Genomic DNA, 57671 nt, shown 5'->3' with positions numbered 1-57671 from the left:
TGCCACGAATCCATCCGTTCACACCTAAAATATACACATCGCTGCACTCCTTAGATGAAACACCTATTCTAACCTGAACTCACACTATAACTGCCTACGGAAATCAATATAATCTTGTGGCCAGAGCCTTTGGCGATCTTGTACCCGTTTAAAAATAAGGAGATCAGTATAGATGAAAAGCTTGTCCAATTCAGCTTTATCTACATCTAGCTCTCCTAAACGATCCGTAAGTGGATCGACTTGAAGGTACGGTTCATCGATTACTGGATATTGGCTAAGACTGTGATGAATATGAGTTAAAGCAAAACCATTCGAAAGCAAAAATTGCTGAAGGTCACTCATTCGAGGTCCTAATCGATTCATACTCACATTTAGAAAGATTTGATCCCCGATCTGTCCAGTAAGTAGCTCAAATGCACGAGTAAGCCAAGCATCAAGTCCCGAACCATTATCTAGCGGATCACAATGAAAGGCATGAAAGCGATTTCGTAATTCAGCAGGTGTTTCGTTTCTAACATCAAACGGAATCGATTCAATTGGAAAATGAAATGTTTCGGCTATTTGTTGTATCGTTTGTAGCACTTGCTCATCTACATCTCCAACTGTGATCTTTCTCCCTTGCTCCGCTGTAGCCAAGCTCGTAAAATCATCATCCCCACAAAAAAAGATGTCTGACTGCCATGGAGATAGTGAATCACGCATCATTTGGGCTCGGTTTAAAGAACTTTCCCATGTACATCGAAATTGCCCAAACTCTCTTTTATTAATAAACGCTTGAATTTGATCTTGGATCAAAACAGGATCGATCATTGCCTGCTCTCTCTTTTCGAGAGGCTGAAGCCAATTCCAATTTCCGTTATGATCTATTTCGACCAAATCATTCTGTTTTAAAACTTGCAAAAAACGGAGGGACATATGTAAAGTTCCTACCACACGGATGGTATCTTGGATATTACCACCATTCTTCATTTGCCAAATCCAGCTTAAGAATTTGGATTGATGAATCCGATTCCAAGTCAACCAAATATGATGGGTAGGAGAATTCTTTTTAAATGGGAGTTTTTTTTGTTCTTCTAATTCATCTAATAGAATAAATTCTTCATACAATTGGGTTATATTCAATTAGAGTGACACCTCCACATATTAAAGTGATTAAAAATGTTCTGCGACCTTAGATCGCAGAACATTTTTTTTGGTATTAGGAAACTTTTCCACCTTGGATGTCGATAAAGTTAACAACGTCTTGATCTGCCAACTCTAAATCTTCCCAACATAGGTTTTCTAACTCTACTAGGTTGTTTGCTTGCATGTTTTCATCTCCTTTCTGCATTTTGTAATTTGAATTTAACATAAAAATTTTTCTAAGTCAAATATTTTATTTTGTTTATTATACTTTATATAATGCAAAATCTATACAAAATAAATATAAGTATTTTATTTTCAAATATATAGTTATATCACTTTTTAAATGCCCTTGTCTATAACTCTCTCATCTACAAAAGCACAATAACCGCCAAAAGCCCCGAAAAATAAGGAAAAATAATTGAACAATCACACTCCTGTAAAAAGGGCAAAGATTGGTTCGATGACAACAAATAGCCCTCTGCTTTTTTTGCAGAGGGCCCCAAAAAATTTGTTTATGAAATTAAACGGTGTACTTTTCGGCGTCAAGCACACGTTTTGCGATACGGCGTTTGAGTGCTACTTCGTTCAAAGGTTGAACACGTGTAAACTTTTTCAACATAGAAAGAGTGGTACGTAGTACATCTCCTTCTTCCATTGCAGCCAATGTGTGGCGTGCAAATGCATCAACTTTTTGGAAAGATTCATAAACAAAACCGACAGTAAGATCGATCTTCGCTTCTTCTTTTTCTTCTCCATTTTTAGCAATCGCTTTTTGTGTACGAAGGAGGGCAGATTCCATCGCAAAAATTTCAATTGCGATATCAGCAAGGTCACGCAAGATTTCTTGTTCGCGCTCCAATGCTTGTTCATACTTCTGAACCGCAAGACCTGCTACCATGAGGAAGATTTTCTTCGCATGGGAAACAAGTTTTGCCTCTTCTTCCAATACAGCCGCATCTTCGTCTGGAAGAGATGGCATATACTCAAGAAGCTCTTCTTGTAGTGCCATAGCCGCTTGTAAGAGTGGCAATTCACCCTTCATAGCCATTTTCACAAGAGTACCTGGAATGATGAGACGGTTGATTTCGTTGGTACCTTCAAAGATTCGGTTGATACGGGAATCACGGTATAGATTTTCGATTTCGTACTCACTCATGAAGCCGTAGCCACCGTGAATTTGTACTCCTTCGTCTACTGCATAATCAAGCACTTCGGAACCAAATACTTTCGCAGCAGAACACTCAATTGCCAAATCACGTACTGCATCTGCAACAACTGCTCCTTCTGCTTCCTCTACTCCATCTAAACCAGCATCAAACATACCACCAATGCGGTATACCAATGATTCATTCGCATACGCTTTAATCGCCATATTTGCTAATTTCTCTTGAATCAAACCAAATTTTGCGATAGGTATGTTAAATTGTTTCCGTTGGTTTGCATACTTCGCCGACAGCTCAATCGCACGCTTCGAAGAACCAACTGTACCTACTGCCAATTTGTAACGACCGATGTTTAAGATATTAAACGCGATATGATGACCTTTACCAACTTCGTAAAGGAGATTTTCAACTGGTACTTTTGCATCTTCTAAGATCAGAGTACGAGTAGAAGATCCTTTGATACCCATTTTCTTTTCTTCTGGTCCTGTTGAGACACCTTCAAATCCTTTTTCCACGATGAAAGCAGAAAACTTATCGCCATCTACTTTTGCATATACGACAAACACTTCCGCAAAACCAGAGTTGGTGATCCATTGCTTTTCTCCGTTTAACACATAGTGAGTACCATCTGCTGACAACATAGCTGTTGTTTTTGCACCCAATGCATCAGAGCCTGAGCTTGGTTCTGTCAATGCATACGCAGCAAATTTACGACCTGTAGCTAGATCCGGTAGATATTTTTTCTTTTGGTCATCGTTACCAAATAAAACGATTGGTAGACAACCGATTCCTACGTGTGCACCGTGGGAGAGAGCAAAAGAACGACCTAAAGCCATCTTCTCAGTGATCAACGACGAGCTTACTTTATCCAAAGCGCTTCCTTCATACTTCTCAGGCACATCTGCTCCTAGAAGTCCTAGATCCCCTGCTTCTTTTAGCAAACGAACACTATGTTCGAATTCATGATTCTCGATTTTTTCGAGTTCTGGCATTACTTTCTCTTTTACAAATTCCTCAGTCATGTTGCCAATCATAATCTGTTCTTCGGTGAAATCCTCAGGAGTGAAAACCTGTTCTGGTTTCACTTCCTCAATTAAATAGGAACCGCCTTTTACTTTATAAGGGTTGCTCGCAATCATTATTACACTCTCCCTTTTTTATATGGTTGGTCAGTCTATAATGATCCCAACATGGTGCATAGATTAGGGCAATGTATCTGCTCACAGTTCAATAGTGAACCTGCATGTGAAATTCATCCTTCTTCTTACGAATGACTACGCTAAGAAGGCTCACGAACATCACTGAGATCAGACACATTTGCTCTTATTCCATTTCAACTTATTGGTTCATCAAAAAGACTACTAGTTGTTATTCCTTTATATTCGCTCAATCAGGCCTGCTGCGCCCATTCCGCCACCGATACACATCGTGATGACACCGTAACGTTTTCCTTGGCGAATGAGTTCGTTGATCATCGACACGGTAAGTTTTGCTCCTGTACAGCCGAGTGGATGTCCTAGAGCGACAGCTCCCCCGTTTACATTTACCTTGGATGGATCAATGCCAAGCTCACGAATAACCGCTACAGCTTGGGAAGCAAATGCCTCGTTTAGCTCAAACAAGTCTACATCGTCCACGCTAAGGTTCAGCTTGCTTAAAAGTTTTGGAATCGCCTCTACTGGACCAATCCCCATCACTTCTGGAGCCACTCCACCAAGCATGAATCCACGGAATACAGCAAGAGGTTTTACACCAAGTTCTTCTGCTTTTTCACGGGACATAATCATCACAGCCGCCGCGCCATCACTAGTTTGAGAAGAGTTACCTGCGGTTACAGTCCCATTCAATTTAAAGGCAGGACGTAATTTCCCTAACGCTTCCGCATTGGTACCTGCACGCACTCCTTCGTCGGTATCAAAAACAATCTCTTTTTTTTGCAACTTACCTTTTTCATCTACAAAGTGCTCTACTACTGTAACGGGAACGATTTCATCTTTAAACTTTCCAGACTGAATCGCTTCAAATGCTTTGCGATGAGACTCAACTGCAAAGGCATCTTGATCCTCACGGGTTACATTATAGCGTTTAGAGACTTCTTCCGCTGTATGTCCCATTGACATGTATACTTCAGGAGCACTATCCATCAGAGTCGGATTTGGAGATGGCTTGTAACCACCCATTGGCACCATACTCATGCTCTCTACTCCACCCGCGATAATGATGTCTGCAAAGCCTGACATAATACGCTCTGCCGCCATCGAAATCGTTTGTAGACCAGAGGAACAATACCGGTTTACAGTCATACCTGGCACATCATGTGGAAGACCTGCACGAATTCCGATAATCCGTGCAATGTTCATCCCTTGTTCACCTTCTGGAAAAGCACAGCCCATAATTAAATCTTCCACTTGTTTTGGGTCCACTTGTGGTACACGCTTCAATACATCGGAAACCACAGCAGCTCCCAAATCATCTGGACGCGTATTACGGAACGAACCTTTTTTCGCTTTACCGACAGCAGTACGGCTAGCGGCTACAATTACTGCTTCACGCATATGTTCTCCTCCTTTAACGCTTAGTTGCGTAATGGTTTCCCTTTAGCAAGCATGTATTGCATACGTTGTTGTGTTTTCGGTTCACCAATTAAGCTTAAGAATGCTTCACGCTCGAGGTCTAAGAGATATTGCTGACTAACAAGTGTTCCTTCGGCAACGAGACCACCTGCAAGTACATAAGCTAATTTGCTCGCAATCTTGTAGTCATGCTCTGAGATATATCCACCCCACATGAGGTCTTTTGCTCCCAAACGTAGCACGTTGTAGCCTGTTTCACCCACCACTGGAATCTTACGCTCTTTCGGTGCTTTATAGCCTGCGTTATATAGACCGAGTGCCACTTGTTTCGCATCATGGATGAGGAAATCATTGTTAGCGGTAATCCCGTCCATTTCACGCACAAACTTGTATTGACGCGCTTCTTCGCCACTGGTAGATACTTTTGCCTGCGCCACAGTCATAAACACATGGTTTACAAGCGGTTGCAATGAAACTTTATCTCCCGGGTTTACACCTTCAGTCCAACGGAGCAACATTTCTTTGTTACCGCCACCGCCAGGGATCAATCCAACTCCTACCTCTACTAGGCCCATATAAGTTTCTGCAGAAGCTTGAATACGGTCAGCTGGCAATGAAACTTCGACTCCACCACCAAGCGTCATTCCAAATGGAGCCGCGACTACTGGTCGATCCAAGGTACGAAGGGAACCCATCGCTTTTTGGAATTGACGAACCATCATGTCTAATTCTGGCCAGTTATGATCTTGTGCTTCCATCAACATCAGCATCAAGTTCGCACCTACACAGAAATTTTGTGCTTGGTTCCCGATTACGAGTCCTTTATAGTTTGAGCCAACTTCTTTCACCGAGTGGTTAATCATGTTAATGATATCTGCACCAATTGCTTGTTTCGGTGAGTGGAATTCTAGAACCGCGATATCGTCTCCAATATCAATTAAGCTCGCACCTTTATTCCCTTTAATCAACTTACCTTCTGCTTTCAACTTAGCCAGATTGATCTTCTTAGCATCTTCTTCAATTTCCGTGAATTTGCCACCAATGCTAAATTGATAATCTTTACTCGCTTCTTGCTTATAGAAAGTTTGATTACCTGTTGCAAGCATCTCTTCGACCCAAGCTGGGATGGTGTCACCTTCTGCTTTCATCTTCGCAATCGACTTCTCAACGCCAATCGCATCCCACAACTCAAATGGACCTAGATCCCAGTTGAAGCCCCACTTCATCGCTTGGTCAACTGCTACGATATCGTCAGCGATTTCACCTAGCTTATTAGCAGAGTAGAGTAATACCTTTTTGGTAATCGTCCATGCTAATTCACCAGCGGTATCTTTCCCATACACTAGAGCCTGTAGACCTTCTGCCTTGCTTTTCGCACGCTTAGAAGCTTCCAAAGAAGTAGATTTAAACTTACTCTTTGGCTTATACTCGAATGTCTTGGTATCTAAAACGAGAATTTCTTTTCCAACTTTCTTATAGAAACCTTGCCCCGTTTTCGAACCTAGCCATTTATTTTCTACCATCTTGACTAGCGTATCGGATACAGTAAACGCATCTTTATCCACAGCGTCTGTAGCGGTTGCATGGACATTATTCGCTACATGAACAAACGTATCAAGCCCAACTAGATCAAGTGTCCGGAAAGTAGCACTCTTTGGTCTTCCCATCGCACGACCCGTGATCGCATCTACTTCATCTGCGTTTAAGCCCATTTGCTCCATGGCTTGAAGCGTAATTTGCAAACCATAGGTACCAATACGGTTGGCAATAAAGTTGGGTGTATCTTTCGCAATGACAACACCTTTACCTAATACCGTTTCCGCAAACGCTTTCATTTCGTGAACCAGATTCACGTCTGTATATTTGGTTGGGATAATCTCCAGAAGTTTCATATAGCGTGGTGGGTTGAAGAAGTGCGTACCCAATACATGCTTCTTAAACTCTTCTGAGCGTCCTTCAACCATATCGTGAACGGAAATCCCTGAAGTGTTCGAGCTGACAATCGTTCCTGGCTTCCAAACACCCTCAATTTTCGCAAATAAATCTTGTTTTATTTTCAAGTTTTCTACTACTACTTCAATAATCCAATCCACTTCCGATAGCAATTGGAAGTCATCTTCTAAATTACCTACTTGAATCAATTCAAGGACATCTTTGGTATAAAGTGGGGAGGGCTTTTCTTTGGTTAAGCGCTCTTTCCCCGTTTGTGCAAAGCGATTACGTACTGCTTTGTGTTCTAGAGATAGACCTAACTTTTCTTCTTTGTCAGATAATTGACTTGGCACGATATCTAGGAGATAGGCTTTGATACCTACGTTCGCCAAATGACCTGCGATCGACGCACCCATCACGCCTGAGCCTAGAACGGCAACTTTTTTCATGCGTAACAAAATAACTCCTCCTCTCGGGATGAAGAGACAATTGAATGTGAATGAACAATCATTCATTGTCAGGGTAGAAAAAAACACCTTCCTCAGTTAGGTGAACAACAAACTTATTTCATATAGGGTTTCTATGTGAGAACCACACAGAATTTTTCCCCGTTTGCAATTGCTTTCAATACTATTATTTATCTGTTTTCTTTCGTCGTCAAGAGGGAAAGTACCGATTCAGCACGTTTTTTTCATATTTAAAAATAGAATTAATCCGATCAAATTCAGATGATTACAAGGTTTATCTCACCTCTCCCATGATTACTTATTTCTCTTTCTTCGTATAATAAAGTATTATGACGAAGTGTAACAAAATGTTCTTCGCCTCCTGCTTCATTACGTTGATATAATGATCTCAGATGTCAAATTAACTTGATTCACAACTAAATAAGAGGTGCTTTCAGATGAAAAATAAAGTGATAGTAGCCACCTGTGGCGTACTTTTTATGGCTCTAATCACAGCGGCAGTACTAAAGCCAGAAACTATCCATTCTTTTTTTCCGGCTGAGCAGTCTATCCCTCCCATATCCTCGCCTAGAGAAGAGGGCTTTCACATACTACCATTGAAAAAGAAGCCTGATCCACAAAAGCAGTTGGTATTTTATTTCGTACCACATGCCGATGACGAAGTCCTTACCTTTGGAGTTCCTATGATTCAAGATTTAAAACAAGACAAAGAAGTGTATGTCATCCTGATGTCCCACGGTGATATTACAGGTGCGAGAGCCCGAATCAACAAACGAATCAATCCTGATTTAACCTCTAGACAACTAGGACAAGCCCGAGTAAATGAGTTTACAGAAGCGACAAACCGAATGGGAATTGATGATAACCATCGATTAGTTTATGACTTATTTGTGGAAGGCGGAGACAGAGACCTAGATTATGAGCGAGCTAAAACCATTGTTGCGGCTTACGTAAAAGAATATCCACAAGCTGAATTTAAAAGTATGAGTGTATTTGATGTTCACCCTGAGCATGCAATCCTTGGGAAAGCTATCCAAGAATTAAAAAATAGTAACAGCCTACAAAACTCACAAACGTTTGCTTCGATCAATATCATGCGTACATGTAAGAAGTCGCCTCGTTGTTCTAGCAGACAAGAGAAAATCGGAATGCCTACTGTTGAAAAAGAAATTCAATTAACAGAGCCAAGAGATAAGCACGTTTTATCGAAAGCCGCAGATGCCTATCGAGTCTGGGACCCTAAAATGGGTTGGTATTCGATTGGTGAAATTAGTGTACCGGGACAATTTAGGGAATTAAAAAGAGATCCTACTACCATCATTGTAAAAGAATAACAGGAAATGTCGACTGATGAACCAACTATCAGTTGACATTTCCTGTTATTTTATTTGATTTTTCAAAAATCTATCCTGGTTTTTTGGTCATGATTTGGATCCATTGATAAGTAGCGTACACCAACCCTTGTTTGTTGCGATACGCTTGATTATATAACTTCATCATCCGAATCAAAATTTTCCTAGCCTCAAATATACTTTGACGATTCGATCGATAATTAGCCCCGGTTGCCTTTATCGATTGTAAAAGCTCCCGGCAATCCTGGTACACTTGTCGTAGCCAATGATCCTCTATCTCCGTTCCTTGAAACCCTGACTCCTCTAGGCGAATGGCCCAATCCTCCATGGAGGTTAGTGGGACGAGATGCTCTGTAGGCTGTACCCCCAACTTCTTCTCCACATATTGAAAACTAGATCGCAATTCTAAAAACGTATCAGGTCCCAGGGCTGTAGAAAGATAGCTGCCACCAGGCTTTAGCAACCTCATAATTCCATCTAAAAAGCAACGGGGTCGTTGCAACCAATGGACAGCTGCATTCGAAACGATCAAATCATAAGACTCTGAAGAGAATTCACTTAGCTCTTCTGCATCAGCGAGTACAAATTCTACATTTGCCTCTTCAATCTGTTCTTGTGCTTTTTGAATCATATTTTCAGCTAAGTCGATCGCTGTAATCTGTGCATCTGGATATGTCTCAGCTAATAATTGAGTAAAATAGCCTGTCCCACATCCGATCTCTAGGATTTGATCCACACGATCATTCTTTTGACGAAGAGTTTGAATCAAATGATGAGCTATTTTCTGTTGGACCTGTGAATATTCATCATAAGTGTGAGCTGCTTTATTAAAATTCTTCTCTAAAATATGTTTATGTATAATCATTTTAACGCAACCTCCTACATAGTCGGTTACGATTCCCTCCCTTAAAAAAAGTTTGTATTCAACGGGTAAACTAGTCGAATTTTGTCGTTTTATATCAATAAAATCAATCTGTTTCCTTTTGAATTTTTATTTATATATAAGTTATTCTATCCGTCACAATATTTCCTTCTTCGTCACTATTTGTTCACTTTTTTGTCACAATATGATTGAGTAACACGAAATAGAAAAACCATCCTCCTCTGTAGAAGATGATGGTTTAGTTTATAAAAATATTTACTTGCGAAGTTGTGGATAGATCATACTAAATTTATTTTGTAGGTATTCAACATATGGATCAATTGAAAGAGCCTGCCCCGTTACCCGTTTAACCAATTCATCGGTTGTATACTTTCTACCGTGGGTATAAATGTTGGTTTGTAGGAACGTGTGAAGTTGCTCGAAATCCCCTTGTTTCATCATTTCGCGAACATTTGGGATTGCCTTCTCAGCCGCAGCAAAAAATTGGCTACTTAAGATATTTCCTAATGTGTAGCCTTGGAACAGACCACCAATATGGTCAAAATACCAATGGATATCTTGCAAGACTCCATTTGCATTCGTAGGGGATGAAATACCCAAATCAGATTGATATCGCGCACGCCATGCCTCTGGAAGATCTTTTACTTTTAAATTTCCTTCAAGCATCTGTGTTTCTAAATCGAAACGAATGATCACATGTAGGTTATATGTAACTTCATCCGCATCCGTACGAATCAGCGATCGGGACACTTTGTTCGTCTCACAATAAAACTCATCTAGTGAAACATCTTTCAGTTGTTCAGGGAAAGTAGCTTGTAGCTGTGGATAAAAGAATGTCCAGAATTCATAGCTACGACCGACTATATTCTCCCAAAGCCGTGATTGACTCTCATGTACTCCAGAAGAGGTTCCGTGATGTAGAGGGGTACCTTCATAAGCCTCATTAATTCCAAACTCATACAATGCATGACCTGTTTCATGAATGCTACTGAAGAGAGCCTCTCCGAGATAGCTTTCATTTACCCGAGTCGTAATTCGAATATCATTATGCGCAAACTTTGTCATAAATGGATGTGGGGCGTAATCCTGGCGACCACGTTCCCAATCAAACCCTAAGCGAGTAATTACATTTTTGCCAAATTCAATTTGCTTATCTGCTGGGTAATGTTTCTTTGTCGTGAATGCACCTGTATGATCTTTCGACGTGATCGCTTCCACCATAGGGACTAATGCATCACGCAATTGGCTAAACAAAGGACGAATGGTACCAACGGTCATACCATAGTCGTTTCGTGCAATCAGCGGATCGGCTACATGCTCATACTCGAAAAACTCCGCGTAACGACGACTTAACTCCAGTGTCTTTTCGAGATGAGGTTGCACAATCGAAAAATCATCCTGTTTACGTGCCTTCACCCACGCACTATATGTTTTAGCTGTATGAGCGACAAACTCAGCGACAAACTCTGGGGAAACTTTCGTCTCTGTATCATAATCTTGTTTTGCCACACGAATCAGTGCTGCTTCGTCGGAGTCGTAAGGTAGACTTTCTGCCTGAACAGATAACTCATCTAGCAAACGACCCAATTCCGGATCTGTCTGTCTTTGATGATGCAATCCCGCCAACACCGCTAATTGATTCCCACGAGATTCAGCCCCTAAATTGGGCATAAACGTACCTTGATCCCACTCTAGGATCGCTTTTGCCGAATGTAAATGATAGATCTCTTGTAGTCTAGCTCGTAAGGCTTTTAATTTTTCGTTCATTCGCAAAATGCCTCCTATTCAAAATTACATATATGAATAAATGCCTGTACCCTTTTATTTTGACATATTATAAAGCAAAAAAGCAAAAATAATTAGGGTAACGTAATGGTATAAGATCCCTCTTACATAGGGAAATCTTTTTAGGATATGATAAAAAAGAATACATACAGAAGGGAATTTTTTTCATGACAGAGAAGACAGTTGTGATTCAGAATTCAACGGGATTACATGCACGCCCTGCCGCACTCCTGATCCAAAAAGCAGGTAGCTTTAAAAGCTCCATTAAAATAGTCAAAGACGGACGAGAAGCCGATGCGAAAAGCTTACTAGGCGTTATGTCCTTAGCGATCAAAGGAAATGAGTCGATCACAATTCGTGCTGAAGGTGAAGACGAAGCGGCCGCCATCGAAGCAATGACTCAATTCCTCGAAAGCCATCAAGAGTAGCGAAGTAATTTGGAGGAAATTATCTTGGAACAAAACGGAAAAGGAATTGGCGCTGCTACCGGTTTAGCCATCGGTACAGCTGTCATTTGGAAAAAAGAAGAAGTGAGCGTCCAAGAACGAAGCATAACAGACCTCTCTTCCGAGTTACAACGTTTTAAGCAAGCTATTCAAGCAACCAAAGAACAAGTACAAATTTTACGAAAGCAAACAGCAGATCGGATGGGAGAATCCGAAGCTGCTATTTTTGATGCTCATCTAGCCTTTTTAGACGACCCTGGATTTATAGGCGAGATGGAACAACGGATTAACACACAAAAGCAAGCCGCCGATTGGGCTTGTCAGTCTGTAACAGGCGAATTTAGTTCCTTATTCTCTAATATGGAAGACGAGTATATGCGAGCTAGAGCCGATGATATTCGTGATGTAGGGAATCGACTATTACAAAACATTATGGGAAAGCCTCCTTTAGATCTCGGCTTGTTAAAACCTGAGAGCATCATCATTGCTGATGAACTTACTCCTTCCGAGACGGCACAATTCTCAGAAGCCATTATCGGTATGATCACAGCACGTGGGAGCAAGACGGCCCATGCGGCTATCATGGCTCGAACGCTTGGGATTCCAGCAGTACTCGGATTAGGAAGCTTTATTCAGCAAATCAATGATGGAGATACGATCATTCTCGATGGAAGCTCCGGGGAAGTCATCGTGAACCCAAAGGAACTATTACTCTCTCAAATCCAAGAAAAGATTTCGAAGCAAAATCAACTTCAAGCATCAGCCCTACAAGAAGCGGCTGAGGATGCTTATACGTCCGATCGGAAACGCATCCAGGTATTAGCTAATATCGGAAGCCCTCAAGATGTACAGGATGCGCTAGCCAACCATGCGGAGGGAATCGGACTATTCCGCACAGAGTTTCTCTATTTAGAAAATGCAAACTGGCCAACAGAGGAAGAGCAGTTTTCCTCCTATAAACAAGTCTTAGAAGCATTTCCATCCAAGCCTGTCATCATCCGAACCTTAGATATTGGCGGGGACAAGCATTTACCTTATGCGGAGCTTCCGAAAGAAGAAAATCCATTCCTCGGTCTCCGAGCCGTTCGTTACTGTCTCGCAAATCCTGATGTATTTAAAACACAGCTTCGTGCACTCCTCCGTGCCAGCGTGCATGGGTCACTCTGGATCATGTTCCCGATGATCGGAAGCGTATCGGAAATTCTACAGGTGAAACAGGCTCTGGAGGAATGCAAACAGGAATTAGCAACGAAAAAAATCCCTTACTCGGATCAAATCAAAGTAGGGATTATGGTGGAGATTCCAGCCGCGGCAATCCACGCTGACGAACTGGCCAAAGAAGTCGATTTCATGAGTATTGGTACCAACGACCTCACTCAATACACACTCGCAGCAGATCGTGGAAACGAACAAGTGGCCCATCTCTATGATCCGACTCATCCAGCCGTGCTAAAACTCGTCAAAATGACTTGTGCTGCCTGTCATCGCGCTGGAATCCCGGCCGGAATGTGCGGGGAACTAGCGGGTGATGCCAGCATGACCGAAATCTTAGTGGGTCTTGGTTTGAACGAACTATCTATGAGTGCCAAAGCGATCCCACAAGTAAAACAACAGATTCGCAAGATTGCATCCGCGGAGGCATCTAGCTTAGCACTAGAAGCACTTCACAAAAGATAAAATAAAATAAAACGATTAACATAGAAATGAAATCAAAATATAATAAACCCCCTCTCTACCATCGTTAGAGAGGGGGTTTGTATTCATTTAGTCAGTTTTAGACAGCCGCTAATTTCTTCGAACCAACGTGCTCTGGTTGTACAACCTCAATGGGTCCATCCCCGCGTCTGAGGACTTTGGAAACTGCCTGGGTTGGTTGTAACGCTTCAAGCATGTACTCAATAGCAACCATGGGATCAACCGTATGACCACAAGTATAACAATCAAGTGCGGCAAAACCTTTTTCTGGGTAAGTATGAATCGAGAGATGACTCTCCGATAACATAACAAGTACCGTCGCACCTTGGGGATCAAATTGTTGAGATTGAACGGACAAGATTGTCGCACCACAAGCAACTGCTGCCTGCTCCATCTTCTCGCGTAAAAACTCCGCGTCGTTCAACAAATCAAAATTTACACCCCATGCGTCCATGGCTACATGCCTTCCGAAAGTAGAAAATTCCATCTCTTTCGGCCCCCTTCCTAGCAAAAAGTTGGTGTGAGCCAAATTCCGCTAGGATCAGCTTGTTCACCACAGGGGGAGGTTAGTCCAGTGAGGTCCCAACCCTTTAAGTGAATCTGGATCCTACTAGCTCAGTGAATATCACGAAATATAACATATCATATTATATCTAGTACATCAACCAATAATTTTTATGGACTTTCCCAAATAGTATATTTGCTTCAATCAAGCAGCTATCATTACCAACTTGTCTTTTGATGTTGAATGCTATCAGTCGTTCGAATAAAGATGGTGTTACTATAGATATTTTTACACAAATAAGCCTCAGCACGAAAACTGAGGCTTAGAAAAAAGATGATCCTTCTTTTCTAACAATAGACGACTGTACCCTACATACCCATGATGTTATATCCGCTATCTACATGAATCACTTCTCCTGTAATCCCACGAGACATATGGCTCAAGAGGAATACAGTCGTATCCGCCACTTCTTCTGGATCTGTCCCACGACGAAGCGGTGAACGCTCTTCAATGACGGATAACATGGAGTTAAAGTCTTTTACACCCTTAGCAGCTAGTGTACGAATAGGACCTGCTGAGATCGCATTCACACGGATGTTAGAAGGACCTAGATCATGCGCTAGGTATTTGACTGAAGCTTCTAAAGCCGCTTTAGCAACCCCCATCACATTATAGTTTGGAATGACTCTTTCTGAACCCATATAGGTCATCGTTACGATGCTACCACCCGCAGTGAGATACTTACTTGCTTCACGGCTCACAGCAACAAGCGAATAAGCACTAATATCCTGTGCCAACGCATACCCATCACGAGAAGTATTTACATACGCTTCGCTCAAATCCTCTGCTTTGGCAAAGCCAATACTATGTACCACACCATCTAACGAGCCCCACACTTCATTGATCTGTTCAAATGCTGTTTCGATTTGCATATCATCTGTAACATCACATTCCACCATCAAAGAGCCGGGCATTTCCGCATCTACCAATTGTCCTACAGACTTCTGGAGACGTTCTCCTTGATAGGTAAAGGCTAATTTTACGCCTTGTTGATGTAATGCTTTTGCGATCGTCCAAGCAATACTGCGTTTGTTTGCAACCCCCATGATGACAACTTTCTTATCCTTCATCTTCATGTATATACACCTCTTATAAATTAGATATAAGATCAACTATTAGTACCAGATGCTAAAATCGTAATCAAAAACGGGTTCCCTGTCAATACAAACACGATCCGAGAAATCTTCTACCATCCAGCTTTGGGATGCCTCTGTAGCACAATATCGTGAATTTGTAATAAATTTGTACTTTCGGTAACCTCTTCCAACTCTTTTGAAGTAATAAATAAAGAAAATGATTCATGAGATCGTTCATCGCGTAGTAACATTCCCGCATGTTCCTTCGGGAAAGCAATCGCATATTCTTCTCCACTTACACATTGAATGCAAAATAGGTAGGCATCTTGCTCTCGATCAAACATCCAAACAAAGCGAGCTGTCTCATCATTGGACTCAATCATTTCCTGCCATTCTGGAATCGATAAAAACAAAACAGGCTTTTCTAAATAAGTAGCCCATACACCATCCTCTGGAATGGATGCTTCTTGAATCTGGGGTAAATAACGTTCACCGTTCATCTTTTTTCCTCTTTCTGGCTTTTTTCATCTAGTAGCATCATTATACCTTAAAGCCTACTTTAATTGATTAAATACATAAAGTTCCGCCCATAATAGATGGAAGGAGGTGGAAATAATGTACTATGTAATACGTGATTCCGAAAAATTACCCCCTTCCATCATTCACGAAGATCATTACTTTGCTTGGTATAATCCCATGAAAAAAGACCATCGTGTTGAGTTTCGTGGAACCATGAATCAATGTTATGACTTCATGGCTACTCGCCCCACCCAAGTCCGCAGTCAATCTTTGTAATTCACAGAAAAAAAGCCGAAGGAATGAATCCTCGGCTTATTTTTGTTCTGATCTCTTCTTACGTACAGGCGGTAAGATTCGATGTATCTGCACTTTCCGAGTTGTATCCCAAGTACTTGGATCATTTTCATCATATTGATCCAAAAACATAACTACTTCGCGGGTAATAGGCGTTGGTGTCGAAGCTCCCGATGTAACGGCAACTTTCTTTTTTCCTTTTAACCAATCTAGTTGGATCTCCGATACATCCGAAATTCGATATGCTTCTACCGAGGCGATCTCTTCAGATACTTGTGCTAGACGGTTGGAGTTATTACTTCGAGGATCCCCTACTACGAGCAAAAGATCCGCTCCCGGCACATGATTTGCTACCGCTTCTTGCCTGACCTGGGTGGCTAAACATATCTCATTATGAACTTCAACAGTAGGAAACTTCTCTATCACTCGATCCATCAAATGTTTAATATCCCACTGACTCATCGTGGTTTGGTTTGTCACGATCAGGCGATCTGTATCTACTTCTAATTCATCTAGATCCTTTTGATCTTCAATTAAGTGAACACTCTCTGGAGCAATCCCGATTGCCCCCTCTGGTTCAGGATGCGCTTGTTTTCCAATGTAAATGATCTCGTAACCCTCATTCACTTTCTCACGGATTAAGTCATGTGTCTTGGTTACATCGGGACAAGTGGCATCAATTACATATAGTCCACGTTCAGCTGCACGTCTTCTCACCTCAGGAGAAACTCCATGTGCAGTAAAAATAACCGTTCCTTCTGTAATCTCGTCTAATAAATCCAAGCGATTATCTCCATCTAGTGTAATGATCCCTTCTTCTTCAAATGCATCCACCACATGGCTATTATGAACGATCATCCCTAAAATATAGATCGGGCGCGGTATATCTTTATTCATAGCCGCTTCACGGGCCAATACCATAGCATCTACCACACCATAGCAGTATCCACGAGGCGTTATCTTCAATACTTCCATAATCAATCTCCCTCCCCATTTACAGGGCTAATGAATCCATTATACCGCATGTTGAAAACTTGACCAAGTTTCATGTCTTAAAGATAGGCTAGTCTCCACGGTACACTTGCACCATTTCCCGAATAGGATGGATTGTCAACTAAAGGAAAGGAATGTGATGGCTGTGGAACAAAGACCTATGCCTACACCAGTACCAATGCCAATGCCGCCGAAAAAGACTATGCCTGCACCAATGCCAATGCCTCCAACTTATCATCCACCTTCATATCATCATGGTGTACCTTGTATCCCCTGTGACTATAATATGCTTACTCAAATGTACCACCATATGAAAAGATGTCACCGTTATGAAGAAGAGATGATGAAGAAGTTAATGAGAATGTGCAAGAAACATAAACATAGACGTAATTGCGATCCATGTGAATCTTCCTACGGACGCGATCGGTATTGCGAATCCTCTTCTTATTGCGAATCCTCTCATCATCATCGTTGGAGACGTCGGGAATCCTCTCATCGTCATCGTCGCGGGGACTGTGAATCTTCCTACCATCGCCGTAGAGACTGCTATGAATCTTCTTCCTGCCGTCCAAAAAATCCATGTGATGATTGCTAAACCCAAAGGGCTCTCTTATGAGGGCCTTTTCCCTTTTGAAGACAAAATAAAAAAGCCTCCATACGTGTACGGGGCTTCTCACAAGTATATGATTTCAGAATAGGCGGCACTAGTTATTCTCCTTCGATTTCATACGTTCACGAATATATAACGTTGCTAAAACCAGCGAGATCCCCATAGAAAACAAAAGTAGAGCGGCAGAATCCAATAAGCTCTGGTTCATCTCTTTGAAACCTCCCAATTATCTACATATACTATACGAATCTCCCAACGCAACGATTTCAACCGAATATAACCGCTCACAATCGAACTTTTTAATCCCTATATAACATATGCCCAAATAAATAATTCGTTCTGTCCAAGTACGCCCATTTCAATTCATAGTATTTTCATCGGAAAAATTGACTTTTATTTATTATGCGGTTAAAGTTAGAGCAAGTACGAAATCATAATCGATCAAATTGAGGTGCTACCATTGATTTTAGAAAGAGCAAAGTTCATTCATAAATTTGTACAATCCCCTCGAGAAATCGGCAGCATCACCCCTAGTTCTCGCTTTTTAGCCCATGCGATGCTAAAAGAAATTTCGTGGAACCAAGCGAAAACAATCGTCGAATTAGGTGCAGGTACAGGTGTTTTTACTCGGGAAATAGCTAAAAAAGTATCTTCGTCTACCCAAACATTCATCTTTGAGCAAGATGATGACTTACGTACTGATATCGAAACACAAATGCCGCAATTTACCTATTTAAAAAAAGCCGAAGAACTGCAAGATACTCTAAGACGGTTTCACATTTCACATGTAGACGCAATTATCTCTGGATTGCCATTTTCGAACTTCTCCCAATCTTTCACCCAAGAAATCCTTGACCAAGTCCAGTCCTCTCTAGCTGAGAATGGTTCCTTTATTACATATCAGTACTCCTTGCAACTACGCAAAGAGTTGAAAAATAGATTTAAGCATGTACAAATTGATTTTGTCCCTTGGAATTTACCTCCAACCTTCGTCTATATCTGCTCCAATTAAAAAACGAGTGAAGACTACTGCTAAATCAGTAGATCCACTCGTTTTTATTGTTTACCAAACATCAAACAATGCCTGCTTCTGATCAACTTTTCGCTGAGCCTGATACATCTGATCGATCGCTTCTTGGAACCTTTTCTTATCGCCAATGGAATCATAACAACTCGCTAACTCATAGCATGCTAGGAACTGTTTTTGCGAATAATCATGTTGTTCAGCAATTTGAGCGGCTTGTATCAGATATTGTACTCCCTCCTCCTGTTGCCCCATCGTTTTCATCAAACGTCCCATAATAATGAGAGCATTACTCAATTTGAGAGCATCATTTAACTTCTCAGCCCAAGAAATGGCTTGTTGCAAAATCCGCTTTGACTCATCGCTTTTGCCTTGTAGTAAGTAGAGATTTCCTAGGGAACAATAAGCTCGTACTAACTCTTGCTTTTGTGCAACGCGACTTTCCAAATCTAAAATGTACGAAAAACACGTCTCCGCATCATTCAAATTGTTTTGCTCTACGTAGATTGTTCCTAAAATTGTCCAAATTTGGAACATCTCGTTATAAAAAGAGCTCGTAGTAGCAATTTGAATGCCCTCTCGTGCATAGCGAATCGCATCTGAATATAATTTCATTCGGCGATACAAATCGGCTCGTAGCGCGTACATAGGAAGGATGATTTCTGTCTTCCGCACAATGGGCAGGTACACCCACAATTCATCTAACCGTTTTAAAGCTTCATCGGTTTTCCCTAGCTTCTCTAGGTATATAACCCGATTCGTCATCAATACATACTTGATCTGCTCTGGGTCGACCAATTCTTCACGATAAACATCAAGACCTCTCTCCGCATAGATCAATGCTTGCTGTAAATCATTTTGGATATACTGCAAGTAAGCAAGATAGTTAAAATTGATCGCCTCAAGATTATTCTTTACTTCATTTTCCTGAGAGATAAAGCGATTAGAGTCAATTAGCTCTCGCTCTGCCTTCTTCCACTCACTCGTTTTCAGAAAATAACGTCCCCGTAGAGAGTGAAACATAGATGCATACTCTTCCCTGGTCGCATCTGAGATGTTACATAACTTCTTATAAGCTTTTTCATGCTCGTCCATACGGATCATGCTCTCGATGGCCATAAGCTTCAATTGCATGGTTTCCATATTTTCTGTATCTCGCATCAACATACTTGGTAAATCGTTAGCATTTAACCCCAGTTTCTGCATTAGATAATAAACCTTCTCTTTGTTGACATGGGGCACGCCACGTTCGATGTTACTAATCGTAGCAGTTGAGATTTGTTCATCAGAAAGGTCTTCCAGACGAAGGCTACGTTCCTTTCTAACTTTACGTATAAATTTACCAATTTCACTAATTTCGAAAACGCTCATGTTAAGCCGCCCTTTCCTTCTAAACCTTATTCTCTCCCTATAGTGTAATCGATTTCACTTCTATTAGAAAGATTCAGATCTCATCTGACATCCAAAATTAGGATTGAAAATCTTACAGATTACAGGTGAAGTAGAATAGAGATTGTAATCTTTTTGTTTTGAAGAATATTATATTACAATTGGTTTGTAAGATAATATCTATTTTTGTCAAATCACTATTTAAATAGTTTCGGAAAAAAGAATCAAAAACCTTCTGAAAAGTAAAAAATAATTTTGGTGAAATAAAAAAAGTGCATAATCTGCACCATTTATCTATCATATTCTAATGTATCTTCTACCATTACTACTTGCAAAGCAGGGCTTTCACTCACTCTTCCCAATGTAAAAAGCGTATAGTCCTTTCCAGGCTTCAGCGTTATATTCGGAATCGTAAATTCTGCTTGCTTCCCACCCGCAGGTCTTACCTCCCATGTGTAGATTCCTGGATTTAGGGAGATAAACCGAGCTTCCCTGAAATCTACATCTGAAAAAAGGACATTCCCCCCTTTTACAGAAATATCAACCCGTTTCATATCGGGAGATACATGGATGAGGCGAACCTTAGATCTTCTGGGAACTTTTCGTAAGTCATCTTCATAGGAAAGTAACTCCACACCCAAATCTGTCCCTACATCGGCCGTATTTAGAGTATAGGCTCTCCGACTTCGTATCGTAACAGATTGGGATAGGATTGCTTCATCCTGTCGTCCAGCTGGAAACATCTCCACCTGATATTCCCCCGATGGAAGAGAGACGTATTCGGTAATCCCACTAAAGGGTAAGTTGCGTACAACTGGCTTCTGATTTACATACACATCTACCGGAACAGATTCATAGGTAGATGCATGCAGAATTCTCATAGATCCCATCTCATCCGATTGGTCTGAACCCGCTTGATACATAGGATCCTGACTCTGCTCATATTGACTTACAAACGTCTCCAGATCTTTTTGATACGCTTCATTGTATATTTTATGCTTGGACTCATCTCGATCAAGATAATAATCAGCTAACAACTTATTTCGAATAGCTTTGCCAAAGAACTTTTTCCAAGACAAAATAGTAACCTCCTCTAGCATAGGTACCTTACTATTAGCCTATGCTATGAGGAATCGATTCTTCACTGTTTTCTTTAACGATCGTGCACCATCAGGAGACGATCTCCCTGCTCAACATCTCCTAAATAAAAAACGGTCACCACATCTTTTGAAAATAAGGGAAGGGTAATACTCTCATGATCCGTATTCATCATCCCTGTAACCTGAACCTTCAGCTCCAAACGCTTCGGGTGAATCGGTACATAAGGAGTTAAATGAGTAAAGGGAATATTATTAAAAATCACTCGATTATTTATTACTAAGTCTACATTCGACCCTTGCGAATGCAGGTGTACAAATCGAATCTGTCCCATCTCTTCTTCTTCGTTTTCTGTGTGGTCTGGAATCGTTATTAATTTAGGATTCTTTTTCGATACATTTTCTGAATCGATGAGAGCAAGCGTACAAAGTCTCCCATTCCGAACGGATAATATCTGTGATACAACTGTGCCTTCCGTTTGATTTCGATTCATTTGTAAATAGCTATCCCCACTGTGTATACTGACATAGTTCGTCATAGCTCCGTAGGGAAGACGACGAACCATTCGCTTTCCGTCCAGATATACATCCATATCCTCCTGCCACCTTGTAGCGGCGTGCAAAATTCTAACTCCTGCAATGCCAGCAAGGGGCTGTGAAGCATTCCTGGAGGATGGGCTGGTTATCGTTTGTTTTCCTTTACTAATTCGGCTGGACCTCTTCTTTTTTCCCATTTACGTCCCCTCCATTCTCTCTTCATTTCCTTTCTTTAAAATATGCAATACATAAGGAACCGTGAGCCAAACAACATAGAAAAAGCGATCCTTTTCCACAAGAAAGGGCTCGCTTACTCTTTTTCACATATATGTTGATACAAAATCCTGCGGGAGTAAAACCGAATAAACGGAAATCCCCAGTTCTCATGTACATTTTCTTTCAGTAACTGACAATTTTCATTATAAAAGGCAAATCCCAAGACAGGCTCTACATAACATTCCCGAAGATATTTATGCAAATTAATCATATAATGCATTTTTTTCAGCCTATTTTGTTTCATTTGATTCCATACACTGGTTGCGGAGAGAAATGATTCGATATTTGCTTTGCATTCGACCATTTCCATTGGTACATGATCCTGTTCATAAAATACCACATCCATCCGACACTCGTATCCACCAATCATCTCTCCATCGTCATAGATCAATGGCTCACGATAAATCTCGGTGTAGGAAATGGTTGGATGAATAGGACCATATTCTTCGATAATCGCTTCTAAAAATGCAGACCGTATCTGTTGGAAAGCAGGCTGCCTATAGATTGCCTTTAGCATCTTCAGCAGCCTTTTCCGAGTCTTTAGCCGAATACGAAACCCAGGCTGTTTGATCATCAGCTCAATCTCTTCATCAAATCCTTCTTTATATGCTTCCTTATCTGTTTTATATCGATCGAAAATGCGCGCCACTGTCCGAAACACATCGGGTTCTTGTTTCACCAAACGAACTAATTCGTGTACAACCGTAAGCTCTGAAGGCTCCTTTGTCTGGTGGAAGGAAAGTGGCATAAGCTATCCCCCATATACAACTTTTTGGTAAGGTGGCAAAAGTAAAGGACGATAGCCCATTCGTACCGTCATATTACTAAGTAACTCCCTCGCATACGCCCACGCATCTGGTGCTACAATTTGAGAGCCAATTTCCATAAGTTCAGCCTCTGGAATCGTCTCAGCAAGCTCTTTATAGTAAACGATGTCAATCTCCAGCTCAATAGTAAAGGTGCGATCTTCATCTAATATCTCGGCGGGATCCTCTTTCTTCTCTCCCTCATAAGTTAAAACAGATAGAGAAAATAAAAATGAAATATCTACTCCCGTTTGTCTTAGCAGTTTTGTCGAATAGTTAAGTAGAATATGCTTCTCAATATCCAGCTCGTATTCTTTCCACTTCGTACAATGTAACGTGCGAACACTCACTTGTTCCAAATCCCAACGCTCCAACCAATCAAATTGATTCGTCTGGCTCATCCTCGTGCTCCTCCTTTTGGGGTTTCTCGTAATTAGGCAGAGAAAGTGCCATCTGAGAAACCATGATCGGTTCAGGTCGATACGCATTACGAATCTCATCCTGAATATGAATACGATCGATTTGCAAATCTTCTTCTAGATCAAAGGGAAGTTCACGCAAATGGTTTAACACGATCTCAAGGTCATCTAGGTCGGATTTAGGATGAATTCTACAGAAGGTGCGTTCTGTAATCCGTAGATGGTAAAAAGCAATTTCGACTAGTAACTGCATATCATCTGCTGATTTAGTCTGCCAACGGGATGGATGTAGGAAAGAGTGTAATTGTTGATATCCCTCTTGCTGTAACCAACTTTTCGTTAAAGTCAGATGTTCCTCAATCAGATTCATTCCTTCTTGATGCTTCTTCTGATCTACCAACACTTCTAATTGCTTTATGGCAATGGGAATGGCCAGAAATAAAGCTTGAAGGTACGCCACATACCTGATCGTGCTAGGAAGTTGTATCACAGTTTGGTTCGTAAGATTCGTACAGGAATCATAAAGAAGAGAGTTTCGGCTACTCATAAGACCTCTTTGCATCTGATAGACTCCCTTTTGTACATCCAAACAGACCACTTCCTCTCTATTCATTATAATATATTCAGCCTTTATTTGTCTGAATATACTGATGCCTAGTGGAGAAAAGTTTTATTGGACGGAACGATTGAAAAAGAGTAACTCCTAGACGGAGCTACTCTTAACCTGATTAAGATGCTATTTATCAATATACACAGAACGGACTAAGGTACGTGTATATTCGTGTCCATTGTTATTGCCTTTCAGATCAATGGTGATGTTGTAAGTACCGGATTTCGTTACTTTCGGTAGCCAGCCTTCCAGAGAACCGTTGGTTAACTTACGAGTTTGTTTGGTTTCGGAGATTAGATTTCCTTTTTCGTCGACTACGCGGATCATCATCTCCACTTCTTTGTTGGGATTATCGCTTTCTTGTTTCATGAAGAAATTCGCCTTGTCTTGTTTGGCTTTTCCCGGCATTACCAGGGAGAATGGTGTCTTATCATCAAATGTGCCAACAAATAGGTATGCATCCTCTTTCGTTGCATTTTTAAATTGAACTTTCCATTTGCCCGCTTCCATCCCTTTAAGTTCGAAAGTCTGTACATATGCTCCGCGGAAAGCATCTTGATCCTGACTTGTAGCCACTTTACTGTTATCCTTGGTGAAGACCTTCCCTGACGGAGAAATAAACGTAACTTCTGTCTGATTCGTTGCAGTTAATACCGATAGAGTAGCATTGGTCAATCGATCCACATCAAAGCTCTTCTCACTAACACTATTTTGTGTAAGTGGACCCCCAACGATCACTTGATTGTTAGCGCTTTCAATTTTTTCAATTTCATTATTATTGGCAATATTTTTGGTGGATTTTATAGCAGAGAAGGTAGATGTACGTAGGTAAGGTTCAATTCGAGAGAACACACGTGAGCCCATTCGGATACTATCATGATCCAAGCTTCCATCCGTAAACAGATGGACTCCGTAATTTAATTTGGTGCTCCATTCGTTTACAAGACCGTCATTCGAGCCATGCGAGGATAGGTACAAACCGCCCGTTGCCAAAGCGGAAAGTGCTGGACCCCAGCTAGTACCCGCGACCGTATAATATTTATTTTTGGATACGTTTGGATTGGAGTCTGTAGCGGAGCGGAAATTTGCCATTTGACCCGTTTGTAAGGAATATGTGCCATCATCCTTTTGCCCTAATAGGGACGCTAACCATCCTGCCCACCAACTATAAGAAAGATCTGCTAGATGTGATCCATAGTGCGGTGAACCTAGGGTAACTACCTTCCCTACATATTGGTGTGCTCCATAGTAGACCAATGCCGCTTGCGTATCTGGACCTCCTTTGCTGTGAGCAATGATATTGACCTTCTTCCCAAAACGACTATAAATTTGACTCAGCATAGAAGCGAGTAGCCTTCCATTATCATACTGAGATTTTGATCCTTGTCTGGCCGCATCGTATAGTTGAACAAACACGGTTTGGTATCCTTTTTTGTAAGCGCTTTCATACATGTCGTTAGCACCATAATAGGTGGTATCTGTATACCAATCATTCGCTGCGCCGCCCTTCCCTTGTACAAACACAATCGGGGGCTTATTAGGATCATAATTAGGTGGCTGAGCTCCTAGATACCAAGTACCCGGGGTAAACGACTCATGCGGCGGAAACAGCTTACCTGCATGCACCTCAGTCGGAAAAGCACTCATCGGCACAAACGAAAATAAAGCAACTACCACTACCAACATCACAGCTGTCAAACGACGCAATCTCATCAAACAAACAGCTCCTCTCGTAGGCATCTATTATCAAAAGACATTTTGTCACTCTATAATATTCGGTATATATACAAAAAAACCTTTTACGATAATGGTTAAAAAAGAAATTTTTTTAATGTTCATATAATAGGTGATAAGCATAAAAATACTACCTTACCAACGTTAGATAATTTATCCAACACTGGTAAGGTAGTTCATGCGCTTTATTCCGGATTCTCTGGATGGCGAACTTTATATCGATTACGGTTCCGTTCCCACCAAAAGTAACCGATTAAACCCAAGAGAGTTACAGAAGAGATGGCTGTTCCCAGAAGGAGATACGGAGTAAAGTACGATAGCTCGACTTTGTGCTCTCCTCTTGTAATCGGAATACCCACAAAAGTGGAGTTAACTTTCATCGTCTCTACTTCTTTTCCATCAACCTTTGCCGTCCAGCCTTTGCTGTATGGAATTGATAAGTACAAGATTCCATCCTTGGCTGCGTTGATATCACCTTTTACGTGAGTCGAATCAAAGGAAACATTTTGTAAGGATTGCTCCCTTTTCTGCTTTACAAGTTCTGGATACGGTTCGAGTGAATTAAATTGAAGTGATAGTCGATTTAATTCGTAGGTACCTGGAGAAAACTCTAACCTAATTTCGTCCTTTGCTTGCTCATGACCTGTATTAATGACAATTTGTTTCTTAGGATAGTTGTACATATTGTCTTTCCCAAAATCCCAGAACATCTTATCATTTGCCTTGAACCTAAACCACGTTTTTCCATCATCCCGCCTAATCAGCTTGATCTCTGCTTCCACCAAGCTTTCCCCTAGCTTCTTCGCGAATGGATTGGGGATAGTTAAAACTGCTCCACCCTCTGCAGTAAGAACATTGCCTTTTAGAGTAGCTTTTTCCAGCTTGATGTTTTGATCTCCCAACTGTATATCTTGATTGGTTATAACTTTCTCTTGTACTTGTAGTTGGTTGGTTGGAAAGGTTGGGAGATTTACCTTAGAACGGTTATCTACAACTGCTGCACGTAAAAGGAGTTGATCTCGTTCGGCAAAATTTAACTTGTCAAATGTCTGCTTGTCCACGATAGAATCGTATAGAAAACCAATTGGTAGAGCGTAGTCATTTCGATAAATTTTAAATTTCTTTGTTTCCTTGATTAAGGTGTAGCCATAAGGCTTCCAAGAGGGGTCCTCCCGAAAATAAACTTGAGTATAGGTATAAGGCTTCCATGAAGAATCCTTGGGAACGACATAATACTTATTCCCCAATGCCGTCTCGATATATAAACGATTATCGAGATTCGTAATCACGCTCGGTGTATTATACTGAAGCACATTGTACTCGTTTTTAAAAAAACTGTGTACAGTCCCAGAAAGCAAACTGTTATAAGTACTAAATCCTCTATACCCATACACCATTGGGGCATTAAATTCCGGTATACCCTCCCACATGGTACGGAAAAAGGTGGGGTCTTCTTTTTCAATCTCCTTAAACATCTCTACATCTTTTGGTTGGTCATAGGTGTTGAGATAATGTTGTTGTCGTTGTGCTATTTTAAAATTATAAGGTTCCACTTTTTCATTGGGATCTACTTGAAACTCAATCTCAAACATCAACCAGTTGGTAAATAAGATATTTAAGGTCATAAATCCAATCAGTAACGCTGCAAAAACCTTAAGAGGTAGCTTTCTCATTGCAAAAAAACAGCCGATGGTGAGCAGACCTAGAGCACCGATAACAAACTCTTGTCTACTATACGGCAACCCTGTTATACCTGGCTTGAATATCACCATTATAATTAAAAACAAGGCTATCCCTGTAAAATATAACTTTGCCTTTCGATGTGGCTTCTCTAATAAGTGGTCCAAAATAAATGCAGAAGTCTGCGCCACTACAAACAAAAAGAGGTACAGCCATCGATAATGAATACCCGCAAAGCCATGAAAAAAAGCATATGTAAATGGCAACAATAAGAGTATGAAGAAAAATGCCACAAAAATCATGCGGTACCGTACTTGCTTCTCTTTAATCAAAAAGCCATAGAAAATGAGCAACAACACAATAATCGGCATTACGATAATAAACTCCATTTTCTCAGGAAACAAGAAAATTTGATGTAGTAAGTTCTGATAAAAGGACCAATCAAAAAATAATGGTATGGATAGTTTGTAATAAAAGCGATCGATCTGGAGATACTTGTCAATTACTGGTAATAAGGCAAATAAACTTAGCAATACGCCTACGATATACCATAACGAAATTTGAAGATAATACTTAAAGAAATCGCCCCAGCGATACTCATTCCTAATCAAAAAGTACTTGAGTGCTGCATATAAATAAAGAAACACCGTACTACAAAAGGCCAAATAGAAGTTTGAACAAACGATTAGGAAGACAAGCCCTACAAACATGCCCTTCTTTTGATGATCAATCATTCTTTCAAAACCAAGGATAAGAAGGGGTAACCATACTAACCCATCCGCTAGAAAATCAAAACGGAGTGAATAAAACATGAGGTACAGAGAGCCACAATAAATCAAGCTTCCTACAATTGAACTAAGTTGTGTTCGTTTATTATAGCGCAGTAGATGATACATAAAGATCATGGCAACAGCTACTTTAAACATGCTAACGAAGATTCGTATGTGAAAAGCATCTTGTATCGTTGCTATGTCTAAAGGCATCGTCAGCCAGAAAAATGGCGAGGTGGCAAAGTAAAAGATAAATTCACTAAACATATCTCCGCCTAAGCCATTGTTCCAAGACCACATAAAATTCCCTTGTGAGTATTCTTGATTTAAGAATGGATAGAAATGAGCAATCTGCATTCTAGAATCGCACTTACAAACATCATTAAAATCCACATTATAATAGAGAAAGTATGCATGTAGCCCGATAGCAACTAAGAGAAAAAAGAAATAAGCACCGAGTGCTCCCTTCCATTTCTTCGGATTCCATTTCCGTTTCATATCGTAGCACCCTACCTAATTCAAGATAACTCTTTCCAAGAGCGAAACGGCGGAGAGAGGTTTCTCTACACCGCCGAATTACGTTTCTTACGACGTTCCCACCAAAAATAGCCCAATAAGCTTAGTAATGTTACGAAGGAGATTCCTGCACCCTCAAGCAAGTAAGGAGTAAAGTACGATAATTCAATTTTATGGTCTCCCTTTGTAATAGGCAAGCCCGTAAATGTAGCATTTACTTTTATAGGGTCCACTCTTTTTCCGTCTATCGTAGCTTTCCAGCCTTTACTATACGGGATCGCCAAGTACAGAATCCCATCTTTAGCCGCTTTTATCTCACCTTTTACTTGATTCGATGTAAAGGAAACATTTTGCAAGGATTGTTCTTTTTTCTGCTTTACAAGCTCTTGAAACCCTTCAAGTGAATTAAATTGAAGAGACAATTCCCTCAGTTTATAACTACCTGCATCAGGAATCTTAACCGTGATGTAATCCGTTGCTGGATTATATCCTGTATTAAAGACGATTTTCTTTCTTGGATAGTTATACGTGTTGTCTTCATCATACCTCTTAAATTTCTTCTCAGTTACTTCAAGGCCGGGCGCCTTAGGATCCTTCTGCATAATTTCAAGACTGAATCCCTTATTATCCTTCCGCTTAACCTCAACCTCTAAAAGAGTTTCACCTAACTTCTGTGCAAATGGATTTGGGATTATCAGTTCTGCATCTTCACCTGCCACTAGAAAATCACCAGTCAAAGTAGCATTCTTGAGCTTAATATCTTGCTTGTTTACAACATGGTTTTGTACTTTCAACTGATCCGTTTGAAAAACTGGAAGATTAGCCTTAGAACGGTCATCCTTATCCACAACAGCTGCATGCAAGAGCAGCTGATCCTTTTGGGCATAGTTTAATCCGTCAAATGTTTGTCTATCCACAATCGAATCATATAAAAAGCCGATCGGAAGAGCATTATCATTTCGATAAACCTTAAATTTCGTTGTCTCTTTCATGAGAGTGTAGCCATACGGCTTCCAAGATAAATCCCCTCGAAGATAGGTATGAGGCCCCCCAAAAGTCTTTCTTTCCCAAGACCGATCCTTTGGAATAACATAATACTTATTCGCTAGCACCGTCTCTGGATAGATACGATTATCTAGATTCATGTACAAACTTGGCGTGTTGTACTGAAGAATGTTGTAATCATTTTTAAAAAATCTGTGTACGGTTCCAGAAATCAAACTGTTGTACGTGCTAAATCCTCGATAACCATATACCAACGGAGCGTTAAATTCAGGGATTCCCTCCCACATGGTACGGAAGAAAGTAGGATCCTCTTTCTCCAGATCTCTGAACATCGCCACATCCTCTGGTTGATCATAGAGTTTCAAAAACTTGTGTTGTCTCTCCTTTACTGTACGCGGGCTACCTAAATACTCATGAATCAGTACCCAGTTTGTCAGTAGGATATTGAGCGTCAATAATCCAACTAGAGAAGTAGCAATCACCTTGCGTGGAAGCTTATGTATCAAGAAGAAACAACCTACTGTGAGAAGTCCCAGAGCACCAATCATTATATCTTGCTTAAGATAGCCTGTTGATGGTGGCTTCAATTTCACTATCATTGGTCTCAACATAACCATAACAACTAACAGTACAGATACTACTATAAAATACTGCTTCATTTTTCGATGTGGTTGCTCTAGCATAAGATGGTCCAAGATGTACGGAATGATCTGAGCCAGCACGAAGATAAATAAGTACGTCCAGCGAAACTGTATACTAGACAAACCGTTGAAAAAGGAATAGGTAATCGGAAACATAGTAAGCACAAATATGAACGTTGCAAAAATCATACGCTGACGCATTTGCTTCTCTTTAATGAAAAAGCCATAAAGAGTCAGCAAAAAGATCATAATCGGTAGCACGAGAACAAAATCAACTTTTTTCGGAACCAAAAAGAGATTAAAGAAAAACTCCTTATAAAATGACTTCTCAAAAAACAACGGAATATGTAAGTCATAGTAGAAACGGTCCACTTTCAAATAAGCGCCAATAGCTGGTAGCAGGGCAAATAAACTTAACAGTACTCCTACTATATACCATAATGTGATTCGCAGATAATACTTGATAAAATCGACAAACTGGAATTTATCCCGAATGAGGAAATACTTAAGTCCTGCATATAGATAGAGAAACACCGTGCTAATAAACGCGAGGTAGAAGTTGGAGCAGACGATCAAGAAAACCATTGCCACAAATAGTCCCTTTTTCTTGTGATCAATCATCCTTTCAAAACCGAGGATGAGAAGAGGGAGCCATACCATACCATCCGCCATAAAATCAAAGCGAAGTGAATTAAAGACCAGATAGATAGATCCACCATAAATTAAGCTACCTACAATGGAACTAAGTTGTGTTCTCTTCAGATAACGAAGGTAGTGATACATAAAAATCATTGCAACAGCGATCTTAAATATACTAGTAAACATTCTAACTTGATAAACATCATGAATGTTAGCAAGATCTAGCGGCATCGTCAGCCAAAAAAATGGTGAAGTGGAGAAGTAATAAAGAAACTCACTAAAGATATCCCCACCCAAGCCATACTTCCAAGACCACATAAAGTTCCCTTGACCATATTCCTGATTTAGAAACGGATAGAAATGAGAGACCTGCATCACCGAATCGCAGCAGGCCTCGTTAAAATACAGTCGATAATACAAAAAAAACGCATGTATACCTATAGAGACGATGAAAAGCAGGGAATAAACTCCAATTATTCCCTGCCACTTTCTCAGATTCAATTTCATGTCGTGATACCCTACCTTTTTTCATGTAGCTCTTCGCTAGCCTTTGTTTACGAAAGTACTTTTTGAATTTTATTTTGAGATTGGCTCACTTGTGTGTAGTTATCATCTGCCACAATGTAGTGAGGTCTTTTCTTTGTTTCATAGTAAATTCGGCCGATATATTCCCCAATTACTCCTAAAGCGACTAATTGAATTCCACCTAAGAGTAGAATGGCTGAAATTAACGTAAAGTATCCGGGTACATCAACGCCACCTAGGAATATTTTCACCAGCATCCACAAGACGTAGAAAACATCGGCGACCATTACAGCAACCCCAGAATAAATAGAAAGTCGAAGCGGTTTATTATTAAAGGAAATGATACCGTCTATTCCATAGTTAAGAAGGCTAAAGAAGGACCATTTGCTGTCCCCAGCGTGCCTGCTTACATTTTCATACTCAATAATTTCTTGTTTGTAACCAATCCAAGAAAATAATCCTTTTGAAAAACGGTTATACTCACTTAATGATAATAAAGAATCAACTGCTTTACGGCTTAATAGACGGAAATCTCCCACACCATCTTCTAATTGAACATCAACAAATCGGTTAATTAGTTTATAGTACAAACTAGAAACCCATGACCGCGATTTTGATTCTCCTGCACGGTTTCGCTTCGCAATCACTTGGTCTGATCCGTTTTGGAACGCTTCAACCATCCGCGGAATCATGCTCGGTGGATGTTGTAAATCAGTGTCCATAATAATCACAGCATCACCTTTGGAGTAACTTAGGCCAGCTAGCATCGCACTCTCTTTTCCGAAGTTTCGGCTAAACGAAATATATTGCACTCGTCTATCTTTCTCCCCAAGCTCTTTTAAGATGGAGAGAGTCTGATCACGACTACCATCATTGACAAAAACAATCTCGTAGCTATACTGATTTTCCTTCATTACTTTCGTAACCGTTTGATAGAAATCGTACAAAACGTCCTGTTCATTATAGCAAGGTGCAATAATTGAAATCATAATCTTCCCCCCCTGTCTGGTTCAGTCACCAGAATTTTCTTTGATATAATAAATGTAAACGGAATAGCAACTAACGAAGCCACAAATGGAGAGATGGTTTTATTCAAGCCCAACAGATCCCCTAATATATAGACTCCTACTGCCGTGACCACAAAATTAACGGCATTTGTCATCGGAAATTGTATAAACTTCTTCCATGTCGGTTTAACTCGATACGTGTAAAATGAGTTCATAAAAAAAGAACCAACCATACTAATTACGAACGCAAGTACGAAGGAGATATAATAACCCCACGAAAAAAAGCGAAACATAATCAGATAAAGTAAGTTAAAATGAACTGTGTTGACAACACCTACTATAATAAATCGCATAACTTGTCGCTTGTCCAAAATCAAAGTCCCCTAATAAAGAATGAAAAGATAGCACTTGCATTATAACACATGGATCTACACATTGGTTTCTATAAAAAGTTAACATTCATCCACAATATTTACCACACCTTAATACTTGGAGGCGTTACTATTGGATTTTACATCCCTTTCTCTTGCTTATCCATGGGAACAATTGCCTTATGCGTTATTTGCGATTATTTTAGCCTTTACGATTCATGAGTTTGCTCATGCTTATGTCGCTTATAAATTCGGGGACCCTACTGCGTACCAACAAGGTCGAGTTACTTTAAATCCTGTTGCACATCTCGACTTATTTGGCTTTATTCTCATTATCCTGGCAGGAATTGGATGGGCAAAACCAGTGCCTGTCAATCGTTACTATTTTAAGAATCCTCGCATAGCTGGCGTTTTAGTAAGCTTAGCTGGACCGCTGAGCAATCTACTTCTTGCCTTTCTGTGCATCCCCCTACTCCATCTTGCTTTTCAATCTGGGCTGGGATATAAGGGAATCATTGAGCTTTTACTTATGATTATTCAAATCAACATTGTACTCTTTATTTTTAATTTAGTTCCACTACCACCACTAGATGGATATCGCGTTATTGAAGATCTTGTATCAAATCGCACTCGTGCGAGGATGTCACAGTATGAACAATATGGAATTTTCATCTTCCTGCTCATTTTCCTCATTCCACCACTTAACAAACTACTGCTTGGTCCTTTGTTTCAATACCTCGTCCCAGCTATCTTTCGGGCACTTGATACGTTTTGGAGCTTATTTCTATAGTACAAATCCACAAGAAAACGACTCTGTCTCTTCACGAAACGGAGTCGTTTTTCTATCTAAATCCTATCTGATTAATAGTATGGGGAGATCATCAAGTAAACTAATACACCGGTAAGGCTTACATATAGCCAGATTGGCATCGTATAACGAGCAATCTTACGGTGCTTCTCCCTTTGATCTGTCCAACCGTAAACAATCGTCCATAGGGCAATAAAAACGGTAGGTGCTGCTAAAACGATATGGGTGATCAGAATAAAGAAGTAAACATACTTCATTATTCCTTCGCCACCGTAAGAAGTCGATTCTGCATTCAAATGATAAACCACATACGTAACAAGAAATAATAACGTTGAAGTAAATGCTGCGAGAATAAAGTTACGATGCATCGTAAAGTTTCTCTTTTTGATGAAATACAAAGCCGTTACTAAGAAGATAAATGTACAGCTATTAAAGATCGCATTCATCATAGGAAGAAAGGTTAGATCTAAATGGTCTAGCCCATCATACTTCGGCAAAAAGAATAGTAGAGCGATCGCGGCGTTTAAAACAATCGTAATTCCAACGATCCATGGGGTAAATTTGCGGTTATCATGATCGGAATGGGTCTTTTGACTCATGAAACAGCCTCCTTAGTACATCTTATAATTCCAAGGCGATTATAACACATTGCTTGTTTCACAAGGTAAGTAAATTTCCCTATTAATGGTGAATGGTTGATTCATCATATCCTACATGATCCGGTGATAAGAAAAACGGTTTTGTTTCATCAAAGAATTGACTCTGCTCTTCTGGAGCGACATATCCGAGCTGAATACCGGTTGCTTTTGCTAGAAATGGATCCATTACACATAAATCTGCTTTGGTAATATCCGATAATGTTGCCCTACCAAGCGTTTCGGCTACCTGCTCCATTTCCATCAGAGACGCGTTTAAAAAACGAATTAAACTCATCGCCGCTTGGTCTACATCTAACTGGCTGGTTCTTTTTCCTGTGTAGACCACTAAGCTAGTCGGAGGCTCAAAGGGTACAGCTCGTACTACTTGCTCCCCTACAAGCGCCATAATCGCGGCCGTACCGATATAGACACTATCCGCTCCTAACGCCATCGCCTTCAGCATTTGTCCCGGAGTAGCCAATCCACCTGTTGCAATGAGACTTGTGCCTTGAACAAGCCCTTTTTGGGTTAGAAATTGATTGGCTCTCGAAATGGCAAAAAGGGTAGGCAAACCTACATCATCTTGGAGCGTAGGGGATCCACCATGTGTTCCCCCTTCTGTACCATCAAGGGTGATAAAGTCTACTCCACTCTCCACCGCAATCTGTAACTCTTTCTCCAGATGATGGGTAGCGGCGATTTTTAGTCCTACTGGAACACCTGTCTCATCTCGAAGCCTTCTCACCAATTGAATAAAATCATCCTTTGTGTGTACTCCGGGTAAGCGAGAATGAATAATGGCCGCTTCTCCTTCTTGCAAACCATATACTTCTCGATAATCCTCACCAATATTTTTACTCGATGTTCGTTGATGACAAGATCCTTGTGCCCCTTGCCCTAATTGAATTTCGATTGCATCGAGCTGTTTATACTTATCGGGTGTATTCATCCAGCCTCCCCGATTATATTGTCCGATCAACAACTGGGCCTCTTCACGCTCTTCTTTCATCAATCCCGCTTCACCCGTATTGGTAGCCGTCCCCACAGCCGTTGCCGCTTTAGCTAGAGCAATTTTTGCACTTTTGCTCAATGCTCCACCAAAAGACATCGCGGCAATCATAATCGGAATCGAAATCGTCATAGGCTTCTTCGCCCGTGGACCAATCGTGACCGATGTATCGATCCCCATCGTTTCCTGTGTTGGAAAGCGAAACAGATGAACGGGGTTAAATAAAATCTTCTCCCATGGGGATAAACGAATCGGACTTCCCAAAGGGCGTGAAATGGGCGTCCCGTGATTCCCACGCATCGCAATCTCCATTAAATTGACCATGCCTATTTTCCCTGCTGTTGGGATCATTTCAAATAGGTTTTCTGTATATTGATCGCGTATAGCTGTGGTAATCATCTTATCTACCGATTTATCGATTGCCGAACGAATCATGTTTTCAATGAGTTTGATCAACTTGCCCACTCTCCCAGCCTTTATCACCATGACCATCTTCATTTAACTGCCCCAGCTTTCCAGCCATCGTAATACACATTTTTTGGATCGTAGCAAGCTGTCTAGCCGCATGTTGCTCTTCTACAGCCATGTCGGTCAATCCCTTATCATCATAATTCGTTAGCTGGTGATAATGATCACGTGCCCTCGTAGAAAGAGTTTCCGCGATCGCCTCAATGCGGTTAATTTCATTATGTAAATAGGACAAAGTGTCTTGTAAATCTTGTGATTGTGATGTATCCAATTCACCAAACCTCCTTTTGGTCTTTACTATTCCTAAATTGACCCATTTCAATGCGATAAAAAAAAGACTACTCAAAATGAGCAGTCTTAATTTTTCCTGTATGTCTGAATAAATTGCTCGATATTGTTAGATAGAATCAATGGAAACGCTGCTTTAATATGCTCGATAGGCCAGTCCCACCATTGAATTAATAAAAGTTGTTGAATGATTTCGTTTGAAAAGCGATAACGAATGATGTTCGCTGGATTTCCCCCTACAATGGCATAGGGCGGTACGTTTCTGGTGACCAAACTATTTGTTCCTATAATGGCACCTGATCCAACTTGAATCCCTGACAAAATCGTAGCTCCGTGTCCAATCCATACGTCATTCCCTATTTCAACGTTACCATTTGTAAGCGGACCACCTGGGAAACCATGGCCCTCTGTAAAAAGTACATTAAAAGGATATGTGCTCACAAAATCAATTGGATGGTTCCCACCTAAAAAAATCTGTACTGCTTCGGCGATCGAACAAAACTTCCCAATCCTCAGAGTAGCAGGTTCCCCCCAAGAGCGTATAATAGGCGTTCCATACGTGTAGTCTCCAATTTGATAGGGGGAATATGCGTGATTGTGATTTGTAAACATGGTGAATCCCCCCAATAACAAGATTGGCTCAAGTAGGCAGCAAATTTTCATACATACACTCCCTACTTGATACTATTAATCTATGAATTAAATCCTTTGCCCGTGAATCTAAAAAAAGGACTACTAACAAGTAGCCCTGAATGGTGATCATGCTATGAACTTATGCCTTCCTCCCGTACGTTTGGACGAATTGCTCGATATTGTTAGATAGAATTAATGGAAACGCTTCTTTAATCTGCTCGATAGGCCAATCCCACCACTGAATTTCTAGAAGTTGTTCGATGATGTCTCGTTCAAACCGATAACGCATGATCCTCGCTGGATTTCCAATCATAATCGCATAGGGTGGTACATCTCTGGCGACTATACAGTCTGCTCCTATGACTGCACCTGAACCGACACGAACTCCCGACATAATAGAAGCGCCTGATGCAATCCAAACGTCATGACCTATTTCAATATCACCTTTTGTAAGGGGTCCACCTGGAAAAGCATGGCCCTCTGGAAAAAATACATTGAAAGGATATGTGGTCACAAAATCCAACGTATGATTTCCACCTAAGAAAATATTTGCTTCGGAAGCAATCGAACAAAATTTGCCGATTTTCAAATTGGTTCCTGCCCAATAAAATATTTTGGGAAGCCCATAAGTATAATCTCCTATATCATAGGCAGCATAGGCAGGGTTTTCATTTAAGAACATCATTCATCCCCCTAGTAACGACCATGATGATGAAGTCGTTACACTGAATCAAAGCATGAGATCCATCTATTCAGCTACATTGGACAGTTATGAATTGATAAATCCTGATCCGATAATACTAATATATGCTTTAGACTCATGCCCATGACTCAAACATTACGGCTTTGAAAACCCTGCAACTGGATAATGATCAGAGTAATCGGTGTAGCTGTATTTTTTAAACCAGGATGTCACGCTCCATTCGGGCGATTTGGTATATAAGGACTCCACATACCAATTCTTTGGCTTAGCATGATCTTTTTCTACAAAAATATAATCGAGGTGTTGAGGGGCCAAATGGGGATAGTTATATTTCGTAATTCCATTTGTTGTTGGATCCCATGTAGACGAAAAGCCCGTATACGCAGTTGGTTCCGTTACATGTAAGTCGTTTAACATCGACGGGTATTCGGAAGATCCTTTAATCACATTTAGATCTCCACCTATAAATAATACCTCTTCCGCCGGAATTTCCTTTTTCGCGATAAACTGCCTTATTTCATTCATCTGCGTCTTACGAATCGACGCGGCTTCTCCAGTTGAACAACTCTCATCATCGGACTGCATGTGGGTTCCGATAACATGGTAAATCCGGTTATTCTTTTTCATCTTCACATAAGCAAATCCCTTATTCGCATACCAATCGGTACCGCACCCTTTACTGTATACATGCTGGATTTTTTCTAAGATCGGATACTTACTTACGATGGATACGCCACCATCTTCAGGTGTAAAACGAGAATAACTTCCCTGCGTTGAATCCCAACCATCCTCACCTCGTCCGAGTACAGGAGTTTGGTAAGGATATTGGCTTTTCATCTTTCCTAATAGCTTTCCAGAGGCTTCGTTATCATATAGCTCATTGAAGATAATGAGATCGTTGCCCTTTATATAGGCAGCTTCCCCAATTAAATCAGCCCGCTTAACTTGTCCCCAATTTGGGTAAAGAGACTGCGGTAACATATACACATTGTGAACGAGGATCTTTATATCATTGGGGTATGAATCATTTGCAGCAGATACAGGTACTGGCATAAAAGAAAACAGTTGCGTCAAACACCAAACAATCATCACAAATATCTGTAAACATACACGCATAACTCTGCTCATAACATCCCTCCTATCTCTATTATACCTGTCCATTTTTAATTTTCAGTAAATGTTAACATCATATTTTTTTAGAATCAAAAAAGCCCGTGAATCCCTATAGACCCACGGGCTAGCTATTATTTAGAGATCCCTTTTTTGGAAAGAACGAATCGCAAACCAAAGTGCCATTACACCGTATAAACCGATATAAACCAACATCCACTTACTAGGTGCCGACGTGCTTCCAAATATCCCCTGTGTCGCCATCGAAATAGGATCGTCAGCTGATTCAAACAAACTGATGACCATCGTTCGGAATAATGTATCAATCGGGAAAAGTAAGCTTGTCACAATCCCAAAATTAAGCATTTGCTTAATCTGCGTAATTCCACCAAGTTGTTCAATAAATCCACCTAGCATACTTGTCACATATAACATAATCAGGACAATCCCACTATTCAGCGTGGACCAACGAGTACTAAAAAAGAGTGCAACCGCTACAATAATGATTGATTGCAGTACAAATAGGCTTCCTGCTTGGAGAACTTGAGACATCGATACAACTACTTTTAATTGATTTCCGAGAAATTGGTTAACTGCCGTAATCCCCAAGAACAAGAAGATAGAATAAGAGACCATTAAGAGGCTTAATCCAACAAAGCGCCCCATCACAAACGAAGCTCTCGAAATGGGTCTTGCCATCATCGGATCAATCTGCCGGCTCTCAATTTCTTTGGATATACTTCCTACACTACTGAAGATCGCCAACAAAGATGTAATGAAAGCAGCAAAGTATAGTCCCATTCCATAAAACTGGGTAGACATAAACCCTTGTGCCAAACCACCCATAGGGCCTCTATTCATATTAGCTATTTGACCTTGTGCATAATAGGTTCCGATACCATAAAAGATCAGTAGTGCTAGCGACATCAGGGAAATAACAAGAAAAACACGTTTATAGATAATTTCTTTAATCGTTAACCTAGCGATTGGCCACATGTTCCACTTCCTCCTGACGATTGATCCAGTACATAAAGATATCCTCTAAATTTTGTTTTTGCCTAATCACTTGGTACAGCTTCCCTTGCTTCACTGTTAGGGCAGAGATCAATTCAGGAATGCTTTCTTCGTCTTTCAAGGTTAACATCCAACTTTCCTTACCCTTTTCAGTACGAATCTTCTCGCTCCCTAACACTAACTCGGGCATAGCGTCAAAGGAAAGATTTTCAATCCCTGACAAGGTAATCTCAATTTGTGTCTCGATCGCAGAAAGCTCTCGCCAATCCCCTTGAACGATTAGTCGCCCTTTGTTAATAATCGCAACATGGTTACAAATCGTTTCCACTTCACTCAGCAAATGACTATTTAAAAAGATGGTCTTCCCTTGCATCTGCAAGTCACGAATTAATTCACGAACTTCCTTTCTCCCAATGGGATCAAGGGCAGAAGTAGGCTCATCTAGAAAAATTACTTCTGGATCCGAAACCAAAGCACAAGCAATCCCAATCCGCTGTTGCATTCCCTTGGAGTAACCACTAATTCGTTCATCCCCTCGATTATGCAAACCAACTAAGTCCAGTAACTCCTCAATCCGCATTTTCTGCTGTTTACTATTCAATTGACACATTTCCGAATGAAACCGTAGTAGCTGTCTCCCCGTCATCCAATCTGGATAACGAAACAATTCGGGTAGATATCCTACCTTCTTCCTTGACTCAAGAGAAGAAATCGGATGACCTAAAATCGTACCTGTCCCGCTGGTTGACTGTATCAATCCCAATAAAGTACGGACAAATGTACTCTTTCCCGCTCCATTAGGCCCTAAAAATCCGTACACATTCCCTTTTGGCACTTGAATCGTAATATCCTGACATCCCTTATTCCCCACATATAACTTGGTTAATTGGTTTGTCTCAATCACATAATCCCCCACTACCTTCTCCTCCTCTACTTGTCCATATAAATGGAAGCAGAGCCACCCCATTCGAGGTCACTCTGCTTAATTTTCGTTTTACTTATCCAGTTTTTTAGCTAGTTCGATCAATCGATCTGCTCCGTTCTGATAAACCGACAGAGTATGGATCTTTCCATCCTTTTGCCATAGTAGAACGGCAGCTCCATCCTCTTCCTTCATCATAACGCCTTTAGCTCCATTCACTTGTACTTCACTCACTTTACCCATTCCTTCTACTACTGGAATCGGAAGTGTACTTTGCCAATCCTGAATCGCCATCATCTGTCTCTTCAGATCGGTTGGAATAAATGGCAACGATAGGATCGAGTCTCTTAGTTTCGCAACATCTACATCCTTATCTACCGTAAGTTTCGGAGTACTCGCTACCATGTAATGAAAATCGTAGTTCGTTTCACGTAGAGTTAACATCGTTGTTTTAGGAATCTCTACACTAAACGTCTTCCCATTCAGTTTGCTTTCCAAATCCACCTTAGCACCCAACTGCTTTAACACTTTGTTTACTCTCTCTGTGTTCAGCTGGAAGTTAACCTTCATCGGATCCGTTACGTTGATGCCACTTACCGTATATCCTTCCGGTTTTTTTGGTAAAGAATCTTCCTTTTTCACTGCCTGCTCATAGGTATCATACTGGCGATGGCGATCTTTCTTTTGCTCGCCTTCTGTCCAAATCTTACCCATTCCTTTTAAATCAAGATTACCTAGCTCTTTATTCTGAAGAAAAGCCTGCATCTGTTCAAGATCTTTCTCTGTCAATTTAACGAGCTCAACTTTATCCACCCGGAAAACAGATAGTAACTCACTCGCAGACGCTTGTACTTGTGGGATACTAAATCCTCCAATCACAACAACTGCTGCTGCCACACCCGAAATCCAACGCTTTGTATTTCTTTTCATATTCTTCCATCTCCCTTTCACACTATTTTCTTGTATTTGAATTAGTTGTCTCATTGGTTTTTCTTGGGCCTGAATCTGCTCATTGACGCAAACCCAAGCTCGATCCACATCGATATTTAAAGCCTCATCCACTCGAGGAAAACTATCTGTGATATGGATTCGCGTCCAGTCCTCTAAATCCTTCATCTCATTCATCCGAGCTAGGCATTCGGGGCATTTTTCGATATGCAAAGCAATCTGCTTACGTTCGTCGCGAGTTAGCTCTCCATCTAAGTAAGCTTGCTTGAGCATCTCATCTTTACATACCATCAGTCATCCCCCCTTATCTGTTTGTATTTTTTGCGAAACCTCTCTTTGGCTCTAGATAGAAGGGTCCCGACTGATCCCTTTTTTATATTCACGGCTTCTGCCAGTTCGTCATAACTAAACCCAGAGTATTTCATAAGCAATAAGTTCCGTTCTCGCTCATCCATCTGGGCGAGGATATCTCTCACAGTAGCAATTTCATCCCGCGCGAGCCATCTGTTTTCGGTAGAAGGTATGGTTCCTGTCATATGGAGCGACTGTTTTTCGATCCGTGCCAAATGCCGTTTCTCAGATCTCACATAGTTATATGATGAATGAATTGCCATTTTAATTAGCCAAGCAGGTATATGCTCGATGCTTGACCGATCCATCCGGTAAAAGCGAACAAAAACATCTTGAGCAATGTCTTCCGCAATCGATTGGGATGGAACAATTCGCATGATTTGTCGCACAACCATCGGATAGTGGTTTTTAAATAAAGACTCGAAGTCATCCTTTTCAGGCTCATCTTGCATCGATATCAACTCTTCCATTTAAAACCTCCTCTCCGCTTCTCATATAAGATAGACACCGGAAAGGGTCATTTTATGACAGGTACATTTATGAACAATTTGTGACGGTGATTTTATGTATGTGTCTACTACTTTCAGTATCATCCTAAAGGAGTGGATAAATAACAAATTGCCATTGCACAAAAAAGGGACCTCCTATATAGGAAATCCCTTTTCTCATTAACTTGCTTTATCTAGCTTCACTTTAACTGGTTGTATATTTTGCATAGTCTCTTCTTTAACAGTGAAACTACGCGTATCGCCTCGATAGTTTCTGGCCATCACATAATACTCATACGTAGCACCAGGTTCAAGACCCACATCAGTCACTCTACCACCTGTAAAACTCTTTGTGTATTTGCCATTGCGGTATAAGTCATAACTAACCGCTTGAAGTCCAGATGCAGATAGAGTAACAGTAGTATCTGTCTTAGAGGATACAGAGAACTTCACACCTTGTGGTGGATATTGATTATTGTTTACTGTTGCCACATAAGCATAAGCGTTGGTCATTTCGAAGAAGATATCGTACTTCATATACGCGTATCCTTTATCTCCAAACTTATCGCCCCAGCTGTTGCGGACGATAAACCACTCATTCTCGTCATCATATCCAGCTACTACTAAAGCATGTCCACCACGAGATTTTTTCTCCCCTACAGCTGGGATAATCCCTGTGGATGGGGTCGCATCAAAGTTCGGATACACTGGAATCCCGATCATCACAGGATCTCCATTGGCAACAGCTTGCTTGATATTGGAAACCATGCTGCTGTTTTTGTAGATATAACGGAACGTGCTAATCTTATAAGGAGCCGCATTTTTGCGTTGCAATGCCGTAATCGGAGCCTTAAACTGATCTTTATTTTCACGGTTTGGATCATATAGACGCTCTGTTTCAGGAGGAACTCCTTCTTTGATCAACGTGTCAAAAGCGCTGTAAAACGACATTCCATCTTCTGCTCCACTTGGATAATAAATATAAGAAGGTGACAAGTGCGTAACATCGCTACCTCTCGCAGCTGTATATCGTCCGATATAGTATTCGCGCAAGCCCGTCGTCGCAAAAGCTACACAAGTTCCAAATTTAGACTGACTACGAATAGGTGCAAAATACTGACGTAAATCAATTTTCGTAGGAAGAGCTTGTTGCGAAAATCTTTTTGGAGGTGCATATGCTTGCATATCCTTTGGTATCGGAGCATCTTTTAAGCCCGTACCATACGTAGAAAAATCATTTGGGTTAAAAGGCTTTTTCGCTGGCTCTGCCCCGGCACTGCTTGTCCCAATTAAGGTACTCGTTAATGTAAATACCGAAGCCAAAACCCATAACAACGATTTTTTCATCCATCTCTCCCTTTCAACAGGTAAATGTATCAAACATTTTTATTATACTAATTTTTATGTATATTTTCAATATTGTTTTTTTGTATATAGAAAAAAGAGATCCCCTATGATAGGAAATCTCTTTATAATTCAACTTGCTTTATCTAGCTCTACAAATACAGCTGATTTCTCAACTGTCACACTACGTGTACCGCCTCGACCATTTTTCGCCACTACATGGTATTTGTATGTAGCATCCGCTTTAAGCCCTTCATCCTTCACCGAGTTTCCAGTAAAGCTCTTTACATACTTACCGTCACGGTACAAATCAAAGCTGGTTGCACCAATCGCGGACACATCCAACGACATCGTCGTATCCGTTGAAGTGGATACAGATAATTTCACACCTTGTGGTGGATATTCGTTATTCCGTATATTCGCCACATATCCAAAATCATCGTTCATCTCTTTGAAAATATCATATCCCATATAAGCATAGCCTTTATCTCCAAACTTCTCGCCCCAACTGTTCCGGATGATGAACCATTCGTTCTCATCATCATAACCAACCACCACAAGGGCATGTCCACCACGAGACTTCTTCTCTTCTACTGCTGGGATAATCCCTGTAGATGGAGTCGCATCAAAGTTTGGATACACTGGAATCCCAAACATAACTGGATCACCATTCGCTACTGCTCGTTTCACATTATCCACCATACTACTGTTATCTCTGATAAAGCGGAACGAATCAATCTTATACGGAGCCGCATTTTCCCGTTGCTGAACTGTTTTTGGAGCTTTAAACTGATCCGTGTTACTACGATCTGGATCATATGGGCGCTCAGTCTCTGGCGGAACTCCTTCTCGTCTCAATATTTCAAAAGCAGTATAAAAGGATAATCCTTCATCTGGACCACTTGGATAGTAAATATAGGAAGGAGACAAGTGCGTAACATCTTTTCCTTTTGCCTCTGTATGTCTTCCAATATAGTATTCACGCAAACCTGTCGTCGCAAAAACCACACAAGTTCCAAATTTAGATTGACTGCGAATTGGCGCAAAATACGGACGAAGATCTACCTTTTGCGGAAGAATCTGATCCGGATTAATCTGTTGTCGATTCTTCCCCTGTTTCTTCAATTCATCCTTTGTTACAAATCTCTTCTCAGGAGTGTACTCCTTTAACCCCTCCGGTCTAGGGCCATCTTTTAAACCTGTACCATATGTAGAAAAATCATTTGGATTAAATGGCTTTTGCTCCGGTTTCGCCTCAGCACTCGAACCAAATAGAGTACTCGTCAGCGTAACCACTAAAGCCAACATCCATAATAAAGCCTTCTTCATTCATCTCTTCCTCTCTATGTTGAAAATAACCAGCATTAACATTGTATGAATTTTACTGTTAATTTTCAATCTTTATTATGAACAAAAATAACTAAAGTTTTCTTTTTATATAAAAAGTAAGATTTTTAATAACAAAAAAAGCTCCCTTAACGAACAGGGAGCTAAAAATTTTTTTACTCATGAACAAATGTTACATACCCATCAAGTTGTCCATTCACTTTTAGAGGATATCTAGCATCTACCCAATGTGTTGTTGGTTCACCTACAGGATCTCCATCAATCGTTTTCCAAGTTTTCGCCCATCCTAACACTTGTCCAAATTTCGGGTTAAAAGCAATATATCCTCTGGTGCCAGATGCGAGGTTAAATGTATAAGTTGAAGAAGCTGAAGCTGAATATTGCCATGAAAAACCAACACTTGCAGTTACCTTTTGAAACATTTCTCTAGAAAGACCAATATTCACTGTGTAAGATTGACTAATAGACCAGTTTTGAGCAATTGAACAAGACACTACATTGCGGCAGTCAATCGTATTACTAACCTTTTGTAGACCTTTAGAAAACGTATATTCCCCTGTTTTTTCAAACTCAGAATAAGGAGGCGTTCCCTCTTCTATCTTCTTACTCGCAGACATCGGAGCAGATGATCCTGATTGAGGCAAACTTTTCTGTTGCTCTTTCGACTTCTTCACATCTTCCATGTACTCTTTGAAGTCTACCTTCTCCAAAACTCCATCCTTATTAGGCTTATATACAGCTCCTACATACACCTTATTAATTGGATCGTAGTTACGTTCACTTGCAAAATCAATTACTTTCGTTTTCGGAGAATCATTTTGAGCAGATGCCATTGGTGCCTGAACTAAACTAATGGAGCACACTGTAGCGAACGCTAAAAACCCTCCAATAATTTGCTTGAATTTCACCGTTCATTCCTCCTAAATGTGTCTTTCTTTAAAATAGATTTTTCTTTCCTAATACTCTATAATAATAAAATGATATTTTTCCTTTGTATACTTCGCAAAATTGCATACTATTAGTTAAAAATATAATTTATTCATTTATTTCATTATTTAGGAGAGCTAACCACATGTCTCAGAAAACGATTCCTACCATGGTCCTATTCATATTTTTTCTTCTCATCATGATCGGCTGTAGAAATACCAGCCCATCACTCCAATATGAATCATCAGAAAAAGTCGCCATCAGCTCCGTTTTCGTAATCGACGGAGATACCATCCAAGCCAAAGTAAAAGAAAAAGCAGAGACCATTCGGTTCCTACTTATAGACACCCCTGAAACAAATCACCCACAACTAGCGAAGCAACCCCTCGCAGAAGAGGCCAAACGATTCACCCATCTTCAGATTAAAAAAGCACAAAAAATTGAACTGGAATATGATCAGTCAAAGCGAGATAAATACGGAAGATTACTTGCTTATATCTATGTTGACGGAGAGTGCCTCCAGGAGTCATTACTTCGAAACGGTCTAGCCCGAGTCGCGTATGTATATGAACCGAACACTCGGTATGAGCAGGAATTTCTGAGTATTCAAAAAGAGGCACAAAAAAAGAAAGCTGGTATCTGGCAATGGGATCGCTATGTGCAACCAAACGGCTTTGACGCCCAGCAAATCCCAAAAAACCAGCCACCAACTATTAATCGTCGTCCGAAGACCCAAGGAACATGAATACAAAACGGAGTAATTCCATCACAGAATACAACGCTGCTGCTACATACGTAAGGGCAGCGGCATTTAATACTTTGTTCACACCATGCTCTTCTTCATGACTGCGAATAAATCCATCACTTACTAATATCTGCTTGGCACGACTACTCGCATTAAACTCCACCGGCAATGTAACTAATTGGAAAGCGACAGCTACCGAGAAAAAGATAATTCCAATCAAGACAAGTCCCATCGCTTTAAATATAAAACCAGCCAATAGAAGGAACGGAGCAACTCCTGAAGTGAAATTTACAACTGGAAACATGCGATGACGGAGAACCAGCGCTCCGTACGATTCCTTGTGTTGCAAGGCATGTCCACATTCATGGGCCGCTACTGCAACGGAAGCAACGGAGTGACTATAGTATACAGGCTCTGATAATCGAACCACACGACTAATGGGATCATAGTGATCTGATAACGAACCCGGAACAGGCTCGACAGGAACATCACGTAATCCATTTCGATCTAGGATATGACGGGCTACTTCTGCACCCGTTGCACCAGAGCTAGCATTATATCTAGACCATGTTTTAAAGCTACCTTTCACTCGAAACTGCGCCCAGATGGTTAAGGCAAATGCAGCGAGCGATAGCACAATGAGTAATAGATTCATGGGCATAAGCTCCTTCCCGATTTTATGCTATATAAAAATTATATCATATAAAAAAGTGTACCCCTTTTTTAGTAAGAGAGAACACTTTATTGTTAAATATCCTTTTATTTCCGAGAAGGAAGCACTTAAATGAAACATATCCACAATACTATTTATGTTGGCTGGAAAACCTCTTTTTGATTCAAATAAAAAGACAACCTAATGAGATTGTCTTTTCCTTATTCATTATTTCTATATAATATCGACTACCCTACCTTCATCTTTTTCGATATTTCACTAAGCTACCTTTGGTACTATGCGCTCTTCCTTCCTTGCCAGAACGGATTTTGCACGTAGAAGAAACGGAATTCCGAGCAACGTAACCAGAACGAGCACTCCAAAGATGCTCAGAGGTTGCTTTGCACCAAAGTAACTTAACAACCAACCACCCACAATCGGTGATAAGACATTTCCAATCTGCGAAAATCCCATGGCTCCAAAATAAGTACCTTTTAACTCCGGTTTGGCAATGGAATCGATCAATGCATCCACCAGTGTAAAAACGAGGATTTCCCCAATGGTAAATAAGATGATTGCCATGCCAAGTGCAAAGAAGTGGGTAGTAAAAGCCATGCTCAAATTACTGACACAGATCAGTAGATTCCCCACTATCAAAACAGTGTAGGGTGAAAATTTTTGTGCGATCCGTACCACTGGATACTGAAATACCAACACAGAAATGGCATTAAGAGACATTAGATAGGATATTTTCACTCCATCTTCAAAGCCAGGAAGCGTTGCGAAGTATTGTGGAAAAGTCGCAGTAAGGCTTCCATAACCAAATGCACAAAAGAGAACCCCCAAAATCGTGAATAGGAACACGATATCCGTCCTCGTTACATGAAAAGCTCCCCGTAAGCTAATTCGCTCAGAAGAATCCTTCTTGCGGAAGAGTTTCGCATAGGCACGAGATTGATAAATTAGCACCAGACCATAGAGACCATATACAACAAAAGCAAAGAGAAACGGAGTAGTGGTTTTCGATGATCCCAGCACAACCCCCACTAAGGGTCCAAAAACAACTCCTATATTAATTGCAGCGTAACGCAAATTAAAAATGAGGAGTCGCTTCTTTTCCTCCGTTATGTCGGATAAAAGCGCCCGAGATGCAGGTTCAAACATCGATCTACACAAGCCATTAAGCGCATTGACCAGAAAAAAGGCAAGAACACTTTGACTAAAAGCAAACACTAAAAAAACAAAAGCTCCGCCAAAGACGGATATCAGCATAACTATTTTTCGTCCAATTTTATCTGCTAAAAATCCTCCATAGAAGCTAGCTAGGATTCCAATACCCGCACTAGCAGCAATCACCAATCCAGCTTCGAAAGGGGTTGCATGAAGGACATTTGTCAGATAAATTGCTAGGAAAGGGATACTCATCGAAGTCGAGAACCGACCAAACATGGTGCCTATGATAATAGTCCAGCCGATTGGATGAATATCCTTCAGATCTTTCATCTTTTGTCCTCCTTTACGTTAGATTCTGAACAATCTCAAATAATATTATTTCATATTTGTATAATATAATCTAGTAGAGAAGATAGGAGGATCCTGATGCTAAAATCGCTTTCTATTCCAATTATTCAAGCCCCTATGGCGGGCGGTGCATCTACACCTACGCTTGCTTCAGCGGTATCCCGAGCAGGTGGACTTGGCTTTCTAGCAGGCGGTTATAAAACTGCCGAGGAGATGCGAGGGGAAATTCTCACGATGTATCAACAAACCAAGTCCCCATTTGGAGTCAATCTATTTGTACCAAGTAATGATGTGGTTGATTTAGAGAAAGTAAACGATTATCGAGAAAAAGTTCAAACAGAAGCAAACCCATTTGGAATCAGACTAGGAGAGCCTTTAGCAGATGATGATGAATGGGAAGAAAAAATAGCTGTCATCATGGAACTCCGGGTACCTGTTGTAAGCTTCACTTTTGGTTGTCCTTCAGTTGAAGTGATAAACAATTTGAAACAGAATGGGTCGTATATCATCGTCACCGTAACAACTCCAGAGGAAGCGTTGATTGCAAAGGGATCCGGAGCAGATGCTCTTAGTGTACAAGGGATCGAAGCAGGCGGACATCGCGGCTCATTCTTGCACAATCGTCTTCATTCACAAGAGGAAGATTATCCTTTACTAGTCCTATTGCGCTTAATTGCTGAATCAGTTGATATACCACTCATCGCAGCAGGCGGAATAATGCACGGAAAAGATATAACAACAGCACTCACAGCTGGGGCTTGTGCAGCTCAACTAGGCACTGCTTTTCTTCGTTGCCCAGAAAGCGGAGCACATCCTGTTCACAAAGCCGCACTAATCAATCCTCGGTTCACCTCTACTGCCATCACCCACGCTTTTACGGGGCGGCGTGCAAGAGGGTTGCTAAATCGTTTCATGATGGAGTACGACAATATGGCTCCCTATGCTTATCCACATGTGCATCATATAACGAAAAGTCTTCGCAAAGCCGCAGCACAAACACATAATCCCGAACTGATGTCTTTATGGGCAGGACAAGGTTATCAATCTGCACAAGAGATCCCTGCAGAAGAACTGATACATCTTCTAATGAAGCAAGTCCGTGGAAATGAACCAAATGAATAGGACACTCACACACCATAACCCTTGGTAAATCAGGGGTTATATCATTTCATAAAAATAATCCCTACTATTACCACCTATCTTAAGAAAACGTTTACTTTTCGAATAATTTTAGATAGTATATTATTAAATTTCATTTCTTTACGGATACTCATTAAAACGAAGAAAAAGAGGCTTATATTTATGAAAAAACTTTTTTCCAATCTAACCTTTCAGGTACTCATTGCAATTTTTCTGGGAATTTTATTTGGTTTCTTAATGCCAAGCGTCGCAAAAGAGATGAAGCCTCTCGGAACACTTTTTATTAACTTAGTGAAAATGTTAATTGCTCCCATCATCTTCCTAACCATCGTCTTGGGCATTGCGAAGATGGGAAGTATGAAGAAAGTGGGACGAGTCGGCGGAAAGGCTTTGCTCTATTTTGAAATTATTACTACCATCGCTCTTCTGATTGGTCTTCTTGTCTCTCATTACATTCAACCCGGGGCAAATGTGAATTTGTCATCCATCAAATCAGGTGATGTAACCGAGTTTACCAAAGCAGGAGAGAAGATGGACTGGGTAGATTTTTTCGTTCATATCGTTCCCGAAAATGTAGTAGGCGCCTTTGCCAAAGGTGATATTCTACAAGTCGTTCTATTTGCCGTTCTCTTCGGATTTGCGCTTGCTAGCTTTAGTGATGACTATAAGAAACCCATCATCGATCTATCAGAGCGAATCTCTAACGTCTTCTTCCGCATCGTCCAAATCGTGATGCGTGTGGCTCCAATCGGCGCCTTTGGTGCGATGTCCTATACCATTGGAAGCTTCGGACTAAAAACCTTGATGCCACTAGGAAAACTCATGCTTTCCGTTTACATAACCATGGCCATTTTTATCTTTGTTGTCTTAGCTATCGTTTGTAAAATTTATAAGTTTAGCATCTTTAAATTCTTGCGATTCATCAAAGACGAAATATTGATCGTGCTCGGAACCTCCTCTTCTGAGACAGTACTTCCTAGAATGTTAGACAAAATGGAGAAGTTTGGTTGCTCCAAATCCGTTACCGGGCTTGTTATCCCAACAGGTTACTCCTTTAACCTAGACGGTACCTCTATCTACCTATCGATGGCCGTACTCTTTCTCGCTCAGGTATTTGGCGTCGATCTCAGCATCTGGCAAATGGTTACCATTTTCGGAATCCTCATGATTACTTCTAAAGGGGCCGCTGGAGTCACAGGTTCTGGATTTATCGTTCTCGCTTCCACCCTCTCCGCCTTGCATGTAATCCCACTGGAGGGTTTAGGATTACTACTAGGAGTCGACCGATTCATGTCCGAAGCTCGTGCGATCACCAACTTAATTGGAAACGGAATTGCTACCGTGGTAGTCGCTAAAAGTGAAGGCGAATTTGATGAAGAACAAAACAGACGGGCACTAGCCGAGATGAAAGCATCTTAATAGACTTCAACTCTACAAACTCCGCTCTCTAACGGGCGGAGTTTGTAAAACAAAGCTAATAGACCTAATAAGTGATTATTTACTTTCTATTCATTTCATTGTATGATGAATTTGTTATGGGGCATTAGCTCAGCTGGGAGAGCGCTACACTGGCAGTGTAGAGGTCAGCGGTTCGAGCCCGCTATGCTCCACCATCCAAACCCTCGATTCTTCGGGGGTTTTTTGTTTTGTAAATCACTAGAACCACTTAACTAACCTTTTCCACTGAGCTAGTTAAGTGGTTTTTTATACTTCCCATCGTATATATTTACATAAAATATATAAATTTATTTTAAAAATAAATGATCATAAAGTTCATTAAAACCAATTATACTTTACTGAAAAAAATAGAAATCATTTATGACATCCCTTAGATCCTTTTAATATGTATCATTAAAATACTATACGACCATTTCAATCTAGTAATTCACACATAAACAAAACATTTATAATAAAATTTTAACTTTAAATTTATATAAAAACATATAAATATATATTATTGTGTGATATCATTTGATTGTTCTTAAAATATGAATAAGGGGTTGTTGTTAATGAATGCAAAACGTTTGGTAGCAGGAATGATCGCATGTGGAGCTTTGGTAGTAGGTGCAGGGTTTGCTACACCATCCACTACTCATGCAGCTGAAGTTAGTAAAGTATCTCAAGGTGAATGGGTAAATGCTGATTTCACAGTAGAGCACAATACTTCTATTCCTCAAGTAGTATCTGCACAAGTAGATACCAAAGTAGAAGGTACAACTATGGTGAAGCATGGTAAAAAAACATATGTATATCTATCACTCGGCACTCAAGGTGCTGTGTATGATTTCAATGTAAAAACAGCAGTTATTAAAGATGGCAATCTTTCTCTATTGGTTCAAGCAGAAATGAATCCTATAACCAGAAAGCTAATGCCAAGCCCAGAGTTTGTAGTTCTTTCTTTCGATAACACCAAATATCAAATCAATGAAGTACATGGGCATCTAGTTGAAGGCGCGATTCCTGTTCGTTAATCAGTCACCCGACAACAAAAAAAGCTCCCCTCAGATAGCAGTTCATCCATTACAACTGCTTACTTGAGAGGAGCTTTTCGTTCTTTAATCCTTCATCTGAAAAACATTGGAGACTGCTAGGTCAATTCCTTTCGTATCCACATTTTTCACTTGAACCTTAGCCTTTCCGAGTCCTTTTGCTTGCTCATCCGACACGACTCCTACTAAGCTACCGTCTGGCTGGTACGTAGTCTTCAGCTCTTTTCCATCTAGATAAATCTTACTCGGACCTGAAAAAGTTTTTCCTGTCACTAGGATTGATTTTTCTGTTCCAGACCCTTGCAGAGCGACATGATCAATTGACATTTCACCGTAGCCGTAAACATACTTTTGGCTTGCGATTTGATCTTTTAACTTACCGTATCCATATCGCTTACCAAACAGAATATCATATTGTAACATCCGGTAATCAGTTAGATCCTCCGATTTCATCCCTACCTTGTTATAGGAATCTGGCGGTGGAATAACAGGGAATCGCTTCGACAGATTGTAAAGATAATCAGTATAATAGGTTCCTTCTTTTTGGGCTAAATTTAGCACATACGGGCCTACAAACGCAGAACTAATATCTAACTTGTCTTGATGCTCTGGTAGATAATTATTCCATACCATGAGCGGAGTACGATACATCTTGTTCAAAAAATCGGGATCACTTGATCCACTAATATAGTTCGTTTCTGTATAAGCTTTGTAATTAGCCCCAAGTGCTGGTAGATGATCTCCAAAGAAAACAACAATCGTTGGTTCCTTACTCTTCTCGTAATGCTCTACCAATGTTTTTAGCATCTCATCCGCACCAGCAGTCCCTGTGGCGTAATTTTCTAGCATATCCTTTGTTTCTGCTGACACTTGACCTTCCACTGTAACCGTCTTTTCGTTCTCTTTAAATTTATTTTGATAAGCTCCGTGATTCTCCATCGTATTGGCAAAAATGAAGTCAGAACCAGAGCTTTTCTCTGTGGTTTCAATAATTTTCTTCGCAACTTCACTATCAGCGATTTGCGGCCCTTTTTTCTTCTGCTCAAAAAATTCTCCACTGATATAACGGGAAAAACCAAAGTTTCGATATACTTTGTTAGCCTGATAATACCAGTTATGAGTTGGAGAAATCGCGGTAGAAGTATATCCTTGTCTCCCCAAAATACTCGCGAGAGAATCAACACCATTATTTACATATTGATTATACGCCACTGATCCAGACGGAAGGAAACGAACCGTATTCCCTGTCAACACTTCAAACTCCACATTCGCTGTCCATCCTCCGAATTGAGGGGATAGCATCTCTCCATTAGAGTATTTCTTTTGTAACGAGTGATAGAATGCCATTGGATCCTTACTAAATTTTACATTCTTCATTTTAGTCGGATCCCATAAAGACTCACTTAAAACCACAATAATATTCGGATTTACCTTCGAACTCTCTTTCACGTTTTTCGAGGTACGATCCATCAATGACTTAATTTTTTCTTCACTATATCCTTTCGGTTCTTCAATAAACACCTGATCAATATTTAACATGGTAGAAACCAAAAATCCATTTCGAATGTAGTTATTGACTGGATAAACGGAAGAATGTGAGATTCCTAGCATCTTTTTGATCGGAATGGGCTTATCTGTATAAGCCATACTTAGCAATAGGATTGATAGAACAAGAAATAGGCCTCTCTCCAGCCAAGAAAACTTCTTTGGGAAATGAGGTAGTTTCTTCATTAACACGATGCTTACTGCTATAAAACCGAGCACTATCAGAACCATATAAAGAGAAACCTCTTGCACATACCCTGTAAGATCAAATGCCTCACTTGCAAGTAACACATCCCAAGGCATCAAAGGAGTATCGATAGTCCTCCACTTAATACCACTAATAAACGCAACGGCTACCAAAACCGCGCCAATGATCCAATACGCGACCTGTGCCCGTCCAATCAGGGCAATCAAAAAACTCAACAAGCTATAAACAATCAAAAAAGTGAGCAGAACAGAAGGAAAATCATGAATATCAAATAACCATCCTGCTAATGATCGAAAGCTTCCCCGGTTGAGCAACTCTACGACCACAACGAGAAGCAAGGTTAAGATCCATAGAGAATATCGAGATTTCATATAGTTTAATAGGCAATTTAATCTTTGTTTCATCCGATTCTATCTCCCATATATATAAAGTAGTATAGACATTAATATAGACCAAATGATTATAACATGGAAATCGAATTATTTATGAACTCCAATTTCATCCAACCAAGACACAAAAGCCCTCTACAGATGCCGTTGATATCTTCAACCAACTATTATCTGTAGAGAGCTATTATTTAAGGAACAAATACTTCTAGATGTCCTGGTAAGATCTCAAATCGACCTGCCAACTCACCAGTAGCCCACTCTCCATCTAAATTTAAATTGAGGGGTTCTGGTGTTTTGATATTGAGACTCTTTGTTTGAAAATAGATGACCCTGGAGTCATTTACATGTTGCCCACGATACGCTAGGGCAGCTAAGTGTAAGAGATCTGGAATTTTTGTCTTCGGCACAATAATCACATCAAGTAATCCATCATGCAAGGTTGCTGAGGGAGCAATTTTTTGAAATCCACCTACGGAAACACTATTCGCGATTAGGAAGAGTAGGACTTCAATCTCCCACTCTCCCTCTGGTGTCTCGATATGAATCGGGAAAGGCTCGCTTAGAGTACCTAATTTCTCGATTGCTTTCGCATAGTAAGCCAACGGTCCCAATACCGTTTTTAGTTTACTAGGTGCTTCATAGGTAACTTCTGCAATCCGTCCCGCAGCTGCAACGTTAATAAAATAACGCTCTCCATACTTTCCTACATCAATTCGCTTTGTCGTGCCTTTTTTTACTACGTCGCTTGCCGCCAAGATATCCCGCGGTAATCCAAGGGCTCTAGCAAGATCGTTTACTGTTCCCGCAGGTAGGATCGCGAGTTTAGGCGGATTCGGGTGACTCGCTAATCCGTTCACCACTTCATGAAGGGTTCCATCCCCACCTGCAGAGACCACTAGATCAAATCCTCTTTCAGCAGCGAGTTGTGCTTCTTCTGCTGCACTCCATCGATACTTGGTTGCAAAACAAGATGTCTCATAACCTGCGTCTTCCAACCGATTGAGAATCTTGGCAAGGTTTCTCTCGACCAATTCCCGTCCTGCCGTTGGATTATAGATAAGGCGAGCACGTGGCATAAAAAGCCCACCCTTCCCTCGATAAGCTATCTATCTCTATTTTTTCATTTGGTACACATTGGAGACCGCAAGATCAATGCCCTTTGGTCCGTTTTTCACTTGAATTTTAGCATTTGCTACTTTTCCTTCATCCGATATGATTCCGATTAAGCTACCATCTGGTTGGTATTTGGTTTCGATCGCTTTTCCATCCAGATAAATCCTACTAGGACCGCTAAAGTTTTTCCCAGTAATGTGGATGGTCTTCTCCTGACCAGATAGTTGTAACTCAACATTTTCAATCGTCATATCTCCGTAGCCGAAGATCATTTTCTTACTAGCAATCTGATCTTTTAATTTACCGTAACCATACTGTTCACCGAACATATTATCGTACTGCATCATCTGATAGTCTGCCAAATCCTCCGACTTGATTCCCATCTTTGAATAGTACTCTTGCGGCGGGATCATAGGATATTTCTTCGAAAGATTATAGAGATAGTTCGTATAGTATGTTCCCTCTTTCTGCGCTAGGTTTAGCACATAAGGACCAATAAAATTAGAACTAATATCTAGTTTATCCTGATGCTCCGGTAGATAGTTATTCCATACCATCAAAGGAGTACGGTACATCTTGTTAAGGAAGTCTAACTCCTTGACACTTCCCTTTGTCTGATCACCGTAGTCAGTACTTGCAGACGGAAGGAAGTCTGGACCACTATTTTTGTCAATGTACTTAGCATCTTTGTATGCAGAATAGTTTCTTCCTAGAGGCGGTAGATGGTCACCAAAGAACACAACAATCGTTGGTTCCTTGCTCTTCTGATAATGCTCTACCAACTGCTTCAGCATCTCGTCCGCATCTGCAGCACCCGTAGCATAATTTTCTAGCATATCTTTTGTTTCTGCTGACATCTGACCTTCTACTTTGACTGTCTTCTTATCTTTATACTTGTCTATATACGATCCATGGTTTTCCATCGTATTAGCGAAGATAAAGTCAGAACCGGAGCTCTTATCAGTTGTCTCGATAATCTTTTTCGCTACTTCCTCATCCGCGATGTAAGGACCTTTCTTCTTCTCTTCGAAGAACTCCCCACTGATAAAACGAGAGAAACCAAAGTTTTGATATACTTTGTTAGCCTGATAAAAGCGACTGTGAGTTGGAGAGATAGCCGTCGTGTTATACCCTTGTCTTCCTAGGATACTCGCTAGGGAATCAACTCCATGGTTAATATACTGATTGTACGGAATCGCACCTTGTGGAAGGAAGCGTACCGTATTCCCCGTTAACACCTCAAACTCCACATTCGCTGTCCATCCACCATACGCTGGGCTTAACATCTCACCACTCGAATACTTCTTCTGTAGGGAGTGATAGAAACTAAGTGGATCTTTACTAAGCTTTACATCTTTCATCTTAGTCATGTCCCATAAGGATTCACTCAAGATTACGATCACATTGGGATTTACTTTAGGATCTACTTTTCCATTTTTCGAGTTACTATCGACCAATGATTTAATTTTTTCTTCACTATATCCCTTTGGCTTGTCCACAATTGCCTGATCGACATTCAAAATCGTAGAAATCAAAAATCCATTTTTCTTATAATTTAGATCTTGTATCGTTCTTGAATACTCAATTCCAAAATATTTCTTAATCGCGATCGGCTTATCTGTAGAGATAACACCTAATAAAACAACGGATAGCACGAGAAAGAGACCTCTTTCTTTCCAGCTAAACTTCCTTTGAACATGTGGTAGCTTCTTGAAAAGCAAAATGCCTACTACAACAAAAGCAAGTATGGCAATCACCATTTTAATTGGGACCTCTTGCAGATATCCTGAAAGATCCATTGCTTCGTCTGTCATCGTAACATCCCAAGGCATCAACGGTACTTCAATCAGTTTCCACTTGATTCCGCTAATGAACGCGATAAGCACCAAAACCGTACTTATCGTCCAATAGGCAATCTGTGCCCGTCCGATTAGGGCAATAAAGAAGGAAAGCATCCCGTAGACAATCCCATACGTAAGCACAAAAGCAGGTAAGAAAGACTCTTCTTTAAAAATCCATTTCGTTAAATCTTGAACTTTGCCCCGGTTTAATAACTCTATCATGAAAACAAGGATCAGAGTTAAAATCCACAGAGCATATCGAGACTTAATATAATCTAAAACACATTCCCTTTTCTGTTTCATATATCGTAATATCTCCTACATCTACAAAATTATTTTCTATTATAACCTAAAATATTGTATCACGAATGCGATTATTAATACGTTCCAACTTTATCCACAATTAGTCTTTCTGTACTACCAATCCACTTTTTTATAATCCTTGAAACACACGCTGTTGCAGGATTCTCAGCTTCTTTATCTATATATATTTGGGTCACAAATTC

The 57671-nt window shown here is 40.5% G+C and carries 51 protein-coding genes and 1 tRNA gene (1 of these 52 running past the window's edge); 12 read left to right on the top strand and 40 right to left on the bottom strand.

Annotated features, from left to right (window positions below; translation table 11 throughout):
• The 5 genes from J2Z48_RS01095 to J2Z48_RS01075 form a co-directional block, all read right to left on the bottom strand.
• On the bottom strand, positions 1 to 37 hold the 5' portion of the coding sequence (locus tag J2Z48_RS01095; protein WP_307250153.1) for a carbamoyltransferase family protein. The gene continues 1622 nt to the left of window position 1, outside the view; only the first 37 of its 1659 coding nucleotides appear in the window; it begins with the start codon at positions 35 to 37; its stop codon lies off the left edge, out of view.
• Between the two features lie 47 nt (positions 38 to 84).
• Positions 85 to 1122 carry a bis-aminopropyl spermidine synthase family protein gene (locus tag J2Z48_RS01090; RefSeq protein WP_307250151.1) on the bottom strand — a complete coding sequence of 346 codons (1038 nt, stop codon included), beginning with the start codon at positions 1120 to 1122 and terminating at the stop codon, positions 85 to 87.
• Between the two features lie 523 nt (positions 1123 to 1645).
• Entirely contained in the window at positions 1646 to 3427 is a 1782-nt protein-coding gene (locus J2Z48_RS01085) for an acyl-CoA dehydrogenase FadE (protein ID WP_307250149.1), read from the bottom strand.
• Between the two features lie 237 nt (positions 3428 to 3664).
• Positions 3665 to 4843, bottom strand: a complete 1179-nt coding sequence (locus J2Z48_RS01080; protein ID WP_307250147.1) for an acetyl-CoA C-acetyltransferase — start codon at positions 4841 to 4843, stop codon at positions 3665 to 3667.
• 20 nt (positions 4844 to 4863) lie between these two features.
• A complete protein-coding gene (locus J2Z48_RS01075) occupies positions 4864 to 7254 on the bottom strand; it encodes a 3-hydroxyacyl-CoA dehydrogenase/enoyl-CoA hydratase family protein (protein ID WP_307250410.1) in 2391 nt (796 codons plus the stop codon).
• 443 nt (positions 7255 to 7697) lie between these two features.
• Here J2Z48_RS01075 and J2Z48_RS01070 point away from each other — a divergent pair, with 443 nt between their 5' ends.
• A complete protein-coding gene (locus J2Z48_RS01070) occupies positions 7698 to 8594 on the top strand; it encodes a PIG-L deacetylase family protein (RefSeq protein ID WP_307250145.1) in 897 nt (298 codons plus the stop codon).
• Positions 8595 to 8664: 70 nt separating this feature from the next.
• On the opposite strand, the gene bioC is transcribed toward J2Z48_RS01070, so the two are convergent.
• Positions 8665 to 9477: a malonyl-ACP O-methyltransferase BioC gene (gene bioC / locus J2Z48_RS01065; protein WP_307250144.1), complete on the bottom strand. Its 813-nt coding sequence runs from the start codon at positions 9475 to 9477 to the stop codon at positions 8665 to 8667.
• A gap of 273 nt (positions 9478 to 9750) precedes the next feature.
• Positions 9751 to 11262 (bottom strand): carboxypeptidase M32, encoded by a 1512-nt coding sequence (locus J2Z48_RS01060; protein ID WP_307250142.1) that lies wholly within the window; start codon positions 11260 to 11262, stop codon positions 9751 to 9753.
• Between the two features lie 185 nt (positions 11263 to 11447).
• Between J2Z48_RS01060 and J2Z48_RS01055 the strand changes: the two genes are divergently transcribed.
• Entirely contained in the window at positions 11448 to 11708 is a 261-nt protein-coding gene (locus tag J2Z48_RS01055) for an HPr family phosphocarrier protein (protein ID WP_307250140.1), read from the top strand.
• Positions 11709 to 11732: 24 nt separating this feature from the next.
• Positions 11733 to 13403, top strand: coding sequence for a phosphoenolpyruvate--protein phosphotransferase (ptsP, locus tag J2Z48_RS01050; protein WP_307250138.1), 1671 nt, complete (start codon positions 11733 to 11735; stop codon positions 13401 to 13403).
• A gap of 97 nt (positions 13404 to 13500) precedes the next feature.
• On the opposite strand, the gene speD is transcribed toward ptsP, so the two are convergent.
• The 3 genes from speD to J2Z48_RS01035 form a co-directional block, all read right to left on the bottom strand.
• Positions 13501 to 13908: an adenosylmethionine decarboxylase gene (gene speD, locus J2Z48_RS01045; RefSeq protein ID WP_072331116.1), complete on the bottom strand. Its 408-nt coding sequence runs from the start codon at positions 13906 to 13908 to the stop codon at positions 13501 to 13503.
• 386 nt (positions 13909 to 14294) lie between these two features.
• Positions 14295 to 15062: an enoyl-ACP reductase FabI gene (gene fabI, locus J2Z48_RS01040; RefSeq protein ID WP_307250134.1), complete on the bottom strand. Its 768-nt coding sequence runs from the start codon at positions 15060 to 15062 to the stop codon at positions 14295 to 14297.
• A 110-nt stretch (positions 15063 to 15172) separates the two neighbouring features.
• Complete coding sequence (locus tag J2Z48_RS01035; protein ID WP_307250132.1) at positions 15173 to 15562, bottom strand: hypothetical protein; 390 nt, start codon at positions 15560 to 15562, stop codon at positions 15173 to 15175.
• A gap of 115 nt (positions 15563 to 15677) precedes the next feature.
• Between J2Z48_RS01035 and J2Z48_RS01030 the strand changes: the two genes are divergently transcribed.
• The gene (locus tag J2Z48_RS01030) at positions 15678 to 15857 is read left to right on the top strand and encodes a hypothetical protein (protein ID WP_131849711.1); all 180 of its coding nucleotides are present in this window, start codon (positions 15678 to 15680) and stop codon (positions 15855 to 15857) included.
• A 36-nt stretch (positions 15858 to 15893) separates the two neighbouring features.
• Here J2Z48_RS01030 and J2Z48_RS01025 read toward each other — a convergent pair whose 3' ends face one another.
• Positions 15894 to 16850 carry a 4-hydroxy-3-methylbut-2-enyl diphosphate reductase gene (locus J2Z48_RS01025; protein WP_307250126.1) on the bottom strand — a complete coding sequence of 319 codons (957 nt, stop codon included), beginning with the start codon at positions 16848 to 16850 and terminating at the stop codon, positions 15894 to 15896.
• Positions 16851 to 17269: 419 nt separating this feature from the next.
• Here J2Z48_RS01025 and J2Z48_RS01020 point away from each other — a divergent pair, with 419 nt between their 5' ends.
• Both J2Z48_RS01020 and J2Z48_RS01015 read left to right on the top strand, forming a co-directional pair.
• A complete protein-coding gene (locus J2Z48_RS01020) occupies positions 17270 to 17566 on the top strand; it encodes a hypothetical protein (protein WP_307250124.1) in 297 nt (98 codons plus the stop codon).
• Between the two features lie 372 nt (positions 17567 to 17938).
• Positions 17939 to 18490 (top strand): class I SAM-dependent methyltransferase, encoded by a 552-nt coding sequence (locus J2Z48_RS01015; RefSeq protein ID WP_307250122.1) that lies wholly within the window; start codon positions 17939 to 17941, stop codon positions 18488 to 18490.
• Positions 18491 to 18541: 51 nt separating this feature from the next.
• On the opposite strand, the gene J2Z48_RS01010 is transcribed toward J2Z48_RS01015, so the two are convergent.
• The 11 genes from J2Z48_RS01010 to J2Z48_RS00960 form a co-directional block, all read right to left on the bottom strand.
• Positions 18542 to 19873, bottom strand: a complete 1332-nt coding sequence (locus J2Z48_RS01010) for a helix-turn-helix domain-containing protein (RefSeq protein WP_307250120.1) — start codon at positions 19871 to 19873, stop codon at positions 18542 to 18544.
• A 308-nt stretch (positions 19874 to 20181) separates the two neighbouring features.
• A complete protein-coding gene (locus J2Z48_RS01005; RefSeq protein ID WP_307250118.1) occupies positions 20182 to 20970 on the bottom strand; it encodes a DUF4397 domain-containing protein in 789 nt (262 codons plus the stop codon).
• Between the two features lie 74 nt (positions 20971 to 21044).
• On the bottom strand, positions 21045 to 21722 hold the full coding sequence (locus J2Z48_RS01000; RefSeq protein ID WP_307250116.1) for a DUF4397 domain-containing protein: 678 nt from the start codon (positions 21720 to 21722) through the stop codon (positions 21045 to 21047).
• A 113-nt stretch (positions 21723 to 21835) separates the two neighbouring features.
• Positions 21836 to 22549, bottom strand: a complete 714-nt coding sequence (locus tag J2Z48_RS00995; protein ID WP_307250113.1) for a hypothetical protein — start codon at positions 22547 to 22549, stop codon at positions 21836 to 21838.
• Between the two features lie 3 nt (positions 22550 to 22552).
• Positions 22553 to 23008 carry a hypothetical protein gene (locus tag J2Z48_RS00990; RefSeq protein ID WP_307250111.1) on the bottom strand — a complete coding sequence of 152 codons (456 nt, stop codon included), beginning with the start codon at positions 23006 to 23008 and terminating at the stop codon, positions 22553 to 22555.
• Positions 22986 to 23615, bottom strand: a complete 630-nt coding sequence (locus tag J2Z48_RS00985) for a hypothetical protein (RefSeq protein WP_307250109.1) — start codon at positions 23613 to 23615, stop codon at positions 22986 to 22988. Before J2Z48_RS00985 ends, J2Z48_RS00990 begins: the two co-directional genes overlap by 23 nt.
• Positions 23616 to 23762: 147 nt before the next feature.
• The gene (locus J2Z48_RS00980) at positions 23763 to 25349 is read right to left on the bottom strand and encodes an esterase/lipase family protein (protein WP_307250408.1); all 1587 of its coding nucleotides are present in this window, start codon (positions 25347 to 25349) and stop codon (positions 23763 to 23765) included.
• Between the two features lie 206 nt (positions 25350 to 25555).
• Positions 25556 to 28318: a YfhO family protein gene (locus J2Z48_RS00975; RefSeq protein WP_307250107.1), complete on the bottom strand. Its 2763-nt coding sequence runs from the start codon at positions 28316 to 28318 to the stop codon at positions 25556 to 25558.
• Positions 28319 to 28383: 65 nt separating this feature from the next.
• Positions 28384 to 31128 (bottom strand): YfhO family protein, encoded by a 2745-nt coding sequence (locus J2Z48_RS00970; protein WP_307250105.1) that lies wholly within the window; start codon positions 31126 to 31128, stop codon positions 28384 to 28386.
• Positions 31129 to 31175: 47 nt separating this feature from the next.
• Positions 31176 to 32138: a glycosyltransferase family 2 protein gene (locus J2Z48_RS00965; RefSeq protein ID WP_307250406.1), complete on the bottom strand. Its 963-nt coding sequence runs from the start codon at positions 32136 to 32138 to the stop codon at positions 31176 to 31178.
• The gene (locus tag J2Z48_RS00960) at positions 32132 to 32524 is read right to left on the bottom strand and encodes a GtrA family protein (RefSeq protein ID WP_307250104.1); all 393 of its coding nucleotides are present in this window, start codon (positions 32522 to 32524) and stop codon (positions 32132 to 32134) included. Before J2Z48_RS00960 ends, J2Z48_RS00965 begins: the two co-directional genes overlap by 7 nt.
• A 133-nt stretch (positions 32525 to 32657) precedes the next feature.
• On the opposite strand from J2Z48_RS00960, the gene J2Z48_RS00955 reads away from it, so the two are divergent.
• Complete coding sequence (locus tag J2Z48_RS00955) at positions 32658 to 33314, top strand: site-2 protease family protein (protein ID WP_307250102.1); 657 nt, start codon at positions 32658 to 32660, stop codon at positions 33312 to 33314.
• Positions 33315 to 33385: 71 nt separating this feature from the next.
• Here J2Z48_RS00955 and J2Z48_RS00950 read toward each other — a convergent pair whose 3' ends face one another.
• The 13 genes from J2Z48_RS00950 to J2Z48_RS00890 all read right to left on the bottom strand — a co-directional run bounded on the left by J2Z48_RS00950 (position 33386) and on the right by J2Z48_RS00890 (position 45503).
• Positions 33386 to 33931, bottom strand: coding sequence for a DUF420 domain-containing protein (locus J2Z48_RS00950; RefSeq protein WP_307250100.1), 546 nt, complete (start codon positions 33929 to 33931; stop codon positions 33386 to 33388).
• A gap of 82 nt (positions 33932 to 34013) precedes the next feature.
• Entirely contained in the window at positions 34014 to 35435 is a 1422-nt protein-coding gene (locus tag J2Z48_RS00945; RefSeq protein WP_307250098.1) for an FMN-binding glutamate synthase family protein, read from the bottom strand.
• A complete protein-coding gene (locus J2Z48_RS00940; RefSeq protein ID WP_307250096.1) occupies positions 35419 to 35718 on the bottom strand; it encodes a hypothetical protein in 300 nt (99 codons plus the stop codon). The genes J2Z48_RS00945 and J2Z48_RS00940 overlap by 17 nt, the downstream gene beginning before the upstream one ends.
• Before the next feature lie 86 nt (positions 35719 to 35804).
• Positions 35805 to 36347 (bottom strand): CatB-related O-acetyltransferase, encoded by a 543-nt coding sequence (locus tag J2Z48_RS00935; protein WP_307250094.1) that lies wholly within the window; start codon positions 36345 to 36347, stop codon positions 35805 to 35807.
• A gap of 160 nt (positions 36348 to 36507) precedes the next feature.
• Complete coding sequence (locus J2Z48_RS00930) at positions 36508 to 37053, bottom strand: CatB-related O-acetyltransferase (protein WP_307250093.1); 546 nt, start codon at positions 37051 to 37053, stop codon at positions 36508 to 36510.
• A 153-nt stretch (positions 37054 to 37206) separates the two neighbouring features.
• Positions 37207 to 38199, bottom strand: coding sequence for a sphingomyelin phosphodiesterase (gene sph, locus J2Z48_RS00925; RefSeq protein ID WP_307250091.1), 993 nt, complete (start codon positions 38197 to 38199; stop codon positions 37207 to 37209).
• Positions 38200 to 38319: 120 nt separating this feature from the next.
• Positions 38320 to 39177 (bottom strand): ABC transporter permease subunit, encoded by an 858-nt coding sequence (locus J2Z48_RS00920; protein ID WP_307250089.1) that lies wholly within the window; start codon positions 39175 to 39177, stop codon positions 38320 to 38322.
• On the bottom strand, positions 39161 to 40111 hold the full coding sequence (locus J2Z48_RS00915) for an ABC transporter ATP-binding protein (RefSeq protein WP_307250087.1): 951 nt from the start codon (positions 40109 to 40111) through the stop codon (positions 39161 to 39163). Before J2Z48_RS00915 ends, J2Z48_RS00920 begins: the two co-directional genes overlap by 17 nt.
• A gap of 78 nt (positions 40112 to 40189) precedes the next feature.
• Entirely contained in the window at positions 40190 to 41356 is a 1167-nt protein-coding gene (locus J2Z48_RS00910; protein WP_307250085.1) for an anti-sigma factor family protein, read from the bottom strand.
• A complete protein-coding gene (locus J2Z48_RS00905; protein ID WP_307250083.1) occupies positions 41356 to 41886 on the bottom strand; it encodes an RNA polymerase sigma factor SigX in 531 nt (176 codons plus the stop codon). Before J2Z48_RS00905 ends, J2Z48_RS00910 begins: the two co-directional genes overlap by 1 nt.
• Before the next feature lie 198 nt (positions 41887 to 42084).
• Positions 42085 to 43251: a C1 family peptidase gene (locus J2Z48_RS00900; RefSeq protein WP_307250081.1), complete on the bottom strand. Its 1167-nt coding sequence runs from the start codon at positions 43249 to 43251 to the stop codon at positions 42085 to 42087.
• A gap of 129 nt (positions 43252 to 43380) precedes the next feature.
• Positions 43381 to 44577 carry a C1 family peptidase gene (locus tag J2Z48_RS00895; RefSeq protein ID WP_307250079.1) on the bottom strand — a complete coding sequence of 399 codons (1197 nt, stop codon included), beginning with the start codon at positions 44575 to 44577 and terminating at the stop codon, positions 43381 to 43383.
• 173 nt (positions 44578 to 44750) lie between these two features.
• Positions 44751 to 45503 (bottom strand): DUF6060 domain-containing protein, encoded by a 753-nt coding sequence (locus tag J2Z48_RS00890; RefSeq protein WP_307250077.1) that lies wholly within the window; start codon positions 45501 to 45503, stop codon positions 44751 to 44753.
• Between the two features lie 164 nt (positions 45504 to 45667).
• On the opposite strand from J2Z48_RS00890, the gene J2Z48_RS00885 reads away from it, so the two are divergent.
• Entirely contained in the window at positions 45668 to 46267 is a 600-nt protein-coding gene (locus J2Z48_RS00885; RefSeq protein WP_307250076.1) for a thermonuclease family protein, read from the top strand.
• Here J2Z48_RS00885 and J2Z48_RS00880 read toward each other — a convergent pair.
• Together J2Z48_RS00880 and J2Z48_RS00875 are read right to left on the bottom strand one after the other, a co-directional pair.
• A complete protein-coding gene (locus tag J2Z48_RS00880; protein WP_307250074.1) occupies positions 46236 to 46922 on the bottom strand; it encodes a zinc metallopeptidase in 687 nt (228 codons plus the stop codon). The genes J2Z48_RS00885 and J2Z48_RS00880 overlap by 32 nt on opposite strands.
• Positions 46923 to 47198: 276 nt before the next feature.
• On the bottom strand, positions 47199 to 48422 hold the full coding sequence (locus tag J2Z48_RS00875; RefSeq protein WP_307250073.1) for an MDR family MFS transporter: 1224 nt from the start codon (positions 48420 to 48422) through the stop codon (positions 47199 to 47201).
• A 96-nt stretch (positions 48423 to 48518) separates the two neighbouring features.
• On the opposite strand from J2Z48_RS00875, the gene J2Z48_RS00870 reads away from it, so the two are divergent.
• The 4 genes from J2Z48_RS00870 (at position 48519) to J2Z48_RS00855 (ending at position 52051) form a co-directional block, all read left to right on the top strand.
• The gene (locus tag J2Z48_RS00870; protein ID WP_307250071.1) at positions 48519 to 49562 is read left to right on the top strand and encodes an NAD(P)H-dependent flavin oxidoreductase; all 1044 of its coding nucleotides are present in this window, start codon (positions 48519 to 48521) and stop codon (positions 49560 to 49562) included.
• Between the two features lie 180 nt (positions 49563 to 49742).
• Positions 49743 to 50999, top strand: a complete 1257-nt coding sequence (locus J2Z48_RS00865) for a dicarboxylate/amino acid:cation symporter (RefSeq protein ID WP_307250069.1) — start codon at positions 49743 to 49745, stop codon at positions 50997 to 50999.
• Between the two features lie 118 nt (positions 51000 to 51117).
• Positions 51118 to 51193: transfer RNA gene (locus tag J2Z48_RS00860), tRNA-Ala, on the top strand.
• A 396-nt stretch (positions 51194 to 51589) separates the two neighbouring features.
• On the top strand, positions 51590 to 52051 hold the full coding sequence (locus tag J2Z48_RS00855) for a hypothetical protein (RefSeq protein ID WP_307250067.1): 462 nt from the start codon (positions 51590 to 51592) through the stop codon (positions 52049 to 52051).
• An 84-nt stretch (positions 52052 to 52135) separates the two neighbouring features.
• On the opposite strand, the gene J2Z48_RS00850 is transcribed toward J2Z48_RS00855, so the two are convergent.
• The 3 genes from J2Z48_RS00850 to J2Z48_RS00840 form a co-directional block, all read right to left on the bottom strand.
• Positions 52136 to 54226, bottom strand: a complete 2091-nt coding sequence (locus tag J2Z48_RS00850) for an LTA synthase family protein (RefSeq protein WP_307250065.1) — start codon at positions 54224 to 54226, stop codon at positions 52136 to 52138.
• A gap of 173 nt (positions 54227 to 54399) precedes the next feature.
• Positions 54400 to 55287 (bottom strand): YegS/Rv2252/BmrU family lipid kinase, encoded by an 888-nt coding sequence (locus tag J2Z48_RS00845; RefSeq protein ID WP_307250064.1) that lies wholly within the window; start codon positions 55285 to 55287, stop codon positions 54400 to 54402.
• A gap of 36 nt (positions 55288 to 55323) precedes the next feature.
• Positions 55324 to 57468 carry an LTA synthase family protein gene (locus tag J2Z48_RS00840; protein ID WP_307250062.1) on the bottom strand — a complete coding sequence of 715 codons (2145 nt, stop codon included), beginning with the start codon at positions 57466 to 57468 and terminating at the stop codon, positions 55324 to 55326.
• Between the last annotated feature and the right edge of the window lie 203 nt (positions 57469 to 57671).

The sequence above is a fragment of the Croceifilum oryzae genome (assembly GCF_030814315.1).
GTDB classification, from domain to species: Bacteria; Bacillota; Bacilli; order Thermoactinomycetales; family Thermoactinomycetaceae; genus Baia; species Baia oryzae.
The sequence above is the reverse complement of the archived record's forward strand: the minus strand, read 5'-3'. Positions and strand labels throughout refer to the sequence as shown.

Coding starts and splice junctions, on each gene's coding strand:
- J2Z48_RS00990 (WP_307250111.1), bottom strand. CDS start 23,008: ATGAGCCAGACGAATCAATTTGATTGGTTGGAGCGTTGGGATTTGGAA.
- J2Z48_RS00975 (WP_307250107.1), bottom strand. CDS start 28,318: ATGAAACGGAAATGGAATCCGAAGAAATGGAAGGGAGCACTCGGTGCT.
- J2Z48_RS01035 (WP_307250132.1), bottom strand. CDS start 15,562: ATGAACGGTGAACGTTATTTACCCCAGATTCAAGAAGCATCCATTCCA.
- J2Z48_RS00920 (WP_307250089.1), bottom strand. CDS start 39,177: ATGTGGCCAATCGCTAGGTTAACGATTAAAGAAATTATCTATAAACGT.
- J2Z48_RS00880 (WP_307250074.1), bottom strand. CDS start 46,922: ATGAATCTATTACTCATTGTGCTATCGCTCGCTGCATTTGCCTTAACC.
- J2Z48_RS00900 (WP_307250081.1), bottom strand. CDS start 43,251: ATGAAAAAATCGTTGTTATGGGTTTTGGCTTCGGTATTTACATTAACG.
- fabI (WP_307250134.1), bottom strand. CDS start 15,062: ATGAAGATGAAGGATAAGAAAGTTGTCATCATGGGGGTTGCAAACAAA.
- J2Z48_RS00995 (WP_307250113.1), bottom strand. CDS start 22,549: ATGCCACTTTCCTTCCACCAGACAAAGGAGCCTTCAGAGCTTACGGTT.
- J2Z48_RS00905 (WP_307250083.1), bottom strand. CDS start 41,886: ATGGAAGAGTTGATATCGATGCAAGATGAGCCTGAAAAGGATGACTTC.
- J2Z48_RS01000 (WP_307250116.1), bottom strand. CDS start 21,722: ATGGGAAAAAAGAAGAGGTCCAGCCGAATTAGTAAAGGAAAACAAACG.
- J2Z48_RS00895 (WP_307250079.1), bottom strand. CDS start 44,577: ATGAAGAAGGCTTTATTATGGATGTTGGCTTTAGTGGTTACGCTGACG.
- bioC (WP_307250144.1), bottom strand. CDS start 9,477: ATGATTATACATAAACATATTTTAGAGAAGAATTTTAATAAAGCAGCT.
- J2Z48_RS00935 (WP_307250094.1), bottom strand. CDS start 36,347: ATGTTTACAAATCACAATCACGCATATTCCCCCTATCAAATTGGAGAC.
- J2Z48_RS00870 (WP_307250071.1), top strand. CDS start 48,519: ATGCTAAAATCGCTTTCTATTCCAATTATTCAAGCCCCTATGGCGGGC.
- J2Z48_RS00850 (WP_307250065.1), bottom strand. CDS start 54,226: ATGAAACAAAGATTAAATTGCCTATTAAACTATATGAAATCTCGATAT.
- J2Z48_RS00980 (WP_307250408.1), bottom strand. CDS start 25,349: ATGAGATTGCGTCGTTTGACAGCTGTGATGTTGGTAGTGGTAGTTGCT.
- J2Z48_RS01055 (WP_307250140.1), top strand. CDS start 11,448: ATGACAGAGAAGACAGTTGTGATTCAGAATTCAACGGGATTACATGCA.
- J2Z48_RS00875 (WP_307250073.1), bottom strand. CDS start 48,422: ATGAAAGATCTGAAGGATATTCATCCAATCGGCTGGACTATTATCATA.
- sph (WP_307250091.1), bottom strand. CDS start 38,199: ATGAGCAGAGTTATGCGTGTATGTTTACAGATATTTGTGATGATTGTT.
- J2Z48_RS01010 (WP_307250120.1), bottom strand. CDS start 19,873: ATGAGCGTTTTCGAAATTAGTGAAATTGGTAAATTTATACGTAAAGTT.
- J2Z48_RS00910 (WP_307250085.1), bottom strand. CDS start 41,356: ATGGTATGTAAAGATGAGATGCTCAAGCAAGCTTACTTAGATGGAGAG.
- J2Z48_RS01060 (WP_307250142.1), bottom strand. CDS start 11,262: ATGAACGAAAAATTAAAAGCCTTACGAGCTAGACTACAAGAGATCTAT.
- J2Z48_RS00865 (WP_307250069.1), top strand. CDS start 49,743: ATGAAAAAACTTTTTTCCAATCTAACCTTTCAGGTACTCATTGCAATT.
- J2Z48_RS01030 (WP_131849711.1), top strand. CDS start 15,678: ATGTACTATGTAATACGTGATTCCGAAAAATTACCCCCTTCCATCATT.
- J2Z48_RS00930 (WP_307250093.1), bottom strand. CDS start 37,053: ATGATGTTCTTAAATGAAAACCCTGCCTATGCTGCCTATGATATAGGA.
- speD (WP_072331116.1), bottom strand. CDS start 13,908: ATGGAATTTTCTACTTTCGGAAGGCATGTAGCCATGGACGCATGGGGT.
- J2Z48_RS00840 (WP_307250062.1), bottom strand. CDS start 57,468: ATGAAACAGAAAAGGGAATGTGTTTTAGATTATATTAAGTCTCGATAT.
- J2Z48_RS00970 (WP_307250105.1), bottom strand. CDS start 31,128: ATGAAATTGAATCTGAGAAAGTGGCAGGGAATAATTGGAGTTTATTCC.
- J2Z48_RS00885 (WP_307250076.1), top strand. CDS start 45,668: ATGTCTCAGAAAACGATTCCTACCATGGTCCTATTCATATTTTTTCTT.
- J2Z48_RS00950 (WP_307250100.1), bottom strand. CDS start 33,931: ATGAGTCAAAAGACCCATTCCGATCATGATAACCGCAAATTTACCCCA.
- J2Z48_RS01080 (WP_307250147.1), bottom strand. CDS start 4,843: ATGCGTGAAGCAGTAATTGTAGCCGCTAGCCGTACTGCTGTCGGTAAA.
- J2Z48_RS01085 (WP_307250149.1), bottom strand. CDS start 3,427: ATGATTGCGAGCAACCCTTATAAAGTAAAAGGCGGTTCCTATTTAATT.
- J2Z48_RS00845 (WP_307250064.1), bottom strand. CDS start 55,287: ATGCCACGTGCTCGCCTTATCTATAATCCAACGGCAGGACGGGAATTG.
- J2Z48_RS01070 (WP_307250145.1), top strand. CDS start 7,698: ATGAAAAATAAAGTGATAGTAGCCACCTGTGGCGTACTTTTTATGGCT.
- J2Z48_RS00855 (WP_307250067.1), top strand. CDS start 51,590: ATGAATGCAAAACGTTTGGTAGCAGGAATGATCGCATGTGGAGCTTTG.
- J2Z48_RS01025 (WP_307250126.1), bottom strand. CDS start 16,850: ATGGAAGTATTGAAGATAACGCCTCGTGGATACTGCTATGGTGTGGTA.